Raw genomic sequence first — 57,671 nt, 5'->3', positions numbered from 1 at the left:
AAATCATTGGTGGCATACTGCTGATATTACCAATGGTGCCTGCACGCTTCAAGGAATGGGCGTATGTAGGTTTTGGGATATCACTGATATCCGCATTCATCGCGAACTTTGTCATGAAAGGGCCGATGTTTGCACTGCCTCCGCTGGTTGGTATGGCGATATTGACTGTGTCTTATGTTTATTTTCACAAGACGGTTAAAGGGTAAATAGGGTGTTAATCAAAACGTGAGACACCGTCTCACGTTTTGATTAATCTAGCTGTCAAACCTTTTGAGTTTCTTCATGTTCGTTATCCAGTTTAAGAATTAAACTGGTGAAGTTCTGGGATATTTCCTGTATTTCTAAAGGTCTATCATGATCCCATAAGACAACTGGATAATTATTATCTTCAGTTTTGCGGTTGGTATCAAAGCAAAGTGCTCCCCAATCACTCCAATCTGCAAAGTGAACATATCCTTTATCAATAAGGTATTTATGCGGCCAGCCGTCTAAAATCATTTTTTTGAGGTAGTTATTCCATTTGTTTACAGGATGCTTACAAAAACTAGCCTCTGATATATATAACTCGTAGAAATGTTTATGCTGCAAAAATGCTTTGTAGTCCGTTGGTAGCTTATGCCCTAATTCTTCCTCGAATTTTTGTAGCTCATCTTCGGTTATTTCGCTTTTAATTGGGAGCCACTTCCGATATTCTTTTGTTGAATCCTGAACGGGACTTGCCATTTCGCTTTCAATTTCACCATATGCTATATTGAGGCCATTATCTATACATGCTTGCAAATGGATATCAATTATTTCCTGTAATTTTTTGTTTTTTATCATTATAATCCTAATGAAAGCTTGATAAATATTAATTGTACAATAAAATTAATATATCATCCTCATTCAATGCTGACAACTTATGCACAAAGGAGGGTAATTACTGATTATTGCAATTAGTGATGCTGAATTTAGTTCAGCATCACACTCATCAAAAAAAGCCTGCATCATTCTCATAAAAACGATATATTTAAACAAAACCACGTTATTATGAGCAATTCCAACAATCGCCGCGACTTCCTCCGCCAGATGGGGCTTTACACGATGGGGCTCGGTATGCTTCCGTCTTTCCTGGCCGCCTGTAATACAGGCCAGTCCACCAATGAAAAAGGTAAAGATAGCAGCGCAACGGACAGCAGTGACATCGCCAAAGATGTACATGAATTATTCTTCAAGATTTCTCTCGCAGAATGGTCTTTTCATAAATCATTGTTTGCCGGAAAGATGAATCACCTGGATTTTGCGGTGCGTGCAAAAAATGAATTCGATATTCATGCAGTGGAATATGTAAACCAGTTTTTTAAAGACAAGGCAAAGGATAAAACCTATCTCGGAGAAATGAAAAAACGCTGTGATGATAACGGCGTAAAAAGCGTGCTGATCATGTGCGATGGGGAAGGGGAAATGGGTGATAAGGATGCTAAAAAGCGTATGCAGGCTGTGGAAAACCACTACAAATGGGTGGAAGCTGCACAGTTCCTCGGCTGCCACGCTATCCGCGTAAACGCCGCAGGGGAGGGGACTCCGGAAGAAGTAGGTAAAGCTGCTGCCGAAGGCCTGGCTAAACTGGCCACTTACGCCAAAGATTTCAACATCAATGTGATCGTTGAAAATCATGGTGGTAATTCTTCCAACGGTAAATGGCTGAGCAACGTTATGAAAACGGTAAATCTGCCTAACTGTGGTACCCTGCCTGATTTCGGTAACTTCTGTATAGAAAAAACCAAACCGGAAGCCAATACTCCGGAAGCATGGGCTAAAACTAAATGCCTCCAGGAATATGACCGCTACGAAGGTATCCAGGAGCTGATGCCTTTTGCAAAAGGTGTGAGTGCTAAATCGTACGACTTTAAAGAGGATGGCAGCGAAATCACCATGGACTTTGCACGCATTATGAAGATCGTAAAAGACGCCGGCTATACCGGACATGTAGGAATCGAATATGAAGGCAGCAACCTCTCCGAAGAAGAGGGTATCCGCAAAACGAAAGAGCTGCTGGTGAAAGTAGGTTCCGCCTTAAGCTGATAAAGATATGCCGAAGCTGTTTTTTTCAGGAGCAAAAAAAGCTTTCTTCTGGAGAAAAAAGGCTTTCATTTTCACGGGGAGAAAGCGGCGACCGCCGCTTTCTCCCCTTTTTGTTTTTCTGCCGAAGGCAGAAAAACAAAAAGGGGTTTTCTTATTTTGCAAAAGCGGACAACTATGTACCAAAAACGGACACGTGTTTATTTTTAATAATGCATTTTGGTTTGACAGCCAGTTTGTGCCAATTAAGGCATTCGTTTAGAAGTCATCCCTGCAACTATTAAAGTTATGCTGAAGAACTACTTTAAAATCGCATGGCGAAACCTGCTGAAAAACAAAACATATGGCTTGCTGAATGTACTGGGCCTGTCGTTAAGCATTGGTGCCGCCATTTTGATCATTACCATGGTGAAATTTCACCTGGCCTTTGATACCTTCCACCATAACGCCGACCGCATATACCGAATTGTAACGGAGCAACACCGTGATAAAATATCCTACACGTCCAGTACGCCACCGCCTTTGAGCAGCGCGCTCCGCAGGGATTACAGCTATACTGAAAACATTGCCCGCGTAGTAGATGCGGATGCAGCCCTTATCACCATTCCCCAGGGCAAAGAAGTGAAAAAATTTAAGGAAGACCACCTGTACTTTGCAGAACCTGACTACCTGCAAATCTTTAATTTTCCGCTGGTAGCCGGCAGCGCCATGCTGGGAGAACCCAACACAGCTGTTATAACGAAAAGGACTGCACGTAAATATTTTGGTAACACCGACCCTGTTAATAAAACATTTAGCTATAATAACCTCGCAAACATCCGGATTACGGGCGTATTAAAGGATATCCCCGCTGAATCGGACCAGCAGCCGGAATTGATATTGTCGTGGCCTACGGTGAAGTTGTACGACAGCTTTTTCTCCAGCGAAGATACCTGGGGAGGTATCACTTCCGACCTGTCTACCTTTATACGTTTGCGGCCGGGGGTAAGCACTGCCGAAGTGGAAAGGCAGCTGGCAGACTATGTTCCCCGCTACCGGCCTAAAAGTAAAAATGTGCATCACTACCTGTTACAGCCGCTCAGCGACGTGCACTATAACGCCCGTTACGGTGGGTCCATGGAACGTAAAAACCTGCTCATTCTCTCGCTGATAGCTGTATTTTTATTGTTCACCGCCTGTGTAAACTTTATCAACCTCGCCACAGCCCAGGCAGTGAGCAGAAGTAAAGAGGTGGGTATACGAAAAGCGCTGGGTGGTCAACGTCGCAGCCTGTTCTGGCAGTTTATTGCCGAAACCGCCGTTATAACGCTCACGGCTACACTCATAGCTATCCTGATTTCCTGGTTGCTGCTGCCCACCGTGAATAACTATTTTCATACCAACATCAGTTATATCCTATTTTCAGATCCAAAAATGGCTGGCATACTGGCGTTAGTAGTGGTGCTGGTGACTTTCCTGGCGGGGGCATATCCCGGACTTATTCTCTCTGGATTTAAGCCGGTAGCGGCACTGAAGGGCAAAGTGAGCCCGGCACAGCTCGGAGGTTTTAATACACGCCGCAGTTTAATCACGGCGCAGTTTACTATCTCCCTGATATTAATAATTGTAATGCTGGTAATTAACCGCCAAATGCAGTATACCCAGCAGTTTAACCTCGGTTTTAATAAAGATGCTGTGGTAATGGTGCCCATGGGTAGCGATCAGCCGGACATCAGCCGGAAAACGCTGGCTCATCAGCTGGAAAATATTACCGGGGTGGAACATGTAACCATGTGCTTTACCCCTCCAAGCACCAGCACCGCCTGGAATACCAACATTTACTTTGACAACCGGGAGGAAAGCGAACTGTTTCGGGTGAACATTAAGGCCGTGGATGAAAACTACCTGCCAACATTCGGCCTCAGGCTTACAGCCGGCCGTAATCTGCTACGGGCGGATAGCGCGCGGGAAATGTTGATAAATGAAACGGCTGTACGAAAACTGGGACTGGCATCACCGGAAGAAGCACTGAATAAAGTAATCTCCTTTGATGGAGGACAATATAAACTAACTGTGGTGGGCATTGTGTCCGACTTCCATAACGGATCGCTGCACAGAGAAATTGAGCCGGTAGGCATGGCGATTATGCCGGACCATTATCAGCAGTATGCGATCAAAACGAATATGACCGGACTGCCCACCACCCTTGCTGCTATTGAAAAAGCCTGGACGGCCATGTACCCGGAGAAAATTTATGAGTATCATTTTCTGGACGACAGCATTGCTGAGTTCTATGAAACAGAACAGGCCATGCTGCGTATTGTGAAAATATTTTCGCTTATCTCCATTTTCATCGCCTGCCTGGGGTTGTATGGCCTGGTATCGTTTATGGTGGTACAAAAACGCAAGGAAATAGGCATCCGCAAAGTACTGGGAGGAAGTATCGGAGGGATCTTGTGGTTGTTCGGAAAAGAATTTGCCCGCCTGATATTGCTGGCATTTATGGTGGCCGGTCCGTTAGGCTGGTGGCTGATGAACAGCTGGCTGAAAGATTTCAGGTACCATATTACGCTGGGGCCGGGAGTGTTCCTGGTGGCTATTGCAGGTACGATGATCATAGCGGCACTGACAGTCGGCGTACAGAGCGCCCGCGCCGCCATGATGAATCCGATCAGGAGTCTGAAAAGCGAATAGCTATTTCACTCCAAATTGTTTTTTCAGGAATGCGATGGCGTGGGCATATGCTTCGCGGGTCGCATTGCTGTCGTATATAGGATTGCTGGGATTGGCAAAGCCATGGTCCGCATCGTAAGTATATACCGTCAGAGATTTACCTGCAGCAGCCATATTCTTTTTGAATTCGGCGACCACCTGCGGGTTAATTCCTTTGTCTTTATTGGCAAAAAATCCGAGCACGGGTGCATGCAATGTTTTGAGTTTTTCCACATCTTTTTCCGGCATGCCGTAATACATCACATCACCAACATTCTGCCTGCCATTAATCAGGCCCGACTGCAGTGATAATCCGCCGCCAAAGCACCAGCCAAGAGTAGCAATTTTAGCAGCAGGTCCCACATGTTTCAGCGCACCTTCCATAATGGCCTGGAGCCGCGCTCTGGGAGTAGCCTGCATGATCTTTGCCGCCTCGCCGGATTCCGTGGCAGTTTTACCGTCATACATATCCAGCGCCAGTACGTTTACTTTGCCGCCCAGGTCGTTATACAGCTTTTCCGATTCCTTTTTGATGTAGTCATTTAAGCCCCACCATTCCTGGTATACAAACAGATAAAGGTTGGATGGGGATTTGGCTTTAAAGAGAAACCCGGAGGCTTCCTTTCCGTCCGTAGCAGGGAAGGTAACCGTTTGGCCTTCAGCGCCTGCATAAGTGTAGGGGAGTGGGTTGGCATGCTGCATCACGAAGCTACCGGAATTGGCCAATCCGGCAAATTCCGTGATAGCATCTGAATGGCAGCAGCTGGCGGTTTGGGCATGCAGGCTGCCGGTAACAGCAAATAAGGTAATAGCGAGCAGTAACTTTTTCATGACAGTATTTATTTGACCAGAAATTACAACATTCTGCCGGATCAGAATTTGATTTCTACTTTGCTGCCTTCGGTTTTGTAGCTAAAGCCCTGTTCTTTACCCAGGGCATCCAGTACCTGTTGCAGGGTAGCTTTTACGAATAATTTGGTAACAGGGGTGGTTTTGGACGCATCGCCTTTTACGCTTATTTCAACGCCGTACCAGTCTTCCAGCGTTCGCCACATCAGCAGGCCCTGGGCATTGGTGAGCTGCAGGCTGTCGGCCAGCCAGCTTTCGGCATCCTGCGGGTTATAGGTTTCCTTTTCCATCAGGTCTATTTCCTTGTTGGCAAGGATCATATTGCCGCGTTCCAGGATTTCAGGCTGGTTATCTGTTTCGGAGTGATAGCTTTTGGAGACTTTAAGCTTTCCGGTGAGCAGGTGTACAGTAGCACCCTGCTGGTTCGTAAAGCAGCGCATGCGAAACTGCGTGCCCAGCACCTCCGCGGTGAGCTTGTCGGCAATAACGGTAAACACGGCTGGCGCCGGGTTGACAGTAAACCAGGCATCCCCGTCGAGCAATACCTGGCGCTTTTCCTGTCCATAGTTATCCGGCACCAGCAGGAGGGAGCTGGAATTGAGGATCACTACCGAGCTGTCTGGCAGGGTGATGCGCCTGCGTGCTCCAATATCTCCCTGATAAGAAGTATAATGAACACCCGGCGCCTGCATGGTAAGAATAGAACTCGGTTTCTTTTCGGCAGCCGGTGGAGTGGTATGGCAGGCCACGGCCGTGCATAAGGCTACAGGTAACAGGAATTTAAAATAGTTGGTATCACTTTTAAATAGCATATTCCGGGAATTTTGTATGCAAACGAAAAATCCTAAAAGTAATCAAAATTAGCAGCAGTGGGAAACCGGACTTTTCCAATTTCTATCAAGCAAAAGACAATATCTGTTAATGCGGATAAAAAGATATTTCCCTTAGTCAATGTTTTTTGGCTGAATTAACCGACCACCCTAACTTTGCGGGCCATGGAAAAGCAGCTACCTTTATCTTTTGATAATACGGCTATTGCATTTGAAGCAAAAACCGACAAGGCTTTAAGTAAGGCCAACTTTCTCTTCAGTAATATCGGCAAGCCCTGGTTAGTGAAACTGGGAGCCACATTCACTCCCATCGCTTTCAAACTGGGATTACCAATCAAAGGAATCATTAAAAGCACCATTTTCTCACAATTCTGCGGTGGCGAAACCCTGGAAGAAGCTGCACACACGGCTTTGCAACTGGGCAACTACCACGTAGGTGTAGCACTTGACTACGGCGTAGAAGCTATGGAAGGCGAAGAAAACTACGACAAAGCCGTTCCTGAGTTCATCCGCGCTATTCAATACGCTGCTTCCCGCCCTGATATTCCATTTATCGCTATTAAAATTACTGGATTTGCTCGTTTTGGCCTCCTGGAAAAAATGCATAGCAAAGCTGTTCTTTCCGCAGAAGAACAACAGGAATTTGACCGCGTACGCCAACGTGTACACGCCATTGCTGAAGCTGCAGCCAAAAACAACGTAGGTATCCTCGTAGACGCGGAAGAGTCATGGATTCAACAGCCGGTAGACGACCTTACGGATGAGATGATGGCACTGTTCAACAAAAAGAAAGTGATCATTTTCAACACCTTCCAGTTATATCGTCACGACAGGCTCGAGTTCCTGAAAATATCGCTGGATAAGGCTGTAAAAGCGGGTTACCTGCTCGGTGCCAAACTGGTTCGTGGTGCCTACATGGAAAAAGAAAACAAACGCGCTGCTGAAATGGGCTATCCTACACCGATCCAGCCCAGCAAAGCCGCTACTGATAAAGATTACAACGAAGCAGTTACTTACTGCCTCGACAACCTGGATAAACTGGGACTGTTTATCGGTACCCATAACGAGGACAGCTGCATGCTGGCAGCCCGCCTGCTGCATGAAAAAGGTTTACCGCACAACCATGAACATATCAGCTTTAGCCAGCTGCTGGGAATGAGTGATAATATTACTTTTAACCTGGCCCACGCCGGCTATAACGTCTCCAAATACCTCCCTTACGGACCGGTGAAAGACGTAATGCCATACCTGATCCGCCGCGCACAGGAAAATACTTCCATCGCCGGCCAGATGGGGCGCGAGCTTGCACTCATCAGAAAAGAAATGAAGCGCAGGGGTATGTAATACCTGCTGTTTACATTATAAACGAAAAAGAGGGACCAACCGTCCCTCTTTTTTCGTTTATGAAAAGGCTAAATGTTTACTTCGTTTTGCGGCAGCGGAAATTGCGGCCATACATCATCATCCGGCCTGTCTTTTGGTAAGGTTCCCAGCCGGTCGTACCTTCTCAGGTCCACCCAACGGTGTCCCTCACCCAACAGGGAATACCGCCTTTGATACAGGATTTCACCGATCAAGCCTGCGGTGGTTACCGCCCCTGCATACGCGGGCAGGTTATAGGCCGTTCTGATCCTGTTAACAGCCACTATGGCATCTGGCAGCGAACTTAATTGTGCTTTGGCTTCTGCATAAATCAGGATCAGCTCCTCGTTGCGGATAATGTTCACCGGATCATTAAGCGATTTCCATATCCACACTTCACGGTTACTGCTCAGTCCCGACTGACTACCGGGTACAGGCCTCACCGGCGCCTTGTTAATGCGGGTATCGCCGGGAATAATGTCGGTAGCGTAACCGGGATGCAGTAACCGCATATCCCCCGTTGATCCTGGCGCCATAAACAGTGGGTTTGCCATATCACCACCGCCGGTAGAAAAGTAATGATATACTCCTGCTGTCAGTGAGCCGTTTAAATCGAAAAACGATTCGTTTAGTGCAGTCAGTGCATTCGCCCATTTCTGGTTATACAGGAATACCCTGGCAGCAATGGCACGGTTAAATTTGCGCAATCCGGCCGCATTGGAAAAACCTGCAAAGCCTTCTGATAAAGGGAATATTACGCTTGCCCCGGAGAGGTCATCTGCACCTTCCTGCAAGAATTTCAGGATAGTATCCCTGGCCTGTACGGGGTCTTTAATCACCGCTCCGATGTAGGTAGGATCACTGTTTGGAATCCGGATACCGTTGGTATTCGTCATGTTTAAATTCAGCAGTAACTGGTAACCGATAATGGTTTTCGCAAAACCGGTGTAGCCCTTGCGCTCCGCATCTGTAATGAATTTAGATGCCGCCGCAGCTTGCAGCAATATAAAGCACTGGCGTACCACCAGGTACCTCGATGCCCATGGATTGGTGAGATAGAAGCTGTTGTTATCCAGCTCTTTAGTGCCTCCTCCCAGGAGGTCAGTCGTATAACGCGGCTCTGACCCTGAAAAGCGATAGATCTCTCTCCCGATAATACCAACAGCATCCAGGTAAGCCGTTACATCCCTGCGCATGCCTGATTCCGCGCCGGTAGCAAGGTTGTTCAAGGAACTCTTGCTGGTGTTGATCACAATACCGGAAGTAGTGGGATTGTTGAGATTGGGAATTTCGCCTTTGCGACAACTCAGTAGCACCAGCATGACCAGCAGGCTTATATAAAAATGATAATTTTTCATGTGCATGTTTTTAAATGAGTTAGATCAGAAGTTGACACCCAGGTGGAAACTGGCTCTTTTCGAAGCAGGAAAAGGCATCACATCCACACCTGATGAAATACCGTTGCTACCGCGACTCTGGGTAGTGGTCATGGTATTGCTGCCGAAGTTGGAAACTTCCGGATCATAACCTACGTATTTAGTCCAGGTGAAGAAGTTATTGGCCGATACTCCCACTCGGATACCCTTAATGTAGTTTGTATTTCTCAACGGTACATTATAGTACAATGCCACCTCACGTAAACGTACATACGCAGCATCCTGTACGTAAATGGCTGCATCTCCCGCACTTACCCTGTAGGCGCCCAGTTTGGTGCCTTTGTACTCCTCGTCATAATCGAAAGAGGTGGCACCCGCATCTGTGAGCAACTGTGTCAGGTTGATGTTTTGTCCGCCATTTTTCCAATGCAACAGGAACTGCAAAGAGAAGTTCCTGCAGATAGTGAATTCATTGAAAAAGCTCATCTGGAATTTGGGTTCCGAATTACCAAGCAGCTGAAGCGCTCCGCCTGAGATACCCTTGATCTGCGTGGCTGGCTGTCCCTCCTCGAGGTAGTAGGTGCCGAGGGAGTTACCGAAGGCGCCAATGGCAAACGGAGGAATGGTGAGTTTAGTAACAATAGCCTTGTTTTTCCACCAGTTGAGGGTGGCAGTCCAACGCAGATTTTTCATGGTTAATGGAACGGTGGTGAGTCCCAGCTCAATTCCAGTATTTCGGAGGTCACCACTGTTTTTCCATTCGCTGGAATAGCCGCTGGAGGCGTTGAGGGCGCGGCGAAGCAGCAGGTCGTTGATCTTTTTGTTGTAATAGGTGGCTTCAAGTCTGATCCGGTTATTAAACAAGCCGAAGTCAAGGCCGGTTTCCAGCTCAGCCTGTCGTTCCGGCAGGATATCCGGATTTCCGCGGAGGTTATCATTCAGCAATCCCGGCAGGGTGTTGATATTGCTGGGAATCAGGCTGGTGAACTTACTGCCGTAGGGAGGGATGTTGCCTGATTGTCCATAGGCCGCGCGGATTTTGATGAAGTCGATCGCGCTTACATTGGCCAGAAACCGTTGCGCGAGGTTCCAGGAGAAGGAAGCTTTTGGATATACGTAGTATTTTTTATAATCGCCGTTGTTGGTGGAGCGGTCGAACCGTACGCCACCGCTGATGGTGATATCTTCCAGCAGGGTCAGGTCTTCCTGGAGGAAGATACCGTTGTCCCGGAATTGCTGCCGGAATTGGCGCACGGTGGTGCTTCCGCTTTGATCGAGGTTGCTCTGGCCACTGGTGATGTTAGTGGCGGTGGTGCTGATGTTATCGAAGTTACCTGTTTCGTAGGTAGCTCCCAGTGTACTCGTAAGCGTTAGATTTTTGCCGGGATTGAAGATATTGATGAGGAAGCCAGCCAGGTTGGTATTGAGGTTATTGCTGTTGCTCTGTATGGAGTGGCCCTCCATGCCTTTTTCTTCAAACTGGATTTCCCTTGGAAAGAGGGCTGTGGTTCTGAAATTGAAGTAGTCCACTCCACCGCGCAGCACAATTTTGGTGGTGCTGGTTTTGCTTTGCGCCAGTATGGCGTTGATATTACCACCACCAACAAAGCGGTTGGTGGTTTCGTTGTTGGTCATTTTATCCCTTGTTTCCAGCGGATTGGAAGCCGCAAATGAATCGCGGGGATATACGCCAACAGCGTTGGGGTACAGGTCGATCCAGCCGGGTGTGGAGGACAATGCCACGCCGTAGGATACGCCGTTGTTATCGTTGTTGGTCAGCCCTCTGTCGGCAGATGAATTTATATAATTGGTGGTAACGGAAACGCTTATACGATCATTTACTTTATGATCTACATTTAATCGCACGGAGTTATTGAGGTAGCCGGTATTTTTTATGATACCGTCTTCTTTTCTTCTGTTTCCGGAGAGATAAAAGGTGGTCTTTTCGGCGCCGCCACTTAAGGCGATGCTGGTATTACTGATAATGCCGGTTTCACCGTACATTTCTTTTTCGTAATCGAATATTTTCCCGGTTGCGCGGGCTTGTTCAAATTTGTATTTATACCAGGCCCGGGCTTTGATCACATCAGGATCTGCGGAACTGGAGGGGCCTGCGAGATCGGCGGCTGTTTCCGGCGTGAAGCTGCGGACTCCCAGCAGGTGTCGCGCTTTTACGATGCCTGTTTCCTGGTTTACGGAGATGCTTGTTTTGCCGTTTTTACCTTTTTTGGTAGTGATAATGATAACGCCGGCGGCGGCTTTGGCGCCATATAGCGCTGCTGCGGAGGCGCCTTTGAGGATTTCGATGTTTTCTATATCGGCAGGGTTGAGGTCAGCAATACGGCTGGACGGGTTATCCTGGTTATTAGGGTTACCGGCGGTGGCTGCGGCGGTAACGTCGTTGAGACCTGCCGGAATACTATTGTTATTAAAGAATATACCATCTACCACATAAAGTGGTTGTGAGTTACCGAAAACTGAAGTGATACCCCTGAGTTTTACGGAAATACCGCCACCGGGTGCACCGGAGTTCGCAGTGATGAGCGCGCCGGGAATTTTTCCGCTAAGGGCTGCATCAAAAGTTTGTGCGGGCGCTACACCGGATAGTTGTTTCGAAGAAATGGTAGCCACGGCATTGGCGAGATTTCTTCTTTTTACGGAAGTAGCCATACCGGTTACCACCACTTCATCCATTACAGAAAGATTTTCTTCCAGGGAAACGGTGAGTGGCCCTGCATTTGCGTTTGCTGTAACTGTTTTGGTTTTGTACCCTGTGGAACTGAATATCAGGGTAGTGGAGGCAGCGGTGTTGGGCAAAATAATGCTGAATTTTCCATCAGCGCCTGTGACGGTTCCCCGGTTGCTGTTGGGGATTCTAACGGTTACACCGGGAATAGGTCGTCCGGTGTTGCTGTCCTGTGTTTTACCGGTGATGGTTTGCTGGGCATACAGCATGGTACCACATAGCAGTAACAACACCAGGAAGGTGAGTCTGGGTAGAAGCATAATAATGGGAGTTGAATAATGGAAATTAGAGTGATAGACTAAAAGTAGCGGCTGGGCAGGGCCTGCGGTCCTGTCCAGCCGCATTTCTGTACCTGCTTCCTACAGGCACAGAAATGCGATAAATATTAGCCTTACACCAATGTCTAAAGTGGTCTTGTTGTGTGTTTAAATAATACAGGTTTTGGTTAGATGAATTGCTTTTGGTTGCTGTTGAGGTCTTTCAGGCTAAGCTGTTGTTTCTATTCTCATTTATTGGCAAGGCATAACAACTACGCAGGGTGCACAATCAGGTTATTTCTTCGTATAGTCGTTATATGGGGATTTCCTTCTATGAATTTATAGCCAGATTTCGAAAAAAGCTAAAATCTTGATTTTTTTTATTTTAAGAATTTATGCTATATTATCTGGAGAGTCAGCTAATTTCAAATCTTCGTATCTTGCCGCCTTATGGACCAGTATCTTGCATTATTAAATCATATCATTAAAGAGGGAGCAGTTAAAACCGATCGTACCGGCACCGGTACTACCAGTGTTTTTGGCTATCAGATGCGTTTCAACCTGAAAGATGGTTTTCCGGTGGTAACTACTAAAAAGCTGCACCTGAAATCAATTATATACGAATTGTTATGGTTCCTGAAAGGGGACACCAATATAAAATGGCTGAAGGAGCACAATGTGAGCATCTGGGATGAGTGGGCGGATGCCAACGGTGACCTCGGGCCTGTGTACGGCAAGCAATGGCGTAGTTGGGAAACCCGCGACGGCCGTGTGGTAGACCAGATTACCGAGGCGGTAAACACCATCAAAAAAAATCCGGACTCCCGCAGGATTATTGTAAACGCCTGGAACGTGGGCGATTTGCCTGATATGGCATTGAGTCCCTGCCATTGCCTGTTTCAGTTTTATGTAACGCCGGCAGATGCTGCTAAGGGTGAAACCCGTGGAAAACTGAGCTGTCAGCTGTATCAGCGCAGTGCCGATGTATTCCTCGGTGTGCCGTTTAATATTGCTTCCTATGCGCTGCTTACGATGATGATCGCGCAGGTATGCGACCTGGAACCGGGAGATTTTGTACATACCTTCGGAGATGTGCATCTGTACAGCAACCACGTGGAGCAGGCTAACCTGCAGCTGAGCCGTCAGCCTTTTCCGCTGCCGCAAATGAAAATCAACCCGGAAGTAAAAGACATCTTTGATTTCAAATACGAAGATTTCGAATTAGTGAACTACCAGCACCACGCCGCTATTAAAGCACCGGTGGCGGTTTAAGGCACAGTATCTTATGAAAACAGTTTCTATTATAGTGGCGGCATCTGATAATGATGTGATTGGCATCAATAATATGCTGCCATGGCGCTTGCCGGATGACCTGAAGTATTTTAAGAATACCACTACCGGTAAGCCTATTATTATGGGCCGGAAAACGTTTGAGTCGCTGGGAAAAACGCTGCCAAACCGTCCTAACATTGTAATTACCCGTCAAACCGACTATCAGCCGGAAGGTACAATTGTGGTGGATTCACTGCAGGCGGCCATTGACAAAGCTAATGCGTATGATGTGGAGGAGATTTTTATCACTGGTGGGGCGCAGATATTTGTACATGCGTTACCGTTAGTAGATAAAATTTACATGACCCGTGTATCCGCCACCGTGCCGGGGGATGCATTTTTCCCTATGATTGATCCTGCTATCTGGAACCTGGTGAGTGATGATCGCCATGAGGCGGATGAGCGTAACCAGTATGCGTTTACGTTCCAGGTGTGGGAAAGGATTCCGCATTAATTTATTTAAAGATAACGGTACCCAGCCCCTGGGTCAGTTCTTTTTCGAGCTGTTTCAGGTGCTGGTGTAACTCCATACAGCGCTTCATTTCTTCGAAGTCTGTCAGGTTCATCGCTTCCTGCTGGTTTTCCTCTATCATTTTCTTGATCTTACGCAGGATCAGATAATTGCTGGTAGAGATGGTGTCTTTCAGATAAGCCACATCTCCGAATACCGTATCGATTTCAAAACGTTCTTTCCAGTTAACGCTGAGGTCAGCTTCTTTATCTTCAATGATCAGTGCGATATTTTTCGCGAGGTCCTGGTCTTCATGGTAGAGGAACCATTTTTTATCCGGGATATTTCCTTCGTCGTAAATTCTTTTATACTCTCTCAGTATACGTTTTACCAGTTCGCTGCTTACCAGTGATTCAAAATCATATGGGAGGTGGAAGATGTAGTCTGCCACGGTATTGCGTTCTTCTTCGCTGAAGGGCTTATCGCCGAAGCGGAGGAGGATTTTCACGAGTTCTTTTTCCTGCTTTTCGTCTTTATTGAAGAGGTTTTCGCCTCCGCCGTACTGTGCTTCGGCGGCTTCCATAGCGGCGATGGCCTCGTCGCTGAGGTCGTCGTCGGAAGGTGCTGCAGGTGTGTTACGGTTGTTTTGCTGCTCTCTTTTGGTGAGGCGTTCGCGGATAAATTTGTTGACCAGGGTGATGAGGCCTTGCTCGTCGATTTTGAGGAGCTGGCTGCACTGGCGGATATAGTCTTGCTGACGGGTAAAGTCTTCCGCTTTATCAATTTTCGAAATTGTTTCTGCGATTTCGTTTACCAGCTGTGATTTTTTTGCGCTGTCGTTGCCGGCGTCCTTGAGACTTATCTGGAGTTTAAAGAGGACGAAGTCCTGTTTATGTTCTTCGATGAACTCGCGGAAAGCGGCGGCGCCTATACGTTGTACGTAGCTGTCAGGGTCTTCTTTTTCCGGGAGGAGTACAAGTTTAACGTTGAGGCCTTCTTCCACTGCCATGTCGAGGCCTCGTAGGGCGGCTTTGATACCGGCAGCGTCGCCATCGTAGATGATGGTGAGGTTGTTGGTATATTTTTTTATGAGGCGAAGCTGGTCCTGCGTAAGCGATGTTCCGCTGGAGGCGACTACGTTTTCCACGCCTGCCTGGTGCAGGGAGATAACGTCTGTATAGCCTTCTACGAGCAGGCACTCATTGAGTTTATCGATGGACTGGCGGGCGAAGTAGGTACCGTAGAGAACGCGGCTTTTGATATAGATTTCGTTCTCGGGGGAGTTGATATACTTCGGTGCCTTATCGGTTTTTTGGAGGATGCGTGCGCCAAAGCCCAGTACCTTTCCGGATTGGTTATGGATGGGGAAGATAACGCGGCCGCGGTAGTTGTCCACCGGTTGTTCGTTGCGGATGGTAACCAGCCCTGTTTTTTGCAGGTATTCCAGGTTGTAACCCTTTGCTACGGCGGTTTTAACGAAGGAGTCGCGGGTATTGAGGCAGTAGCCGAGTTGGAATTTACGGATGGTTTCTTCTGTAAATCCGCGTTCTTCAAAGTAGGAGAGGCCTACGTTCTGGCCTTCTTCATTGTTGAAGAGGGTATCGGCGAAGTAATCTTTAGCGAAGCCGTTGATGATGTAGAGGCTGTCAGCCAGCTGCTGAAACTGTTTCAGCTGCGGGCTTACTTCAGTTTCTTCTACTTCGATCTGGTATTTCTGGGCCAGCCAGCGCAAAGCTTCCACATAGGAGTACTTTTCGTGCTCCATGATAAAGCTGACTGCATTCCCGCTTACGCCGCAGCCAAAACACTTATAGATCTCCTTGCTGGGGGATACGGTAAAGCTGGGGGTTTTTTCGTTGTGAAAGGGGCAGTTGCCAAGGTAGTTGGCGCCTCTTTTTTTGAGCTTCACAAACGAACCCACAATTTCCACTATATCTATGCGGCTGAGTATCTGTTGTATGGTGTTCTGAGAAATCACTTCTTATCTGAATATCAACTACAAACATAGCAAAAGTTTGGCTGAAAGTTGTACAACATCACAACTTCACAACTTCAGGTATTACTTAAGGTAATAGGCAGCTTTTTTCTCATATTTTTCAATGAAAGGCAATTTTTTGTGAGATTTTATTATCATGAAAGCAAAATTGATAATCTTTTTCAAAGCCTTTTGGAATGACGGTCTGCTAGCCTGCTTTTCGTTATATTTGGAGATTACCAAAAGCCAAACAATCTTTTTATCAGATGAAAGAAGTTTATATAGTTGCTACTGCCCGTACACCGATAGGATCTTTTAACGGTGGATTGTCTTCCATTGCTGCTACGAAGCTGGGTTCCATAGTGATGAAGGAAGTATTACAGCGTGCAGGCGTGGGAGCTGAGCAGGTGAATGAGGTGTATATGGGGAATGTGATCAGCGGGAATCTGGGCCAGGCGCCGGCAACGCAGGCGAGTCTGGGTGCGGGTTTACCGAATACAGTTCCTTGTACTACCGTTAATAAAGTATGTGCTTCCGGCATGAAAGCGATTATGCTGGGTGCACAAAGTATTATGCTGGGCGACAATGACGTAGTGGTTGCCGGCGGTATGGAGAATATGAGTCAGGTGCCGTACTACCTGGATAAGGCCCGTACGGGTTATAAGCTGGGGCATGGCAGTGTGATCGATGGCATTATCCGCGATGGTCTGTGGGATCCGTATAAGGATTTTCACATGGGCAATGCGGCGGAGTTGTGTGCTACTGAATATCATATTTCTCGTGAGGACCAGGATGCCTACGCGATTGAAAGTTACAAGCGTGCCGCGGCAGCCTGGGAAAAGGGTTATTATAAGCATGAAGTGGTGCCGGTAGAAATCCCTGGTAAAGTGGTGACAACCATATCTGAGGATGAGGATTACAAGAAAGTAATTTTTGAAAAAATTGCTACGCTGAAGCCTACCTTTCAGAAAGATGGTACCATCACTGCGGCGAATGCCTCCAACATCAACGATGGTGCAGCGGCAGTATTGCTGGTAAGTGGTGAGAAGGTGAAGGAGCTGGGATTGAAGCCGCTGGCTAAGATCATCAGTTTCGCGGATGCTTCGCAGGCGCCGGAATGGTTTACTACAACGCCTGTAAAGGCGGTGAATAATGCGTTGCAAAAGGCGGGCATGAAGATAGCCGATATGGATTTTGCAGAGGTGAATGAAGCGTTTAGCTGCGTGCCTATTGCGAATGCAAAGGATTTAGGTTTGCCGATGGAAAAGGTGAATGTATGGGGTGGTGCGGTGTCCATGGGGCATCCTATCGGCTGCAGTGGTGCGCGTATTGTGGTGACGCTGAATTCCATACTGCACCAGGAAAATGCCCGTTACGGTGTAGCTGGTATTTGCAATGGTGGTGGTGGCGCAAGTGCGATCATTATCGAAAGAGTATAGTTACTGATAATATAATTATCACTTTTAAACCTGTCTTTTCAGACAGGTTTTTTTATGCTCGTTTTGATATTAATATTATTATTTGTTAATGCGTAAATATTTACAAATGAATAACAAATGATGTGATTTTTGAATTAGGAAGGTTTTGTAAGTTTGTATTGTAAGATTGAAAAAGATGAAGTTGACCCTGTGACCATTGTTAGTGAAACCAGTAATGTTAGATTATTTCATTTCGAAAATCCACTCAGTATTTATGAATGAATTAATCATATACCAGCCTACACTGACGATGTGAATGGCCTCTTAGCTTTATTGCTTTCAAATTTTTAATAATCATAATAATCTTAAACAATTAATTATGCAAAAGATCAAAAAAATGCCTGCATTCAATGGCACTTATCCCCCGGGCTACTCGGCTTATATCGCCAAAGCCCGCCAGATTGAAGCAAAAGTTAGATCGATCAAAGCTTTTGGTGAAGAGTTAATTAATGATCCTCAAAAAGCGAAGGAAGTATTAATCAAAATAGGGGTACTTCAACCCAATGGAAAAACAACATATCCTTATCGGCATCTGCGATTTCCAAGACTGGAAGATTCACCATTCAAAATTTTGTAAATGGAAATATTGGATAATCTGAAATAGTTATTAAAATCAAAATTATGGAAAAACTTGATGAACTTCCCGAATATACGGACAACTTCCCTCCAGGTTACTTAGCTTATAGAGCGGAACAATTGGAAATGAAAGAGAAACTTAGATTAATTGAAATATTCTGTCAGGAGCTACTGAATGACAAGCAAAAGGCGAAGGAGGCCTTTATTAAAATTGGAGTACTTCAATCCAATGGGAAGACTACCTGGCCATATCGACATTGGCGATTTCCGACATTGGAAGATTGAGTCTACAAGTTGCATTCAGCCCTGCTTACAAGACTAAAACATTTTTGCTAACCTTTATTTTAATAGTATGTACAACAAAAGATCAGGGCTGATCTTAGGGTTTCACGGCTGCAATGCAAGCCTGGCAAGACAAACGGTGCTTTTAAACCAAACTTTAAAGAAAAGCCACAATGGTTATGATTGGTTAGGCCACGGGATATATTTTTGGGAGCATAATTTAAAGCGTGCCTGGACGTTTGCGGCCAAAAAATGTAAGAAAAATACAAGTATGGCGAGACCTGGAGTAATTGGTGCTGTAATAGACCTTGGAAATTGCCTGGATCTGCTTGACAAGAATTGTTGCCAATTACTGCAGAGCTTTCACAAGCTTTTATTAACGATCAAACAGGATTTACCACAAAATTCCCTAATTGACAAAAACAATATTTTTTTAAAAAGGGAATTAGACTGTACGGTATTAGAATTATTCCATTTGTGGAATGAATCATGCGGTTTCCCTGCATTTGATTCCGTACGTCAGGCATTTGAGGAGGGGCCGGTCTTATATAAAGATTCAGCCTTTCGAGAAGAAACACATATTCAAATCTGTATCAGAAATCCCAAATGCATAAAAGCCTACTTTCTACCAATAAAAGATTATGCACTAACGGATACAGAAAATGAATATGCTAAAGAACATTTTTAATTAATATACCCCTGCCTCAGCGGCACAATTGTATCCACCCTGATTGTACCACCCTTTGTACCACCGGCTGTTAACTGTATATGTACACTGTCATTGCCCAGTTTACTGAGTTTAACAGTCCCGGGAGCCGCCCCGGGATTTATTATATCCGGCGTTATCTTCTCAAAAAACCAGTATTTATCTTCTACCATACTATAAGTAGGATAACGGGTAAGGATACCCGTACTTTTCGTTTGCATGGCAAAGTCGTCATCAATCTTAAACCGCTCAAAATCACTATCGGCAAATAGGGTGAGGGAGGCCAGGATAGTAATTGTCCGCAAAAACGGGAGCAGCAAGCCTACCACCAGCACCACCGGAAAGGCAAACAACGAGGCCAGGTAGTAATACCGCGCATTGATCTCCGGCTTTGATAACCCATATAATATAAATCCGCTGCCGGCATACAAAGTCAGGAACATCCGCTCCGTTTGCGTGCCCTTGAAGCCATACCCGTTTATGCTCAGTATGATACTGATTACGGAAAGTACCAGGAAAATAAGGTGAAAGTTCCAGGTCAACAGGCGGGCTACAGGCGCTTTAATGTCCTTGATGCGGAAGGAAATAGCAGCGATATAGGAAAGACTGAGCAAAGTTACAGTGATCATCTCATCAGTATGTGAAATGTATTTAAATATCAATTTATAAATATATAAAATATTTACTTTATGATCCCGGCTTTTTTTTCCTTTGCTTTTTCGACAACAAACGATAAATTTGCCCTGCCTAAATGAAGACTTAGGCAATTAAACTTTCAAACTTTATTAAGATTAGCATGCGTCAGATAGCTTTCAGACAAGCCTTAAGAGAAGCCCTGCAGGAGGAATTTCGCCGTGATGAACGGGTTTTCATAATGGGGGAGGAAGTAGCCGAATATAATGGTGCTTATAAAGTGACCCAGGGAATGCTGGATGAGTTTGGACCAAAACGCGTTATCGACACACCTATCGCTGAGCTCGGCTTCGCTGCCATCGGTGTTGGTGCTGCACAAAATGGTCTCCGTCCGGTAGTGGAATTCATGACCTGGAACTTCGCTGTTCTGGCACTGGACCAGATCCTCAATACCGCTTCAAAAATGCTGGCAATGAGTGGCGGCCAGGTAGGTTGCCCTATCGTTTTCCGCGGACCTAACGGTTCTGCAGGTCAGCTGGGTGCTCAACACTCCACTGCATTCGAAAGCTACTATGCCAACATCCCGGGCCTGAAAGTAATCTCCGTATCTAACCCATACGACGCAAAAGGCTTACTGAAAGCAGCTATCCGCGATGACGATCCGGTTGTTTTCATGGAGTCTGAGCAGATGTACGGCGATCTGGGTGAAGTACCTGAAGAAGAATACATCATCCCTATCGGTAAAGCCGACATCAAACGCGCCGGTAAAGACGTTACCATCGTGTCTTTCAACAAAATGATGAAAGTAGCACTGGGCGCCGCTGAAGAACTGGCTAAAGAAGGTATCGAAGCTGAAGTAATCGATCTGCGCACCATCCGTCCGCTGGATTGGTTCACCATCCTGGAATCAGTGAAGAAAACCAACCGCCTGGTAATCGTGGAAGAACAATGGCCTTTCGCTTCCGTTTCTTCCGAAATTACCTACCGTATCCAGAAAGAAGGTTTCGACTACCTGGATGCTCCTATCCGCCGCATCACCGCTGTGGATGCTCCAATGCACTACGCACCAAACCTCGTGAAACTGTACCTGCCTGATATCGAGCGTACCGTTAAACTGGTGAAAGAAGTAATGTACATGAAAAAATAAGTTTACAACTGCTTATTATACTATTAAGGCTGGGCTAAAGGATTTCCTTTAGCCCAGCCTTTTTTATGTTGATTCGTTTGTCTTTTTTTTAGACGCAAAACCTTCGGTTTTGCTGCTGTTGTTCCACGCTACGCGCGGGAGAACTACTGCTCTGATGAGGGTTGGAGTGTATTCCGCCCTGCGCATGGAATGGCCATCTTTCCCGGGTAAGCTGCAAAACCTTCTTATAAACAACAAAACACAAGTCTTTGCTGCTTAATTTGCTTTGCTGCTCTGCGAGCAAAAAAGACCGGTTAAGCAAATAAATCACTACTCAGATAACGATCCCCCCGATCACAAATAATACATACAATCACCCCTTTCTTCAACTCCGCCGATAACCGCGCCGCCGCTGCTACCGCACCACCACTGCTCATGCCACAAAACACAGCTTCCTCCCGTGCCAGCCGCTTCGTCATCGTTCTGGCCTCGGCCTCACTGATGTCCATTATCCGGTCGATCCGCGAACGGTCAAAGATCTTTGGCAAATAAGCCTCCGGCCATTTCCGAATCCCCGGAATCTTCGATCCTTCGGTAGGCTGACAACCCACAATCTGAATTTCCGGATTCTGCTCTTTCAAAAACTTTGAAACGCCCATTACTGTACCGGTAGTGCCCATGGCACTCACAAAGTGCGTTACCCTGCTCTGTGTATCCTTCCAGATCTCCGGACCGGTAGTTTTATAGTGCATCATATAGTTATCCGGGTTACCAAACTGATTCAGATTAAAATACCCGCCTTTTTCCAGCTGCGCCGTGGCGTAGTCGATAGACCCTTCCATCGACAACTCTTTCGGTGTCAGGATAACTTTAGCACCATACGCCTGCATCGTTTGCACGCGCTCGGCAGTAGCATCTGCCGGCATTACAATTTCTATCTCTATACCAAACAAATTGGCAATCATGGCTAACGCAATACCGGTGTTACCACTGGTGGCCTCGATCAACTTCATCCCCGGCTTCAATTCTCCTCTGTCCAGCGCCCCCTTGATCATCCCATATGCCGCCCTGTCCTTCACACTGCCACCAGGATTATTGCCTTCCAGCTTTCCGTAAATCGTTACAGCCGGCTTGGCCGAAATCTTCTTTAGTTCTACCAGTGGGGTATTGCCCACCAAATCCAGTATTGTTGCCATGGTTATCAGTTACAATTCAGTTAATCGATGTTCTGCTTTATAATAAATCCGCGAAAATGGCTCTACACTTTTGATCAGCCACACATTACCGCCAATAATACTGTGATGCCCCACGATGGTATCACCACCCAATATGGTAGCCCCCGCGTAAATAATCGTATGCTCTTCAATGGTAGGATGACGCTTGTTATGCGCCATCTCCTTGTCCACACTCAACGCTCCCAGCGTTACGCCCTGGTAAATCTTTACATGCGGCCCAATCACCGTCGTTTCTCCAATTACCACACCGGTACCATGATCTATGCAAAACCAGGGCGCAATCACCGCACCGGGATGAATATCGATGCCAGTCCTGCTATGTGCCTGCTCCGTGATCATCCTTGGTAATAAAGGTACTTTCAGCTTATGCAGAATATGTGCAATCCTGTAAAAGGCTACTGCATAAAATCCGGGATAAGCCCTGATCACCTCGTACAAACAGGTGGCTGCGGGATCTCCGTGCAAAATAGCATCTGCATCTTTTCTTAAATCCTCATACATTCCCGGTATCTGCTTCATAAACTGCGCGCTGAGCTGCCTTGCAGGCGCAGGCAACTGATGCTCCATCGACAACAGCAGGGTTTCCAGCTGCTGCTCCAGGTGATGCCCATACTGCTCCAGCAATACAGGATCGGCCATCACATGGCCGGTATGTTCAGGAAATAACCAGTTCAGTAGATTATTGGCAAGGTCGTTGACGGCCCCGGTCGACGGAAAGGCATTAGCCGCCGCCATTTCGTGCCGTCGCTTTAATTCTTCCAGAAAGTCGTTCATATACTATGAGGTTCGGAATTACAGGAAAGGCCTGTTATTTACAGATAAAATTACATATAAATCTACAAAGGTAGTAGACTATTTATGATATTTGGCTGCGTTTTACTACGACAGGTAGTTTAGCCACAATTTTAGCATCTTCTTATACCGGATTCTTAGGTAAGAATCTTATTTTTGGCGTCTGTTGATTAACACTAAACTTTACTATGGCTAACATTTTAATTATTGACGATGAAAAGAGCATCCGTAAAACCCTGACGGAAATATTAAGCTACGAAGGGTATAAGGTAGATGAAGCCGCAGATGGTCAGGAAGGTTTTAAAATGTTTCAGGGAAAGCAATACGATGCGGTATTGTGCGATATAAAAATGCCAAAAATGGATGGACTGGAATTCCTGGAAAAAGCCAGGGAAGTAAATCCGGACATCCCCATCATCATGGTTTCCGGCCACGGAAACATTGATACAGCCGTAGATGCAGTGAAGAAAGGAGCGTATGACTATATCTCCAAACCACCGGATCTGAACCGGTTGCTGATCACCCTGCGCAACGCCATGGACAGAACCACACTGGTAACTGAAACCAAAACGCTGCGCCGTAAAGTAAATAAAGTGCCTGAAATGATAGGGGCATCGGCACCTATCCTCAAAATAAAAGAAACGCTGGAAAAAGTGGCGCCTACAGATGCCCGCGTACTCATTACCGGTGAAAACGGAGTGGGTAAGGAGCTGGTAGCCCGCTGGCTGCATGAGCTTAGTAGTCGCGCTGCCGGCCCTATGGTAGAAGTAAACTGCGCCGCCATCCCCAGTGAACTGATTGAAAGTGAACTGTTCGGTCACGAAAAAGGTTCCTTCACCTCCGCCGTGAAACAACGCATCGGTAAGTTTGAACAAGCTTCCGGTGGTACCCTGTTTCTCGATGAAATCGGCGACATGAGCCTCAGCGCACAGGCCAAAGTGCTGCGTGCTTTACAGGAAGGAAAAATTACCCGCGTAGGTGGCGATAAGGAAATCAGTGTAGACGTTCGCGTGGTGGCAGCAACCAATAAAGATTTGCTGAAAGAAGTGGAAGATAAAAACTTCCGTCTCGACTTATACCACCGCCTCAGCGTAATTCTCATTCATGTGCCTTCCCTCAACGATCGCCGCGACGACGTGCCTTTGCTCGTAGAAAGCTTCCTGGATACTGTTTGCAGCGACTATGGTATTGCCCGCAAAGGCATCGATAAGGACGCCATGAAAGCTTTGCAAAATCACAACTGGTCCGGTAATATCCGCGAACTCAGAAACGTGGTGGAAAGGCTTGTAATCCTTTCCGGTAAAACCATCTCTGCGGAGGATGTAGACGATTTTGTAGTGCCAAACCGGGAGAAGAAAAAAGTAAATTCCTAATAAAATATTCCAGCAATGTCCAGCAAGCATTTGTACCTGATAAGCGGACTGGGAGCGGATGAAAGAGTATTTCAACAGCTGCGGTTCCCGGACGGTTACGAGGTGCATTTTCTGCCCTGGATAACGCCACAACCTCATGAGCCCATCAGCAGTTATGCCGCCCGTATGGCTGCCGGTATCACTGCTGATGGCCAGGTAAGCCTTGCGGGGCTTTCATTCGGCGGTATCATGAGTATCGAAATTGCCAAACTGCGCCCCATACATCAAACCATTCTTTTATCCAGCATCAAGCAAACCAGCGAAAAACCTGCGTACTTCAACTGGATCAGGCGATTACAGCTCACTAAGCTACCCGACTTTATCATCTTCCAAAACCGCACCCGCATTGTGGAATATTATATGGATGTGAGTAGTCCGGAAGAAAAACAATTGCTGAGAGATTACCTGGCGCGTAAAGACTATGCCTATTCCCGCTGGGCTTTTGACGTGATCCTCAACTGGGAAAACGAGTTTCGCCCGCAAAACCTGGTGCATATTCATGGGGATAAAGACCATCCCTTTCCGATTAAGTACCTGCAACCTACCCATATCATCCGCAATGCCGGTCACTTTATGGTGTACAACCGCGCGGTGGAGGTGAGTCAGATTCTCGCTGAAGTCCTAAGCTAATAATTGTGATAACTCATTCATTTCAGTGAGTATTGTTACGCGTAAGTCGCTGAAGTTATGCTCCAGTAAGGATTTTGGTCCGGAGAGATATATGCGCACCGACGGATATTGCTGATTAAGATCCTGGATGTACCGGTGCAGTAATTGGGGATTAGAACTGGTTACCATATGAGAATACAGTGCTGTAACCCCGCTTTTGTTCAGGAATGGATCCAGGTCCCGAAGGGGTACATTGGGGCCAAAATACGTTACCTTCTTCCCATATTTTTTAAGCATGAAATACACATACAGCAAGGGAATTTCATGCAATTCCCCCTCAGGCTGAAACAGGAGGAAATGGTCGGCTGCCGCATAGTTCATGGGCAGGCTATCAATCGCTACCATCAGTTTGGTGCGGATAATGGCACTGCAAAAGTGTTCCTGTGCCGGCAGCATCTGATCTGTTAGCCAAAGGATACCTACTCTTTCCAGGAAAGGATAGATCACTTTATCGATAGCGGCTTCTATGCCATGGGAGCGGATTACACTGGATATAACCGTTTCAAATTCCTCGGCATTATAGTGCAGGGTAGCGCTCAGCAGATCGTTGATCTGCAGACACAGGTCGGATGATTGATCCGATATTGCAAGGCTGAGCGTATTCCTTTCCTGCTCTGACAGGGCGGCAATACGGGAGATTTTAACTCCGTGGTGGTATAAGTAGGCAATTTTCAGGAAGGCTTTGAGGTCTTCCCCATCATAAATCCGATGGTTTGTGTCTTTTCTACGCGGCTGACAAAGCTGGTATCGTTGTTCCCAGATCCTTAATGTGTGCGCCTTTATACCAGTGAAGTTTTCAATATCCCTGATAGAAAAACTGTTCAATTGGCGTCAGGTATAGTATCCGGGCAAATGTATAAAGATTAAGGTATTTTTAAGAAAACTTTTCCTATATAAAAGCTGGAAGGAGAGGACAGAATATTATATTTGCCTTTTTAAGCATTTAACTTAAGCCTAACTGAATGAACCTGGCATTTTGGAAAAACAATAAGGATAAGCAGCCTAAGAAGAAGAAGTCTGCAGTACGTGAATGGCTGGATGCAGCAATTTTTGCTATTATCGCCGCAACCCTGATACGCACTTTCATCTTCGAAGCTTATACCATTCCTACTCCCTCTATGGAGAAGACGTTGCTGGTAAATGACTTTCTTTTTGTAAGTAAGATCAGTTATGGTCCCCGTATTCCGATGACGCCGCTGGCAGTGCCTTTTGTGCATCATACCATGCCACTCACCAAAAATACACCTGCATATTCTGAAGCTGTTAAATGGAAATATCGCCGTTTGCCAGGCATTGGCGAGGTGAAAAGATACGATGTTGTGGTATTTAACTTTCCTGAGGGAGATACTGTAGCGCTTGATGCTGCGGACCCAAGTTACTACCGTATGGTTAGGCAGATGGGATGGACGGAGGTTAACAATAACTACAAGGTGATTCACCGTCCGGTGGATAAACGGGAGAACTACATCAAGCGTTGTATGGCCGAAGCGGGTGATACGCTCACTATCGTGCATGGCGCAGTTTATTTAAATGGTAAGGCAGCACCGGTACCGGTAGCCAGTCAGCACCGTTACACCGTTGTCACAAACGGGGAACCGCTGAACCCTTCCCGCCTCGAAGAAATGGGCATCAGTGGTCCTGACGCTACCCTGGACGCCAGCACTTATGTGTACAACCTCACACCAGCGCAGGTTACCAGTCTGAAAAAATTCGATATTATCAAAAGCATCACAGTTTTCGAAGAGGCCAATATCAGCGCTATTTACGATTACAATGATATTTTCCCGCATGATACGGCTCACTTCCACTGGACAGAAGAGAACTTCGGCCCGCTGTATATTCCTAAGAAAGGAGCTACAGTAACGTTGAACGACAGCAATATCGCGCTCTACGACCGCATTATCCGTGTGTTTGAAAACAATACGCTGGAAAGAAAAGATGGTAAATTTATCATCAATGGTCAGCCAACAGAAAGTTATACATTCAAAATGAACTATTACTGGATGATGGGTGACAACCGCAATAATTCACTGGATTCCCGCTACTGGGGCTTCGTTCCTGAAGATCACGTAGTAGGAAAGGCGTGGATGATCTGGATGAGCTATGGCGAAGGTGGTATCCGCTGGAGCAGGCTGTTCAGAACTATTAAATAACCCTAAATCAACTACCATGGCAAAACAGCTGCAACAATTCGAATACACCGTATACGAAGATATCACTGAACTTAACGATGCAGATGCCTGGTTACTGACAGAAGCACGCGATGTTACGCACCATGCGTACGCACCATATTCACATTTTCAGGTTGGAGCCGTTGCCAGGCTTGCTAACGGCGAGATCATCGCTGGCTCCAACCAGGAAAACGCCTCTTTTCCTGTTGGCCTCTGCGCCGAAAGGGTAGCACTGGCAGCAGCAGCTTCCGTATATCCTGAAGTGGCCATCGATACGATTGCTATCAGTTACCACAACCTCAATGGCGACAGCTCTCAGCCCATTTCACCCTGCGGCATCTGCCGCCAGTCGCTGGCAGAAGTAGAAATGCGCCAGAAAGAGCCTATCCGCCTGATCATGGGTGGCCTTAGTGGTCGCGTGATTGTAGTGGAAAGAGCAAATGACCTCCTGCCCTTTGCTTTCTCCGGAGAAATGCTCGGTTAAAAAGATTGTAGGATAATATATAAATTAAAATTAGTTTATATATATTTGCTGGTATAAATGCCATACCATGAAATCCTATACCAGACGATTGCTGGTGCAGGCAATCGGCCTATGTTTAACCGTGTCATCTGTAGTTGCAGGCGTTAGTAACCCTGGCCGCGACAAAGCCGCACAATTATTTAAGGAAGGACTGACTCTGCGTAGAGCCGGCGCCGTAGTGGAAGCTACCGCAAGGTTTAATGCGGCGATAATGGCCGACAGCACCTATGGTGCTGCCTGGAGTGAGCTGGCAGATATTTACTTTGCAGAAGGAGATTTTACTTTGTCACTGTACCACAGCCTGGTAGCCAGGAATCATGGCAGTACCGCTGCCACGGGACAGGCAGGACTCAGCTATTACCGGTTGAAGCAGTATGATAATGCGTTGGAGCTATTGTCGCTGGCAGCTGCTGACAGCCTGGCCACCACTAATGTTATATTTAGCCTTGCAGGGGTGTATGCGCGACAGGAGCACTACCGGGAAAGCATATACTATTATGAGCGTGGCATTACGGAAAGTGTCGTTGTGGCAGATGACAGTCAGAAAAAAAATGTCAGTGACAGTGTGTTACTGTCACAAATTGCCAGGGATACAGCGGAACCAAAAATATTATATTGTCTGGCCCAGGCAGCCCAGCGAAAAGGCTATCACAAAGCCGCCGCCGGCATCTGGCAGTTATTATTACGTGTCCAGCCCGCCAATGGCTTCGCCATGTTTATGATGGGAAAAGCGTATATGGATATGGGTGAGATGGTGTTGGGAGAAAAAATTTGTGATCAGGCACAGGAATTAGGAGAGATACAGAACTAACGTGTTGGTATATACGTTATTAGACTAAAGATATTCCGCCACAGGAGGAAGTAGTAGAAGCGGTGTTCCGGGAAAGGCAAGCTCCCTGCATTGCGCTGAGGACTGTGGTATTTTCTTCGACAGTTTGGCCACGGTGGCTGCAAGCTGTTAACGCTGCGAACCAGTTGGTTCGCAGCGTTTTAATTTTATTACATACGCTCAGGTACGCGGATACCGAGCAGTTGCATGCTTTTGGCAATGGTATTGGCGGTGAGCTGAATGATTTGCAGACGGAGTTTTTTCTTATCTGCGTCCGCTTCATCGCGGATGGGATAAACTGATACGTTATCCACTTTTTCAGCATAAAAGGCATTAAATGTTTGTGCCAGCAGGAATGCATAGTTTGCAATTACTGAGGGACTCATCTCTTTATGTGCGTCAGCCAGAATGGTAGGGAATTGCTCATTTATAAAGAGTAATTCTTTTTCCAGTGGGAGTAAAGTGCCCTGATAAGTATAATCTTGCAGGTTAGCTACCTCACCAACGGCTCTAATAATAGATTTAATACGTGCATGCGCGTATTGGATATACGGTCCGGTAAATCCGTGCAGATCAATGGATTCTTCCGGGTTAAAGATCATTCGTTTCTTAGGATCCACGCGCAGCAGGAAGAATTTCATCGCGCCGAGGCCGATGGTTTCGTAGAGTTCATCCAGCTCATTTTCGGAGAAGTCAGCCAGTTTTTTGCCGGCTTCCTGCGTTTTAACTGCAGCGGTTTTCACCATTTCGTCGATCATGTCATCTGCGTCTACTACGGTACCTTCCCTGCTTTTCATGCGGCCATGTGGTAATTCCACCATGCCATAGCTGAGGTGAAAGATGCCGGGTGCTGCTGGTTCTCCGAGTTTTTCGAGGATGAGTTGCAGTACCTTGAAGTGGTAGTTTTGCTCGTCGGCTACTACGTAGATGCTTTGATCCATGTGGTAGTCGTCGTATTTCAGACGGGCGGTACCCAGGTCCTGGGTCATATATACGGAGGTACCATCGCCGCGGAGGAGCAGTTTTTCATCCAGTCCGTCAGCGGTGAGGTCGATCCATACGGAGTTGTCTTCTTTTTTGAACAGTACACCTTTACGGAGGCCGTCTTCCACGAGGTCTTTACCAAGCAGGTAGGTCTGGCTTTCGTAGTACATTTTATCGAAGTCGATGCCCAGTTTTTTATAGGTGACATCAAATCCTTCGTATACCCATCCGTTCATGGTGTTCCAGAGTTCGCGTACTTCCGGGTTACCGGCTTCCCACTGCTGCAGCATTATTTTTGCCTGCAGCATGATCTCTGTTTTATTACGGGCAGCCTCTTTAATATCGCCCATAATTTTGGCTACTTTCTCTTCGTTCTCCTTTACTTCAGGTTTGTGAAGGGCAGTTACCAGTTTCTCCAGTTTCTCAGTTTCAGCGGCATTGAAATCGCGGAAATCGTGTTCCAGTACGCGATCTATGATAGGCTCGGCCTGTTCTTTTACTACGCTTTCGAATTTCACGTAGTAGTCGCCCACGAGGTGGTCACCTTTAATGCCGGTGGATGCCGGGGTATCACCGTGTGCAAACTCCTGCCATGCCAGCATGGATTTACAAATATGGATACCGCGATCGTTTACCAGGTTGGCTTTAATGACTTCGTAACCGTTGGCTTTCAGGATTTCTGCGATGGAGAAACCGAGGAAGTTATTACGGAGGTGACCCAGGTGAAGGGGCTTATTGGTATTGGGAGAGGAGTACTCTACCATGATTTTCTTACCATTGGCAGGTTGGACGCCAAAGTTTCTATTGGTGAATTCCTTTTTCAGGAAGTTTGACCAGTACTGCGCGTTAATGGTAAGGTTCAGGAATCCTTTTACTACGTTAAATGCAGAAAAGAGTTCCGGATTATTGGCTACCAGGTATTCACCGATGTTTTGACCGGCTTCTTCTGGTTTTTGTCGGCTGAATTTGGTGAAAGGGAACGTAACAATGGTGTATTCACCTTCGAACTCAGGTTTGGTAATATTAACAGAGATGTCAGTTGCTGCTACCTGTTGGTCGTAAAGTGATTTAATGGCGGCCACTGCGGCCATTCTGATGGATTGTACAACACTCATGCTGAAAATGGTTAATGCGAGCAGCAAAGATAATCGTTTCTGGCTAAGTCCAATAAGCGTGTTTAGTACCGGTTTTTTAGTATCGCCTTGGGCGTCAATAAAAAACCGGGGGAGATAAGGGCCTTTGGCCCTTATCTCCCCCGGGGTAGTCCAGCGCGCAGCGCTGAACAGTCACTACAGCGACTTAAAAAGAATAAAACAACCCGATTTGTGCTACAGAGTTTTTAGAATCAATGTTCACATCATCATTGTAGATATTGGTCAAACCGAAGTTATATCTGCCTGAGAATCCGAGGCCGTTATCCAGTTTATATCCAAATCCGAGCCCTAAGCCGAAGTCGGCGGTAGTCATTATGTCTTTATAATCCTTGTTGGTATTATCACCTACTTTAGTTTTGGCAGCCAGCAGGAAACCTACCTGCGGACCTGCTTCCACGAAGAAGCTTGGTGCAATGGAGTACTGTACCATCAATGGGATGTTCAGGTAGTCAGTAGCGATGGTAACGTCTTTTAATGGAATACCGAGTATAGTGCCGGATTCCAGTTTAGTACCCTGACCAGAGTACAGGAGTTCAGGCTGGAATGCCCATTCTTTGGTAATGGCAAAGTTAGCGTACACACCAGCGTTGAACGAAGCGCGTACTTTATTATTATCATACTGCGTCATTTTCGCCAGGTTGAGACCACCTTTTACACCGAAGTTAACATTTTGTGCCTGTGCTGTCAGGAACGAGCCAAGGGCAATGATGCCGGACAGAATAAGTTTTTTCATGATATGTTTATTTGAGGCAGGGAAAATGCAATAACTGTGCCGGGTGTACGAAATATTTAATTTTTTTATACTGTAATAGTTGGGGTAATAAAAAAGGCTCCATTATGAAGTGGAGCCTTTTTTATATTAAAGCAATGGCTTTTTAGTAAATATAGAACTCAACGCGTCTGTTGCGCTGACGGCCTTCAGCTGTTTTATTGGACGCAATAGGCTGGGACGGACCATAGCCCAGGGCTTCAATTTTATTAGGCAGCACGCCTTTGGATACGAGGTAGTTTTTAACCGCCTCAGCTCTTTCTCTGGAAAGTTCCATATTGCGTTTGAGGCTACCTACGTTATCCGTGTGACCGGAAAGTTTGAGGTTGAGGTTTTTCCGTTTCAGGAGTTCAGCCACGCGATCCAGTGCAGGATAAGATTTTTCCTTGATGGTTGCTTTGGCAAAATCAAACTCAAGGTTACGGATCGCCTCTTTAACGATGGTTTGATCTTCTTCCGTAATAATTACTTTTTCCTCAATTTTCGGAGGTTCAGGCAGCGGGCAGCCGGAACCGTCTACCTTGGTTTTAGCAGGGGTGTTAGGGCATTTATCGAAGTAGTCAGAAACGCCATCACCATCGGCATCTGCTGTCAGTTTATTCACGTCATCAGCCAGCTTGGCATTAGCAGTGGTGGCAGCAGCAAGGGTTTTTGCCAGGTTCTTTTTCTCCAGCAGCAGTTCATCATAGCCTTGTTTGGCAGGGTTATGAAACTGCAGGTCAGGCTTGCCGGATTTACCCAGTGCAAACTCCAGCCCTACGCGTGCATAAGAGAACTTATCCTTATTAGGACCATACACGTATCCGTCGAGGTTATCCCCATCTGTATAATACATCGTATAGGCGAGGTCGACATTAATTCCTTCCGCCACTTTGAACTTAATACCAGCCCCTACAGGGATAACAAGTTCTTTGATATCGCCATCGGGTTTATACCTGTACTCAGATCCCCGTTTGTCGGTGAGCTTAGGGCTGTAGCCTGCTAAACCTCCACCCACAGTGGCATAGAGCACTGCAATATTCTGTTTGGTAATCCAGTTAACCGTCGTGATATTAAACACTGCACTGAGGGTTCCGGAGTATTTCAGCGTGGTTTTATACTCCAGGTAGGGTCTGCCGGCGTCCATTGGATTCACGCCATTCCCCAGGTTCTTTTCATTATTAGCTTTCAGGAAACCACCCAGGTAATCAGCCCGGAGGCCAAAGAAATGCAGTATCTGGTATTGAACATAGGCGCCGTAGCCAATATTGGGTTTCCATTTGGTGAAGTCGTTGCTACCGCCGGTAGCAGCTACAGGGGCCAGTGCGCCTACATTAAATCCCGCAAACCACCTGTTGTAGTGCTTACCTCCTTTAAACATAGGGGCGGTCATTTGTTCCGGGTCACCTTCAACGGTAACATAGGCCTCTTGTGGCGGCTTCAATTCCTGGGCCTTGCTTACGGCTGGCATGAGTGCCAATGTGCCAATGGCCACATGTAATAGCATGGTTTTTTTCATGGACATCACGTTAAATGCTGATGAATTGGTTGAAATAATAAAAATGGATTCTGGTTGGGGATAATAGAATCTTTACCAGGCGGGCAGAGGTTATGAACAATAAGGCCGGTGTAATTGTCTTTTAAAGACATTTGTTGAAGGCCACCAGGCCGATTGAGTAAAAATAATGATTTCTAATATAAAATATCATTTATCTCATAAATATCTTATAAAAAAAACCGACTGACATATTTACAGATTGATTCCGCTTGGCATAATCATTGACAAAATTCCGACAACACGCATTTAACTTACAACTAAAGGAGAATCTTAATACTATGGGAAAAATAATAGGCATTGACTTAGGAACTACCAACTCATGCGTTGCCGTTATGGAAGGTAACGAACCGGTAGTTATTGCCAATGATGAGGGAAGAAGAACGACCCCATCTGTTGTGGCATTTTTGAAAAATGGAGAAAGGAAAGTGGGTGACCCTGCAAAACGCCAGGCTATTACCAACCCCGTGAACACTATTATGTCAGTTAAACGTTTCATGGGCCGTCATTTTGACGAGGTATCCAACGAACTGACACATGTTAGCTATAAAGTAGTAAGGGGAGATAATAATACCACCCGTATAGATATTGATGGCAGATTATATACACCGCAGGAAATTTCTGCGATGATTCTGCAAAAAATGAAGAAAACCGCAGAAGATTACCTGGGTCAGGAAGTAACTGAAGCCGTAATCACTGTGCCTGCATACTTTAACGATGCACAACGTCAGGCAACCAAAGAAGCAGGTGAAATCGCCGGTCTGACCGTTCGTCGTATCATCAACGAACCTACCGCAGCTGCACTGGCTTACGGTATGGATAAAAAACACGCCGACAGCAAAATCGCTGTGTTTGACCTTGGTGGTGGTACCTTCGATATTTCCGTACTCGAACTGGGCGACGGCGTATTCGAAGTGAAATCTACCAACGGTGATACCCACCTGGGTGGTGATGACTTCGATAAAGTAATCATGGACTGGCTGGCCGACGAATTCAAGAAAGATGAAGCGGTGGACCTGCACAAAGATCCAATGAGCTGGCAGCGCCTGAAAGAAGCAGCCGAAAAAGCTAAAATCGAACTGTCTTCTTCTGCTGAAACAGAAATTAACCTGCCTTATATCACCGCTGTGGACGGCGTGCCTAAGCACCTGGTGAAAAAACTGACCCGCGCGAAATTTGAACAACTGAGCGACAGCCTGGTGGAAAGAACCCTGGAGCCTTGCCGCAAAGCATTACAGGACGCCGGTATGTCAGCTTCTGAAATCGATGAAGTAATCCTCGTAGGTGGTTCTACCCGTATTCCTAAAATCCAGGAAGTGGTAGAGAAATTCTTCGGTAAAAAACCTAACCGTGGTGTAAACCCAGACGAAGTAGTAGCCGTAGGTGCTGCTATCCAGGGTGGTGTACTCACCGGTGAAGTGAAAGACGTACTCCTGCTGGACGTTACGCCGCTTTCTCTCGGTATCGAAACAATGGGCGGTGTAATGACCAAACTGATCGAGTCTAACACTACCATCCCTACTAAAAAATCTGAAACATTCTCTACTGCTGCTGACAGTCAGCCAAGCGTAGAAATTCATGTACTGCAGGGTGAAAGACCAATGGCTAACCAGAACAGAACACTGGGCCGCTTCATCCTCGGTGATATTCCTCCTGCTCCACGCGGCGTTCCTCAAATCGAAGTTACCTTCGATATCGACGCCAACGGTATCCTGCACGTAACCGCTAAAGATAAAGGAACTGGTAAAACCCAGAACATCAAAATCGAAGCTGGTAGCGGTCTGAATAAAGAGGAAATCGAAAAAATGAAAGCAGAAGCGAAAGCTAATGAAGCCAGCGATAAGGAAGCTCGTGAAAAAATCGAGAAACTTAACAAAGCGGACAGCCTCATCTTCCAGACAGAAAAACAACTGAAAGAATATGGTGATAAGCTGTCAGCTGATAAAAAAGCTGCCATCGAAACTGCTCTCAACAAACTGAAAGAAGCACACAAATCTCAGGACAGCGCATCTCTGGATGCAGCTGAAGCTGAACTCACTGCTGCATGGACTGCTGCTTCCGAAGAAATGTATAAAGCGACCGAAGGTCAGCCTGGTGCCGCTCCTCAGGATAACGGCGGTCAGCAACAGTCCCAGGGCAACGCTGGTGACGGTGTAACCGACGCTGAGTTTGAAGAAGTAAAGTAAGTACAAAGCAAACATAATGAACCAAAGGGTGTCTCAGTTTTGAGACACCCTTTATTTTTTCCGGCAAATCGTAAAACATTTTCCTAATTTGTACCGGTTTAGCAGGGTCACAATGTATTACAGACTAAGGTTCTATCTTCACTATCAAACCCGTTTCGGGCAGAATTTATTCCTGCTCGGCAATATTCCCGTTCTGGGAAATAACCTACTTTCCAGCGCTGTACCCATGCAATGGCATAAAGATGGCTGGTGGTATGCCGAAGTGATGATACCACAGGATGAACTCCCGGAATTTCAATACTCCTACATCGTACGTGAACTGGAAGAAACCATCACAGAAGGCTCCCTTCGAAAAGTGACCCTCCGCGCCGGCGCCCCCCTGGAACAACTGTTTGTGGATACCTGGAATAACGCCGGCGACTACGAAAACAACTGGTCCACCGCACCGTTTACACGCGTGTTTTTTCCGCACCGCGCAGTAAACATTCCCGGCATTTTAACCGCTACGCACCTGTTTAAAGTAAAGGCGCCGCTGCTGCCCCCGCACCATACCATCTGCCTGCTCGGCAGCTGCCCACAACTGGGCAACTGGAATATCGAACAACCGTTACTCCTGCAATACACTACAGATGGTTGTTTTACTGCAGGCGTAAACCTCCCCGACACCAATTTGCCAGTATATTACAAGTACGGCGTTTTTGATCTGGAACACCAACAGCTGCTTCACTTTGAAACCGGTGGAAACCGCATACTTCATTTCGAAGCACCTCCCGGTACGCAGGTAACATTGCACGACGGCTACGTTAGAAAAGAATATGATTTTTGGAAAGGTACAGGTGTTGCTGTTCCGGTGTTTAGCTTGCGATCCGCCACAGGAATGGGAACAGGGGAGTTTGCTGATATCCCGCTGCTGGCTGCATGGGCCGCACAAAACAATATGCAGCTCATTCAGTTGCTGCCCGTGAATGATACCACCATTACCGGTACTTGGACGGATTCTTATCCGTATGCGGCCATTTCCTCCTTTGCACTACATCCGCTTTATATCCGGCTGGAAGCGGTGGGTAGCCTGCCTGCCACACATGCGCTTGCTCAGCAATTACCGGAATTACGGCAGCGACTAAACGAACAGGATACACTCGATTACGAAGCAGTAATGCAGTTCAAACTGGCCTATCTCCGTGCCTTATATGAACAGCAGGACGGAAAGCTGGAAAGTCGCCAGTACTGGCAGTGGTTTGCCGCCAATGAACATTGGCTGCTACCGTATGCTGCCTTCAGCTATCTGCGGGATCGGTTTAAAACAGCAGATTTTTCGCGATGGTCAGGCTACGAGCGTTTCCGGCAGCGCGATATCAACCAGTTAATCGTTCAGGAGGCGAATGCCGCTGAAGCAGTCAGGTTTTACTTCTTTATACAATATCACCTGCACCTGCAACTAAAAGCAGCAGTAACGGCATGCAGGCATGCAGGCCTCGCACTGAAAGGTGACATACCGATTGGCGTGGCCCGCCACAGCGTGGAAACCTGGATGCATCCGGAACTGTTTCATATGGATATGCAGGCAGGTGCACCGCCAGACAGCTTCACTACCGCCGGTCAAAACTGGGGCTTTCCTACCTACAACTGGAACCGCATGGCCGCCGATGGCTATGAATGGTGGCGGCAGCGACTGCAACATATGTCCGCCTACTTCGACGCTTTCCGTATAGATCATATCCTTGGATTCTTCCGCATCTGGCAGATTCCTTATGAGTCGGTGCAAGGCATACTGGGATATTTTCATCCAGCCGTTCCCGTTAGCAGGGAAGAACTCTTATTTTTAAATATCAATTTCACTGAATCGCGCTTTTGCGAGCCGTATATCACTGATCAGTTGCTGGATGAACGTTTTGGCGTATATGCGGATATGATAAAAGATACCTACCTGGTTAAATTATCATCTGGCAGATATGCTATGCAGCCGGGTTTTGACACCCAGCGGAAAATTCAGCAGCAGCTGCTGCCGGCAGGTATGAAAGCCGCATTGGATCAACTGCTCACAGATGTGCTGTTTATCCGCGAATCCAGAAATGGGACCACCGTTTTTCATCCCCGGTTCGACCTGATGTCCACCGCGTCTTTTGCTGCCCTGGAGCCGGAAGTACAAACGAAACTGCGTCAACTATATCACCATTATTTCTACGTGCGACAGGAAAATATCTGGCGCAAAGAAGCATTACGTAAGTTGCCGTATATCAGTAAAGCTACGGATATGCTGATATGTGGAGAAGACCTAGGGATGGTGCCTGCCTGCGTGCCCGGAGTTATGCGGCAGCTGGGTATCCTGAGCCTGGAAATTCAACGCATGCCTAAGCATGCTGACAGCCTGTTTCAAAGTCTGCATGCTTTGCCTTACCTGGCGGTGCTTACACCCTCCACCCACGACATGCCTGCCTTACGCGAATGGTGGGAGGAGGATCATACCGTTACGCAGCTTTACTGGCAACAGGTACTGCACCGCAAAGGCACGGCACCGGCTACCTGCAGCCCTGACATCTTACTACAAATAATACAACAACACTTGCAATCTCCGGCAATGTGGCGTATATTTCAATTACAGGAATTGCTGGCAATGGATAGCCTGCAGCCCGCCGTGGCACCGGAAAAGGAGCGCATTAATAATCCTGCGGTGGCCACGCACTACTGGCGATATCGTATCGGCATCAACCTGGAAGATTTACCTGTAAAAACCAAAGAAGCCAATGGAACTGCATCTATATCCATATGAGCTGAAATTCAGACATACATTCACTATTTCCAGAAAATCCAAAGACGTACAACCCATCCTGGTGGCTGAGCTGATTCATAATGGTGTCAGCGGTATTGGTGAAACGGTGGACAACTCCTACTATAACATGACGGTGCCCGCGTTAATTACTGCGATCAACGAACACCGCTCTTTCATAGAACAATATCAGTTTACTACACCGGAGCAGTTTTGGACCGACTGCTACCCGCTTTTTGCCGGCAATATGTTTGCCCTGTGTGCGCTGGATATTGCCGCGTGGGACTTATACGGCAAACAGCGGGGACTGCCGCTGTATCAGCTGTGGGGTCTGGATCCTTCGAATAATCCGATGACGGATTATACCATCGGCATTGATACAATTGAGAACATGGTACGTAAGCTGAGGGACTTCCCATGGCCTATCTACAAAATTAAATTGGGTACAAAAGAAGATATTGCCATCATTACTGAATTGCGCAGGCATACCAATGCTATTTTTAGGGTAGATGCCAATTGCGCGTGGGGGGTAGAGGAAACGATCCGGAATGCCGCTGCCCTCAAAGGTTTGGGCGTAGAATTCATTGAGCAACCTATGGCTGCTGCTGATACGGAAGGGATGAAAAAGGTGTATGAGCAAAGTGTGTTGCCTTTAATAGCAGATGAAAGCTGTATAGAAGCTACAGATGTAATCCGCTGTCATGGCCTGTTTCACGGTATTAATATCAAGCTGGTAAAATGCGGAGGCATTACACCGGCATTGAATATGATTAAAGAAGCCCGTAGTTTAGGCATGAAAGTGATGACCGGCAGTATGAATGAAGATACAGTGGGCGCCTCTGCAGTAGCCCATCTGCTGCCACTGCTGGATTATGTGGACATGGATGGCCCGCTGTTGCTGGCGGAAGATACGGCAACGGGTATACGAATGGAGAATGGGCGCATTATTTATGCGGACAGGCCTGGTACCGGTGCGTTGTTGAAGCGTTAAACTTTCTGCAAATCCCCTGCGGGAATCAATTTTTATGGTTTAGTAAATCCTGGCCAGAGTATTTCCTGGTAGTTGTCGAGCGCTTTCACTACGGCCTGGAGAACCTTTGGATGCCGGAGCCGGCCATGATCCCTGGTAACAATGATACGGTCTGCATAAGCAGCCAGCAGCGAAGGGTGTTGCAAAAGGGAATCAGGTACCTGGGCGGCAAGTATTTTCATGCCGGTAGATGAGAACGGCCACTGCGCAGCAGTTTCCTGTAACTGCTCCAACAGCTTACTATTCGTTGCATGACTTTTATTCAGTCCTGCCAGGTCCGGCAGATAACGCAGGGACAGATCAGCGCTGTAAATGGTTGCAGCATTTATAGCACCGCTAAAGGGTACCAGCAGCCGGGTAATATCTTCATCTTCGGGGGAGCTGATTGTGAAGAGTTGCGCGGTGCGGTAAATGTAGGTAGCTCCCCAGATAGCGGCATCCGCGTGAAATGCGGGGGCTGTACCAGGCATATCCGGCACATCGTTGTGATAAAACGATTGGAGTATAGTGACAGTTTCCTGTAAAACGTCGGCAGAAAACGGGGATATATCAGTGTCCACAGATACTTTACCGTCCTGTATCAGGGTGGTAATAAATATAGCTAGATTCATAGGTAACAAAGCACATTGCTTTCACACAAATTAGTAAAATAAGTGTTAGCTAAACAGCATCGTTTACTTCTTTCCAGGAAGTGACGAGGAAAACGTAATCCACGATAGTGCCGGTGGCGGTAATCATTTTACCGGCCATGGGCATGAGTGGGTTTTCCATGAAAGGGTTACCGGCAGCCGGCCTGATGAGGTAGTCCCCATCATCGGTTGCGAGGTATACTGCCAGGTGCTCGCTTTTGCTGTGCATGCCAAATATGCGCAGGGCAAGGCGTCCACGCATGGTAACGGTACCTGGCTGTTTGTCTTTATTGTTATCTGCTGACATATTCACGATAACCTAGAATTTGATTGTTTTTCTCTTTTACCACCAATACTTTGACCATTGGCGCTTCGGTAGCAGTTTCGGAAGTAGATTCCGAAAATACATGAAATTTCACAGATGCACTATTACTTTCATTATTCTTTTCATGTCGCTTATTATGGCGGTTGATGAAGAGTTTTTTTCCGTGCTGGGTACTGAATTTGCGCTGTTGCAGCAGGTTGTCCAGGGTTTCTTTCAGGTTGTTGTCCGGCTCGTCGTCTTCGACAGTCGGTTCCGGGCTGGCGATGAAGTAGTCGAGCATTTTTCCTCTGGCTTCCAGGTTTTCCCGTCTGTTTTGCACGGAGTTAATGAAGGACTGGGAATCGTCTACTGACGAGTCTTTTTCATTGATCACCGGTTGGATAGACGGGTCGCCGAGCAGATTGAACTGGGCGGCTGTTTTAAGTTCGAAGGGGTCCAGGGTGGGGCCCATTTCGTTGAGGAACTTCTGGCGTGCTTCGAGGAGGGCTCTGCCGGTGCTGGCGCCATTTAGTACGTTGATGACAAAGAATTGTGTGAGCAGGTCGGCCAGGCCTTGTCCGGTCGAGGGGCCGTAGGCGATATTGGTGCTGCCGAGAAATGCGATGGCATTGTTTTTCAGGTAGCTGCTGGCCATGCTGATTTGCCGGAATACATTTTTAGCGGGATCAAACAGTTGGGCGCCGTAGCAGCATTCTGCGGCTACGACTGTTCCTTTGTTGATCAGGCCATTGATTTTATCCGATTTCATAGCCAGCGGAAATTCTGATTTCTTCTGGCCGTAGTAGCGGGGATTGTTAATAGCACCGTGGCAGTTGATGAAATGTGTTTTAGGCAGCAATTGCTCAGCTGTCCACAATCCGTCGGTGTTAATGGCTTCACTGGGGATGATGCGCAGGGCGGCGTTGTTACCGAAAATATTAATGAGTGATCGTTGGGTGGAGTCCTGCCAGTCGAAGGTGCTCAGCGAAAAATAGTTTTCGTATGTCTGTCGCGCATCCGGCGTATAGTCCAGCACATGTTGGATCAGCTGCAGGATATACTGTGGATCTTTCCCTCCCGGCAGATCAGGTAAGCGGCCCACCACGCGGGTAGGTGCGATGAAGCGGCCGGGGTCTTTGTCGTATGGTGCGTCACAGGCGTAGGGCAGGTCGCTCGGGATCATGGAATCCGGGTCGTTGCCACCTGAAACGAGGTTGGTAAGGCGTTGAAAGGGGATTACGTCCTGGGCGCCCAGGAGCATGATATAACCGGGTGTAAAGTGCCTGTACAGGGCATCAATCGCGTCTTTGTTCTGCTGATCATCTGTGGGGGTGAGCACAGCGGTGGCGCCAAAGCTGCTCATTTGTTCCGCATCGTCTACGAATAGGATAATGGAGTCGAGTCGCTTTGTTTTATCGGACAGGACTATTTTATCGAGGGCTTGCAGTACAGTCAGGTGAGCGTCGCCGTACTTGGAAATCAGGGCGCTCTTGTTAGTAATAATGAGTTTTGTTGATTGCATATTAATAATCGGGGTTCCCATTAGCATGCGAGTTAATTCATCAAAAATATGTAATTAAAAATAACCTGCATGCATTCCCGTTGCTGTAAAATTAAATTGCCGTTGCGCAGTGTACTTGCGCGGGGCGAAACAATCTATTATCTTGGGCTGACAATCAACGTTATGAGGAACATTCTATTTACTGTACTGCTGGCATCAGCTATGGGCGGGTATGCGCAGGATATGCGTTTAACCGTAAAGGCGGGGGCGTATGCACGGACGAACACATTAGTGAGTTATAAAACGGACAAGGCATTGCCGACTGGCAAGGCCTGGAAGCTGGAAGAGGTAACGGCTGGGAAAAAGGAGTCGGTACCGGTACAGATGGACGATGCGGGTGTAATAACCTGGGTAATGAGGGGAACCACTGCTTCAGGGGCGCAGCGTGAATACCGCCTGTATGCCGGGAAACCGGCGGCCCGGGGACTGATGCGTGCGGAAGTTAGCAGCGCTGGCATCTCCCTGAAACAAAATCAAAAACCGATTTTACAATACAATACGGCCATTGTGGACCCACCGGTGGGTACTGACACGGTATATCGCCGTAGTGGCTTTATTCACCCTTTGTGGGCACCTAATGGGGTGGTGCTGACTGCTATTTTTCCAAAGTCGGGCCATGCGCATCATATGGGCATTTGGAGTCCCTGGACTCACACGCGTTTTGAGGGAAAGGTGACAGATTTTTGGAATGTGCATAAAAAGGAGGGTAAAGTTTTTTATGCCGGTACGGAAGCTGTTGCCGGTGGCGATGTTTGGTGTGGTTTCCGTGTGAAACAGGAGCAGGTGGCTTATCCGGCACCCGGGCAGGCAAAAGTAGCTATAGCCGAAACGTATAGTGTAAAGGCATATGAGGCCACCAGTAACGGTACGCGCCGGTTATGGGATATGCGGACGGATTTCAGTTCACCTTCCGATAGTGGGATAACGCTGTTGCAATATCGATATGGTGGTGGCTTTGGATTGCGTACTACGCCTTATTTTACCAGCAAAACCAGTCAGGTATTGACTTCTGAGGGCCATACCCGTAAGAATGCGGATAGTACAAGGGCCCGATGGGTGATGATTACCGGAAAGGCGCCGGAAGGAGAGGCCGGGCTGCTGATCATGAATGCACCCGATAATTTTGATAGTCCGGAGCCTTTGCGGGTATGGCCGGAAGACATGGATGGGGGTGAATTAATGTTAAATTATTCGCCAACAAAAATGAAAACCTGGCAGCTGGTTCACGGGAATGTATATACGTTGAAGTATCGGGTGATGGTATACAGCGGGCGTTTGACGGCAGAAGAAGCGGAGGCTGTGTGGAGAGATTACGCATATCCGCCCGAAGTAGTTCTTTCGCGTCATTGAACAAAAAAAGCATAAATTTTATTATTTTAGTATTCTGATCAAACGGATTATTCTGTTAGCCTCCTGTCGTCCCTGTATCATATTGTGATAGTTATCCTTAACCACAAATGTGCAATATGAACAGTCGAGTTAATTCCGATCCGGAGAAGCCGGAGAACAGCACTGAAGATGATCCGTCATGGGGAGGAGTGATAGTCGGATTGATGCTTGCAACGGCAGGGGGCGGGCTGATATACAACCGGTATCAGCAGTTTCATGATATGGATAGCGACCCCATCAGTCTTACCAGGATAGAAACGCTTATATACAAAGTTTCGGGAGGCAGTGAATGGGTATTGCTGGCGGTATATGGCATTGTAGCGATAGTAGGTTTATATCTGACGATCAGTAATATTATCCGGTTAAGAATTAAACAGTAACATGTTATTAATCAGCGATACATGCGCAATCTCCAGGAATTGAAGGTGATGCTGCTGGCAATGCACCAGAAAGATGTAAAGCAGACTACTTTAGCCTTTTTTTTGGCCGAATTCATTACTATACTGACTGTATTCCTGGTAACATTTCTGGTGTATGATGAGGGCACATTGCCTACGGTATGGGGATGGTTGTTAATGGCAGGATTGATTTTGTTACCTTCTATACCGTATTTGATATTGTTATATGAAACGATTGCCCGGCCGGCGCAGATCATTCATTTAACGGATTTGCTGGCGAGGGGAGCGGTGGTTGACGGGTATACGATATTTACGAAGTACAAATTCAGGTTGCCGGGATTGAAATTTTTTCCGGCATACTTTACGAACATAACGATTGGCAACGGAAGCCAGGTTTTTACATTTCCGCTATCAGCGGCGTACATTTCATCTTTTAAAATTTTAATCAGCGAAGAGGTTAGCGCGGTCAATGGGTTTTCAGGCATAAGCTGGTCATCCAACTGAGTTAGTGTATGAAGTCGGCGAACAGTTTCAATGAATTTGCAGAAGTTTATCTTCAGCAGGATTTGCGGCGCATGGAAAAGATGCGTATCAATTTGCGCAAAACCTGGTGGTGGTGGCTGTTATTGATTGGTTTTATCCTGCTGTTTTACTTTTTTGTGGTGCAGCCTGTGCAGTTGGATCAGGAGGAAGGGCAGGAGTGGTATACCAAGATGGCCTATATAGGTATTGGGCTTTTATTGGCGCTAGGTGGAGGTATGCTGATTCGTAACCTGTTGATCCGACAGTTTATTGACCGGCCGAGAGTGGAGTTGGAGGCGGATTATAAGGAGAAGGTGGTTAGGACGCTGCTGCATTTCTGGGAGCCTGGGTTACGATATGATCCCGATCATTGTTTTTCTTATGAAGATTTGGTGCGCAGTGGATTTTTTAGTGCGGAGGGGACTTATTACCGGGGCAATGATCTGATTTCGGGGCGTAGGAACAACCTGAGTTTCCGGATCTGTGACCTGGTCGTTACGAGTATTCCGGACGGGAGGAACATCCGGAGGCAGCAGGAGCTGCTGTTTTGCGGCAGTTGTGGTGTGTTGGAGTCGCCGCGTTTTTTTGATGTGCCTGTATATGTATTTACGAAAGGAGTGATTCCACGTGGGGAGCTGCGTTTGGGGCATCATATACAATTGCCGGATGTGGCATTTAACCAGCAGTTTACAGTTTTTTCGCCCGATATTGCGGAGGCTACTTATTTGTTGAAGCCTAATTTACTAAAGCATATTGCTGCGTTGAAGTATGCGGCTACGGTGCAGGTGTTTTTAACATTTTACCAGCAGTATATTTATATTGGTATCCATTCAGGCATAGATTATTTTGAATTGAATTTTAATTGTTCATTAACCGATACAGGCCGGATGTATAATGAGTTGGTGGCATTTGGTCATCAGTTGGATCTGATGGGGAATGTGCAGAAAAATGTGAGCATCTGGACCGTTGCGGCCTTCTCCAGGTCGTAGTTTCCCCACAATTTTCATTCGGGGACTAAAAAGTTTAAAAAGCTGTATTGCGGATGGTGAGGATGCATAACTTTGTTATGTAATCAGATTGTTTGTTTAACCAGATTAACCATGTTGAAGAACCCAGGGATTGGCGGCACTGAGATCAGGCCGGATACCCAAGAGTCCATCGCGGAGATTTCTCCTAACAGAACATTATTTGCAGAGAAGTTGACACAGTTTCCGCCGTTACGGCCGGAGATAGTGAAGGGATTGTCTGGCATAGCGGCGGTGTTTGCGCATTACCGTCCGGCGGTGAAGGTAACGTTTAAGGATGCACGTGGGGCGCCTGTTCGGGAGGAGCTGCGATTTAAGGGGGTGGCGGATTTTGGTCCGTCGGGGATTACGGCGCAGAGTGCGTTTTTACAGGACATGGCGACCACGCGGGCCTTGTATTTGCAGGTGCTGAAGCATTTGCATACGAATAAATTATTGCGGGCGGCATTGGAGGATGAGGAGGCGAAGCGATCGTTGCTGGAGGTGGTGGAGCGGTTGGAGGAGGAGTTGTGAGGTTTTTTTAGGGAGATGTTAGTGACGTGGGGCATATCATACCTTATTGCTTTTTCAGGGGAGTATCAATGGTGTTGCTAAAAGTAACGCATCAATTGGTATGCTTGAAGGGAAATCAGGAGAAAGTAGGTGCCAGCGGAAAGCGTACTGCAATTTAATTTGTAGGAAGATGTTAGTGACATGTCGTGTTATTAGAGCTTACAAATATGAATCCACATTAATGGAGTATGGCACAGTAAATAGTATTGACATCTAAGATATTATGTGGGATTTGGATTGATAACGAAGGCTCAGCCTCCCCAAGGGTAATGGTTTGGCGGTGAACAGTCAGCACTGCCATACCAACCAACATTTCAAAAAAAGTAATTTTCATATACGTTTAAAACCATTGTTATGTTAACCACAGCAATTCAATTGGCCCTGCCATTGCAGGCCCTGGGAAACTTTGGCGGATTTGAACTGTTGGAATCCGCCATAGAAGGCACCCAGAATTTAAACCCCGAGCGCAAAGCGAGGCGGCATTTATTTCTGACAGAAGCCTCCAAAGAAGGCGACCGGATACGACTGAAGAAACTATTGCAAATCTGGGCAGCGTTGTTGAAAAGTGATGGAGGAATAACTGAGATGCAGGCAGTTTGCAATGAATCAGTACTTGAAGCAGAAACCCTGCTGAAAGAGAATTTGCTGTTAGCATTAGATGAATCCAGGGAGCTGGAACAGTCCTACCGCAATGTATCCCTGTTCTTTAGTAATACAACTACCGATAAAGTGAAGAATGTCAGTTTCCTGAATGTAGCGCCGGAACAGCTGCGTGATGCCGATAATACCCGCTTTTTGGATGCGGTGAAAGGAGAACTGCAGCAACATTACGACCGCCTTGATTTACGTGAGAACTATAGCTTACTGGTTATTCCCGGCTATGCCGGCTCTAATCTGATCCTGGAACGCTGGGCAAGAATTGCTTATGATAATAAATGTATGCTGTTAACCGACTTCTGTCAGCTCGATGCGCCGGATGATGTCATGGAAGTATTTGAAATGGCGCAGCTAACGGGTGCTGATCCCTATCGTTCCAATGTTATTATGACATGCAACTGGTTGATTGGTCGCGCCAGGGCGGAAATGGTAGGCGAGGCAAATCACCTGTATGTACCCGCATCAGGCGCCTTAGCCGGCAGGATCTATCAAACCATCATGTCGCAGGTAACCGCCGGTAAAAAATATGGTAGCCTGGTAGATGTCGAAGGGGTCAACTTTCCTTTGAAGAAGAGTGAAATTGCTTCCCTTGAAAAGCTTGGACTGGTGCCTATTGTCCAGGAATATGGAAAAGTAATGGCATTCAGTGCAAGAACGCTCTTTACAGGTGATAACCTGGGATTGCAAACTTATTCTGTCGTCCGCGTTTTCGATTATGTAACGAAAGTATTGATAGACTTCCTGAACCGTCGGGCATTTGAGAATTTCAGTGCCAATACCCGTAAGGATTTACAACGGCAGATCATTCAGTTCCTCGACGGCATTACCGGACCAGAACGCCTGATCGAAGATTTTGAAATCCGAAGGTTTGAGCAGGATACAAGGGATAAGGATACTATTCATCTCGACATCTTTCTCAAGCCTTATTTCCCGGCCAGGAACTTCCTGATCCGCATGGATGGACATAAAGGAGAACATAACAATGAATGGGATACGAACTATGAACAAACCCGCTAATTGGCTGATACTACTGGCTATGCTAGGTTCCCGCCAGGTTCTGGCACAGGCAGATACTATTTTTGTTACCGGGAACGCAGCAACCCTGATAACCTGCAAACATCCGGTGAAGGCAGTACAAATAGAAAGTGAACATCCCTGGTTTGTTACACAAATCGTTGGAAAGGTAATCATGATCCGGGCAGCCGGTATACCGCCAATTCTATTGAACGCACTGGTAGTTACCACAAAGCAGGTGTATCCGATAGTGATCATGTATAATGCTGCCACAAGCACTGGGACTTTGCAGTATCGTATCCCGGGCAGACGAAAACCGCCTAACCATGCATGTACGGAAAGCAGCTGGCAGGAACTACTGGCAGTGGCTGATAAAATAACCAATGGATTTAATCGTTCGGACACTGCCGGCGTTGCACGTATCGCTGCCAATTTTCTGAACGAATCCGGCAAACTACATTGTAAGGTGAAACAACATAAAATTTCTGCCGGATTTGTTCGTGGAATGAAATTAAACGGGTTGTTTTACCTCCACCTTCAGATGGCAGGCAAATCTGTCATCCCCGCTGAAATTGAAGCCGTGAGGGTTTTACAGCTGGATGTAAGCACAAAAACAAAGGACGGAGTGCCGCTGATGCTCCGGACAGGAAATCCATTGGTGATAAAAGGCAGGAAGACTGCACTTGGACTGGTGATCCCCGCTTTACCCCTTGGTGAAGTGATAATCCTGGTCGCAATAAAGCTGCGGAATATTACTCCTCCATTGATAGTGAAAATCAGACGGAAGAATTTACCACCGTATATGCTGCAGCCTGACTTTTCATGACAGCTTATGGAGGTTGAATTAACTGAAAGAAACACTTTTGACTGACATAGATTGAAATGGCTAATTACACAGATGGGATGTTTTTACATTCTTCTTATTTGGGTTAATGATAAGTAGGAAAAGCCCTGTGCGTGTGCTATTACCACAGGGCTACCTGCTTTTTTGATTTATATGTACTGTTTTGGGATATGGAATTCCTGATTTGTACTAACAATAAAGGCGGATAGACTTTAATTTAGCAGCAGAATTATGAGCAATAGATGAAGGTAGTTTTGCGAACTTTAGTTTGGATGATGATAGCTGTGTTTTTCCAGAGCATGGAGGGGAAAGCAGCGCATCTTCCTGAACCTTCATTTTACAGCCGGGTGGATGCACACACGGCTATACCATCCGAAATACTTACATGGGCGCATACCCAAATACCATTAACGGCCCATACTACTGTTGAGCCATTTCAGGATGTTGAATTCGTTGCCGAAGAAAGCGATGAAAAACAAGTAGCGCAAGGTGAGCTGCCGCTGCTGTGCCTGAAACTATGGTATAGCATAAAAGAACTGCTGTTGCTACAAATTGATATACGGCTAACTTATTGCCTTCAACGTGAAACAGCACCTGTTTCAATTACCTCCCCACCCCGCTATATTCTGCACAATCAATTACTGATTCCTTTCGGTAATAGCTGATTTCCAATAATATTATTATTTACAGTGAACAATAATGCCTTAGTGTGACTGCTAAAAAGTGGTCACACTGGAGTGCATCATTTTTACCAGGTCAACAGCTATTATGAAAGTAAAATACAGCACCATTCATATTTCTTCAGTCGCCATATTGCTACTCCTTTATGCAACCCACGCTTCAGCACAGATCAGCCCACCAGGCTTAGGAAAAGCAAATACGGCTTTCTGGTTGGCGCTTGGTTTACGCCAACCTTTGGATACAGCCGGCAAAATAACCTCGCTGACCTATGTAGGAATTGGGAGGACCAGCAACCCTACCCGCGATGCGGATCCTTTCCATAATCAGGCAATCCTGGTGCTCAACCAGGAATTTTATCATCAATACAGGAAAAACAGGGAGTTTTCTTACGCCCTCAGTTACCGCAGGCAAAACAGCTACGAGGAGGCCTACCCCTATCATAGTGCTGATCCGGCATTTGAACAAGAGTTTCGCCTCTATGGTCGCTATGCCATGAGCACCGCCATAGGGCGACTGAAATGGAAGAACACACTGCGCCAGGAGTTCAGGAAGTTCTTTATGCCTGATTTCAAAACCGGGGAAGAGAACTATCAGTTCCGGACCCGTATCAAATCCCAACTGAGTATGCCGCTCTCCGGCGCCAATCACCCAAAGTTGAGTGGAAGTGCAGAACTGCTGTTTTCAATCAGCAAAGAACATGAACCACAGCAATGGACCCGGTTCGGATACCGTGAAACCAGGTTCACTGTCTATTATACAACCCATCCAATGCATTTGCCATTCACGCTTGATATCGGATATATGAATGATTTACTGGGCACGGGGCATAATTTGACGGATGTGCATTACCTGGCGATAGATATCATCTGGGAACGCAAAAAACATTAATAGACATGAATGTCCTCGCAAGTGTTAGTGAGAATCAGAACCAGTTTTAGCACCCGGCAGTAAAAACACACGATAAGGTACCAGGCCTACCCCTCTTTGGTGAAGCTGCCGGAGCACTGTTTTCTTGTAATATTCGAGAAGGGGAGGTGTACAATCAGTAGCTGATGAACTCAGTGTGATATACACATCAATGGTTCTCTCATACCCATGTCCGGCAGCTACGGATAATATTACGCCTTTGTCTATTCGTACATGCGTACAATAATGTCCTAAAATAGCACGGCAACATAATTCAATATCCGCTCCATTTACGATTCTGTTTTGCGAATACAGTTGTGCGCGGAACAGTTGCACCTGCTTTTCCGGAGAGGGGGCAGGTGTACCTGGGCATACTGTTGCGAGATTGAAAATACTTCCTGGTCGGAATATGCTGGTAGCTTGCTCTTTCCATTCGCTTCGCGGTGGCAGCGGTGGCAGTTGGCTACCCTGTGTAGTAAAGTATTCGAATGTCAGGTGGGTGGAACCTTCCAGGGGCTGAAATGCGATCATGGGAGAAACGGATCGTTGCGTATGTTCATGGACAATCTCCTGGATATAATTTACTTTCTGTGTTAATTCTTCCAGGGTTTGGAGCAGGTTGTTATGGCCAAGCTGACCAATTAACTGCAGTTCTTCCTTTAGGCGTGATGTACCGTGTTCTAGCACACTAATGAGCTCTCTTTGATCCATCCTCCTTTTCTCAGCATGCAGCAGGTTTACTTCACCAGGCTGTAATTCAGCAGTGGTCCGCTCGGTAACATGTTTATAATAGCGACCTGACTGATCTGTAACTCTCCCGAGACATAGGAATTCGTCTTCGCAAGCTAACTGGAATAGGTTATACAACGGATGTATTGTATGAATGAGTTCTGCCACGCCTATGTTGACAGCGGGAAAACAATTGATATAACACCTGATATAGTGGAGGTATTCATGCGACATTCCAGGGAATTCTAAAGTAATCCACCAATTGCAATCGGGTAAATCAATCAGATGCTTATCCAGGAAGTTGTTTAATATGGGAGGTGGTGCTACGTTGCGGTTTGGTGTCAGGTCACACGATGTAATCATCATGGTTTGTTGACGATAGTTTTCCAATGCAGGCTGTGTATATATGTCAGGTAATATGCGGTCTGTTGGTATTTCTTCATGAAAATATTGCTGGCTTACTGCTGCTGCCTGCCCATTAATGGTGCATTTCAACAGGGGTAATAACGGGTAAATTTCATCTTGCAGTGGTGAGGTGGTTTCAAAGAAAAGGGACAAGCCTGCAATATTTGTTAACAATGGGTGAGAAGTTGTCACCATAAGGATAATTTGCGCTGTGCAGTTGGTGAGTATTGGTTCGGTGATAATGACCTCCGGTTGTAAATGATCATCCATACGCACGATATAGTCAGGATATATGATGTGTGTTAGTTCTGCCGGAAACAATTTATGGGTTCCGGCTGGAATAAAAGTATGGTTTGCCGGAGCAGGATTAAATATATGCCGCTGGCCGATCAAGGTTATATCAGTAGGTGTTGCATGGAGCAGGGTATAACCAGGCAGGCTTGTTGTTACGGTATTCTTGAGCAGAACGGATGCCAGGTGTTGTGTAATACCGGCCAGCATTTGTTCATGTAGCTGGTGCAGCTGAGCAAGTTCACCGGCCAGTCCTTCCATCAGGAGCGTAATAATGGGGTCTGGCGGAATGACATTGTTGGTGCTGCCATTTAAATGTGAGGCAGCCAGCTGTAGTAACCGTGATCTGATAGCTGATTTCATTTTTCATTTATATAGTAATGGATGAATCAAAAGCTGGTAGTCGATAACGAATTCCTGATTACAAAAAATAGTGCACCCAATAAGGCCAATGGCAATGCTGTTTTCATGATCAAAGGAAACTGAAATTTTAGTCTGCTTTATGCGCGATTCAAACAGTGAAAGATATTCCTGGAAGGATTGCTCAATATGTGATTTTAACATTTGTTCAGTTGGATTGATACGGATGCTTTGCTCCCATAACGGGAAGCCATAGTCGGGTGCATATTGATGCTCGCCCTGGTAGGTATTTACAAGTAGCCATATATGCTGCCTGATTGACTCTTTTATATGAATTCTTGGCTGCCTGTGTCCTTGCAGTAGTTCATTTAATTGCAATGGTATCTGTAAGTATTTATTATGCATGATTATTTGTTTAAAAAAGACCTATAAATTTCTTTTTGTCGTACCTGATTCTTAGTGCTTCTATGCACCCTTGTTTGCTTCTGGCGAGCGAAAGTGATATAAGCCTGATATTCTTTTTATGCTGAAGTTGGGCGCAGCATTGCAAAAAGGAAGTCGTTTCCTTGTCATTTATGATGACGACTGTTTCCTGTTGATTACACAAATACTTCATTAATTCTTCCGCAGGCTTTTTACCTTCCAGTAACTGCAGTAATAATTGATGGAATGCCTGATCGCTGATGATGGGCGGTGCAGGTGTCGCAGCCACCGGTATTACTGGCACGGGTTCCGGTATGACCAGCGTGGGTGACGGCTTTCTGTCGGCGGGTGCCAGTACTTGTATGGTCTTGATAGTGGTTGTGCGGGGGTCGTTGTTCAAGGTAAGTGTGAGGTGTTGTTCTCCCGGGTATCGGAATGTAATCCGACAGCTATTACCGGTTTGAAAACTGGTGCTATCGCCTAACAGGCGCCATTGGCAAGTAAACGAAGTGTCATTCCTGGTGTAGTATACATAAGGAGTGCCGGCGAAGGCCTGTGCTGGTCCTGTGATAACGGCACGTGGCAGGACGACAGGCAGGGTATCCGGATTGGGGGCGCAAATATAAATGCTTTTAACAGCTTTGCTGTTGTTTAATATTGCGATGATATGAAGGTTTCCGCTTGTCGCTGTTTTGTAATGAAGGGTGTTTCCAATCCGGTATCTGTGCGGACTGATGATCCATACAGGACCTGATGATCCTGACTGGCAGTGGGTATTTATTTCGAATGCCTGATTTACCGTATATACGTTACCGTTGTTTATAATTATCTCTGAATCATTTTGCGTTGATTCTTGTTGGCAAAGTATAATTATAATACTTGCAAATGCAAGGGTTGCAGACACTGAGAATATGATGATGTCATATGTGTTCGATGGGCTGAAATGCTTCATCGGTAAGAGTTTTGGTTATCAAACAATGTATAGTATGGTATAGTTAATACTTGGTCTGTTATGCTGCAAATATGATTTAATTTTTCTTTAGAAAAATGCTGAAATGAAAAATATTTTTTTGTTCTTATTTTTAAATTCATATACTTTTGTGACGTGCATCTGTCACATTTTCTTTACTCCATTTCCTTCAGGCTTTTTTTATTAATAGTTAACCGATTTTATGCCTGATAGTATTTCATTTCACGCTGCTGCCACAGAAACGATATCGTCACTTCTAAAAGATGACAAGTTTGTTGTGCATAAGACAGGTACTGCTTTACGTGGCCTGTTACCGGAACTGGAGTTTGATTCTTCCGGGGAATTATTGTTAAGACGGAATAGTATCTATGATGTATTGCCGGAGTTTTTATTTCATGAAAATATATCTCCGGAGGCATTGTCAAATGTGGAAAAAATGGCTGTACATAGCAGGCGACTGAAGAAAGAAGAGGCCGTAGCGAGACGTTTCTTTTTCCCATATGATAACCTGTTGTTTGAGTACAATTGCTGGCTGTCAGATTATACGTTAGCCGTAGCTATCAATCAGGTAGAACTACCTGAGCTGGTGAGCTTACAGGAGGAGGATTTAATAACATTTGCGGATGAACTCTCTGTAATGTTTGGGGAAAAAGTAAGTATAAGGTGTGTACGCGGGCAGCGGAAAATAGAAGCTGGCTTACATGGTAGCGTTAAAGAAATCAAACTGGGGTATTCGTTTATATTGGGAGATAGTTGCTTTATGCTAATGCCGCTTGTAAATATTACTATTGGCCCAATTTCGCTATTGAGTACGGTTGATTATATGCCGTACGCCGAAAAGGGAATTGCATTACGGCAGGTATGTGTCGGGAGGCTTCCGGCAGCAGTGGATATATATTGGAACGTATTACCTCCTCTGTCGGAGTGCTGCGGTTGCTTTCAACTTGGAATAAATAGTTATTGTTAAACTTAGCTGTAAATGAAAAACCTGTTACTGTTAACCTTGCTCGCAGGAGCTACTGTGGTCCTGACAATTATTTGCTGGTACTGGTGGCCCAAATCGGCAAAAAACAAACCTCTCATTTTACTCCTGATTCTTGCAGGAGCTTGTATCGGATGTATTACTACATTACTACTGCCCCAATTGCTGACGAGTGCCTGGTGGATATTTAGTGCAGCAGAAGTGGTAGGACTATTAGTGGGAACTTATATTTCAATGCTGATAAGCTTACTGCGTTTAAATAGGTATAAAGGTACGCGACTCATACTTGTTGTAGCCATCTGTTACGTAATGCTTGTAAGTACGTTGATATATTCCTGCTGCTATTGGGCCTTCGTTACATCTCTAACCACCGTATTGCTCTGGCGGGCACAAGTACTAGTGTTGCCGGCTACCATAATCATAGAAATGGGAAAGGCTTTTTATTACCTGCCTCCTCCTGCATATGCTCCGTGGGTTTACCCGTTAGAAAATGTCATACAGGAAATTGTAGAAAGTGATATGGATGAGCTTTTGGTTGTTGGCCTTCGGATCACTAAGTCTTCTGCCGATGATTCCCTGACCTATTTCAGGGCCAGGGCTCCATTACATATTAGCTGGGGAGATTTCTTTTACCATTTTCTGAATGATTACAATGAAAAGCATCCGGAACAGCAGATTGAGGTGACGGATGCTGGAGGAAATGCCTGTTACTGGCAGTTTTTTAGAGTACGGAACTGCTGGCCGGCTGCGATAATTGATTACAACAGACCTGTGCAATTTACCGGGATTAGGGAAAATAGCGTGATTGTCTGTGTACGTGTATAACCGATGAATTATTGACCATGGATACACCTGTTTATTATCCATTTCTGAACTGGCAGGATGGAATGAAAGTAAATAGCCAGCACTTTACAGATCTGGAGAATGCGCTGATTTCAATTAATCAGCAACTGTTCCGGTCGACAGTTGGCCACTGTCGTTATGGACTTTTATACGAACCAGGAAAAGCACCAGGCTTGAAGATGACCATTACACCCGTCGCTGGAAACGCGTATTGTATATTGCTTAATGACTGCTATGCTGTTACCCCGGGAGGAGCCTATATACGTATTCCAATCCAGGTAAGGGAAGAGAGCCTGCGGCCTTTATTGGAGTATACCATTGAGCTGCCTGCGAAAGGAAATCAGCAATACCTGTTCCTGCAGGTGCATTCCTATCAACGTTTGCCGGCAGGGCATACCAATACCGATGTATTGCCGTTTAAAACATATTATACGGTAGAGGAAATGCAGTTGACTTTAACTCCCCAGTTACACGATGAGGCAGGTATTTCCACATGGTGGCAACTGCCCCTGGCCAGGCTCATTCATCAGCAGGGATATTGGATACCTGACCCGACTTACATTCCGCCCTGCATGAACCTGGGAGCACATACACAACTATTGGAAATGGCCATCAGTACACATGCACAATTGGGTTATATCCATACTTATTGCAAACTGATCATTCAGAAAGTATATGCTCGTCAGCAATCCCAGGAACTGGCTACCGCTCTGCTCTATATTGCCGAGCATTTATCTGCCATGTTGTTACATCAAACGTGCTGGCACGGTGGCGTACTACCGTACATTCATCCGTACGATTGGTATTGCTACCTATACAAAATTGCAGCTTGCTGGTGTACTGCATTGGAACAACGTGCTGGGCATATGAAGGAAGAATTAATGCTATACCTTTCAGAATGGGGAGATTTCTCTCCAGGGGAAATGGATCAAATATTTGCTGCGGCGCTCATCGCGGTATACAAACATCAGGATATGATGGCAGCACTGCAACCATTATACGTGTTTGTTGACCTTCTGCATAGGGTTACACATGCCATCAGCCAATTGGACTTTATTGGCAAAAGGCCTGACACCAATATTTTTGTGAAAGAAGAGAAAGCCGTTAACCCCGTATATCAAAAGCAAACAAAGAAGTCCAGATGGTCCTTTTCAGAATAAGATTGGCCATATGGCTTTCACCCAATTAACTGATGGCATCCAATGAAACCATTAAATCAAATAGCAAGAAAGAAATCACTGCTACTGTTTATACTGTTATATCTGTTATCAGTAGGACTATTATTCACAAGTGTATTTTACCATTACCAGGTTCCGAAATTGGAAAACCGCGTACTAAGAGATGAATTGCTTTACCAGGAATCACAGCAAGTGTTGCGGGATTCATTTATGACGCGACTGGCAACTGTTAAACAGGAGCTAATTGCGGTAAATGAACCTGGAAATAATGCCATATATACCGATCAGATTATTGCTGCTACACTCGCCGGTATGCGTAACATGATTCCTGCATCAAATCCGAACTTCTCATTTTATGATGATGTTGTTCAATGTTGCCTTCAATTGCAGCAATGTAAGCAGCAGCTAAGAGAAAGCACTCAATCACAGCAGATTATCATGACACTAAAAACAGAAAATGCGACGCTGCTACAGCAACTCGAGTCAAGAACCAGAGACCTGGATAATTGCAGAATGCTGTTGGTAAATAGTCGTGCGCAATAACCAATCAGTTTGTTTGTTAACCTTTTAAATGTACTCATTATGTCGTTTAAGTCGATTCTCACCATCAATGGAGAAAATTATAACGTCCAGCGTGTGGCCTACACCTTAAGTCAGGAAACGGATGCCACCGGAAGGCCCTCTTCCATTACAAGAGGAGGGAGGATTACACTAACTGTCGAGTCAACAGGTAAAACTGACCTTTTTGAATGGATGGTGAATAATTTTGAACGTAGAGACGGTACCGTTACTTTCTATAAGAGAGACACCGATGCAAAACTAAAATGCCTGGAATTTAAGGAAGGATACCTGGTTAAATTTGAAGAAGTTTTTCATTACGCAGATGAACATCCTATGACGATCTCCTTTACCATTTCAGCCAGGGAAATGAGTATGGGAAATGCCAGCCATATTAATGAGTGGGTGTAAATAGTTACTAATCCTGCTGATATTGTATTTCCGTATTGCGTAAATGAATTTCCCGTTTGAGTAACGCTGTTAATTCTTCGGAGTCTACTTTCGCGGTACAATTCTAAATCAGAAATGCTGAAATATATTATCCTGATAGGCTGCCTGTGGTGGCCCTGGAGCCTATTTGCCCAAACAGATACTGTTGCAGATAATAAAGTATTGCAGGAAGTAGTAGTAACCGCTACACGGAACGAACAACTACAAAAGCAGATACCTATAGCCGTTACTGTTATTAAAAAAGAACAACTCCAAAGTATGGGAGCCATGCACCTGGATCAGGTGCTGGCGGAGCAAACCGGGCTGTTTATTACCAGTAATCACGGCACAGGAGTGCAGATGCAGGGTCTCGAAGCCGAGTATACATTAATATTGCTCGACGGTGAGCCGCTGATCGGAAGAACAGCTGGAACCCTTGACCTGTCAAGGATAGTGGTGAGTAATATTGAAAGAATAGAGATTGTTAAAGGTCCTGTTTCTTCCTTATATGGCAGCGATGCCATGGCGGGTGTAATCAATATAATTACCAGTAATAAAAGCAAAAAAGGTCAAACAAATGCCACTGCGAGATATGGTAGCAATAATACGTGGCAGCTGGATGCTGGTACGCTTATTCCATATGAAAAAGGTAGCTTTTCACTAAATGGAAACTATTTCGATACAAAAGGATATACCATTGGTGATGCGGTGAATCCCAGTGTGTTTCCATATCATGCTGCTACAGGACAAACCCGCTGGCAACACGATTGGAATCATAAATGGCAGACAATAATCGCAGGAAGGTATTTCGATCAGCGGGTCTCCGGTTATTTCGATGACGGTGGGAAACGGGTACTGGATAATACAAAGGAATCAGATGCAAACGCATCTCTGGTATTGAGGTTCAAGCCTGCGAATCAGTGGACGCATCAACTTCGTCTCTATTATTCCCGGTATGCCACAAATGAAAAAATGGAATACAAGGATGATAAGAGGTTATATGATGCATCCTTTTTTACGCAGCAATATATAAAGCCGGAATACCAGTTCGACTGGGTAATGAACAAAACCAATATCCTCACCGCTGGCGCAGGATATATTCATGAGTCGCTGGAGGCTACCAGGTATGATGAACGCATGTCGTTCAACAGCGGATACCTGTTTGTGCAGGAAAACTGGCGTCCAACCAATGCATGGAACGTGTTGCTAGGTGCCCGGTTTGATACACATAACCA

General features: G+C 46.1%; 54 protein-coding genes (2 of these 54 cut by a window edge). 35 read left to right on the top strand and 19 right to left on the bottom strand.

Annotation, left to right across the window (positions count from 1 at the left end):
* Positions 1-206: the 3' portion of a DoxX family protein gene (locus BUB18_RS12860; RefSeq protein ID WP_073081274.1), read on the top strand. The gene continues 181 nt to the left of window position 1, outside the view; 206 of the gene's 387 nt are visible here — the last part of the coding sequence; the start codon falls outside the window, past its left edge; its stop codon occupies positions 204-206.
* A 55-nt stretch (positions 207-261) separates the two neighbouring features.
* On the opposite strand, the gene BUB18_RS12855 is transcribed toward BUB18_RS12860, so the two are convergent.
* Positions 262-822 (bottom strand): SMI1/KNR4 family protein, encoded by a 561-nt coding sequence (locus tag BUB18_RS12855; RefSeq protein ID WP_073081273.1) that lies wholly within the window; start codon positions 820-822, stop codon positions 262-264.
* A gap of 207 nt (positions 823-1,029) precedes the next feature.
* On the opposite strand from BUB18_RS12855, the gene BUB18_RS12850 reads away from it, so the two are divergent.
* Genes BUB18_RS12850 through BUB18_RS12840 form a run of 3 tightly spaced genes read left to right on the top strand, consistent with a single transcriptional unit; the run spans position 1,030 to position 4,734 of the window.
* On the top strand, positions 1,030-2,064 hold the full coding sequence (locus BUB18_RS12850; RefSeq protein WP_073081272.1) for a sugar phosphate isomerase/epimerase family protein: 1,035 nt from the start codon (positions 1,030-1,032) through the stop codon (positions 2,062-2,064).
* 7 nt (positions 2,065-2,071) lie between these two features.
* Positions 2,072-2,323, top strand: a complete 252-nt coding sequence (locus BUB18_RS12845) for a hypothetical protein (protein ID WP_073081271.1) — start codon at positions 2,072-2,074, stop codon at positions 2,321-2,323.
* A gap of 26 nt (positions 2,324-2,349) precedes the next feature.
* Positions 2,350-4,734, top strand: coding sequence for an ABC transporter permease (locus BUB18_RS12840; protein WP_073081270.1), 2,385 nt, complete (start codon positions 2,350-2,352; stop codon positions 4,732-4,734).
* Here BUB18_RS12840 and BUB18_RS12835 read toward each other — a convergent pair whose 3' ends face one another.
* Both BUB18_RS12835 and BUB18_RS12830 read right to left on the bottom strand, forming a co-directional pair.
* Positions 4,735-5,583, bottom strand: coding sequence for a dienelactone hydrolase family protein (locus tag BUB18_RS12835; RefSeq protein WP_073081269.1), 849 nt, complete (start codon positions 5,581-5,583; stop codon positions 4,735-4,737).
* Between the two features lie 41 nt (positions 5,584-5,624).
* Complete coding sequence (locus BUB18_RS12830; RefSeq protein WP_073081268.1) at positions 5,625-6,413, bottom strand: FecR family protein; 789 nt, start codon at positions 6,411-6,413, stop codon at positions 5,625-5,627.
* A 183-nt stretch (positions 6,414-6,596) separates the two neighbouring features.
* Between BUB18_RS12830 and BUB18_RS12825 the strand changes: the two genes are divergently transcribed.
* Positions 6,597-7,775, top strand: a complete 1,179-nt coding sequence (locus tag BUB18_RS12825; protein WP_073081267.1) for a proline dehydrogenase family protein — start codon at positions 6,597-6,599, stop codon at positions 7,773-7,775.
* 68 nt (positions 7,776-7,843) lie between these two features.
* Here BUB18_RS12825 and BUB18_RS12820 read toward each other — a convergent pair whose 3' ends face one another.
* Both BUB18_RS12820 and BUB18_RS12815 read right to left on the bottom strand, forming a co-directional pair.
* Positions 7,844-9,151: a RagB/SusD family nutrient uptake outer membrane protein gene (locus BUB18_RS12820; protein WP_073081266.1), complete on the bottom strand. Its 1,308-nt coding sequence runs from the start codon at positions 9,149-9,151 to the stop codon at positions 7,844-7,846.
* Between the two features lie 24 nt (positions 9,152-9,175).
* A complete protein-coding gene (locus BUB18_RS12815) occupies positions 9,176-12,175 on the bottom strand; it encodes a SusC/RagA family TonB-linked outer membrane protein (RefSeq protein ID WP_073081265.1) in 3,000 nt (999 codons plus the stop codon).
* Between the two features lie 447 nt (positions 12,176-12,622).
* Here BUB18_RS12815 and BUB18_RS12810 point away from each other — a divergent pair, with 447 nt between their 5' ends.
* Positions 12,623-13,444: a thymidylate synthase gene (locus BUB18_RS12810; protein WP_073081264.1), complete on the top strand. Its 822-nt coding sequence runs from the start codon at positions 12,623-12,625 to the stop codon at positions 13,442-13,444.
* Between the two features lie 13 nt (positions 13,445-13,457).
* Entirely contained in the window at positions 13,458-13,958 is a 501-nt protein-coding gene (locus tag BUB18_RS12805) for a dihydrofolate reductase (RefSeq protein ID WP_073081262.1), read from the top strand.
* A 1-nt stretch (position 13,959) separates the two neighbouring features.
* Here BUB18_RS12805 and dnaG read toward each other — a convergent pair whose 3' ends face one another.
* Positions 13,960-15,933: a DNA primase gene (gene dnaG, locus BUB18_RS12800; RefSeq protein WP_073081261.1), complete on the bottom strand. Its 1,974-nt coding sequence runs from the start codon at positions 15,931-15,933 to the stop codon at positions 13,960-13,962.
* Between the two features lie 263 nt (positions 15,934-16,196).
* On the opposite strand from dnaG, the gene BUB18_RS12795 reads away from it, so the two are divergent.
* From BUB18_RS12795 to BUB18_RS12780, 4 genes are all read left to right on the top strand, one after another.
* Positions 16,197-17,369, top strand: coding sequence for an acetyl-CoA C-acyltransferase (locus BUB18_RS12795; protein WP_073081259.1), 1,173 nt, complete (start codon positions 16,197-16,199; stop codon positions 17,367-17,369).
* Between the two features lie 358 nt (positions 17,370-17,727).
* Positions 17,728-17,985: a hypothetical protein gene (locus BUB18_RS12790; RefSeq protein WP_073081257.1), complete on the top strand. Its 258-nt coding sequence runs from the start codon at positions 17,728-17,730 to the stop codon at positions 17,983-17,985.
* A 44-nt stretch (positions 17,986-18,029) separates the two neighbouring features.
* Positions 18,030-18,269, top strand: coding sequence for a hypothetical protein (locus BUB18_RS12785; protein ID WP_073081256.1), 240 nt, complete (start codon positions 18,030-18,032; stop codon positions 18,267-18,269).
* 67 nt (positions 18,270-18,336) lie between these two features.
* Positions 18,337-18,954, top strand: coding sequence for a hypothetical protein (locus BUB18_RS12780; protein ID WP_073081255.1), 618 nt, complete (start codon positions 18,337-18,339; stop codon positions 18,952-18,954).
* Here BUB18_RS12780 and BUB18_RS12775 read toward each other — a convergent pair.
* Positions 18,951-19,601 (bottom strand): hypothetical protein, encoded by a 651-nt coding sequence (locus tag BUB18_RS12775; RefSeq protein WP_073081254.1) that lies wholly within the window; start codon positions 19,599-19,601, stop codon positions 18,951-18,953. The two genes, BUB18_RS12780 and BUB18_RS12775, sit on opposite strands and share 4 nt — an antisense overlap.
* Positions 19,602-19,768: 167 nt before the next feature.
* On the opposite strand from BUB18_RS12775, the gene BUB18_RS12770 reads away from it, so the two are divergent.
* Positions 19,769-20,752, top strand: coding sequence for a pyruvate dehydrogenase complex E1 component subunit beta (locus BUB18_RS12770; RefSeq protein WP_073081253.1), 984 nt, complete (start codon positions 19,769-19,771; stop codon positions 20,750-20,752).
* A 293-nt stretch (positions 20,753-21,045) separates the two neighbouring features.
* On the opposite strand, the gene cysM is transcribed toward BUB18_RS12770, so the two are convergent.
* Positions 21,046-21,927, bottom strand: coding sequence for a cysteine synthase CysM (gene cysM / locus BUB18_RS12765; RefSeq protein ID WP_073081252.1), 882 nt, complete (start codon positions 21,925-21,927; stop codon positions 21,046-21,048).
* A gap of 9 nt (positions 21,928-21,936) precedes the next feature.
* Positions 21,937-22,740: a serine O-acetyltransferase gene (locus tag BUB18_RS12760; protein ID WP_073081251.1), complete on the bottom strand. Its 804-nt coding sequence runs from the start codon at positions 22,738-22,740 to the stop codon at positions 21,937-21,939.
* Positions 22,741-22,946: 206 nt separating this feature from the next.
* On the opposite strand from BUB18_RS12760, the gene BUB18_RS12755 reads away from it, so the two are divergent.
* Both BUB18_RS12755 and BUB18_RS12750 read left to right on the top strand, forming a co-directional pair.
* Positions 22,947-24,131 carry a sigma-54-dependent transcriptional regulator gene (locus BUB18_RS12755; RefSeq protein WP_073081250.1) on the top strand — a complete coding sequence of 395 codons (1,185 nt, stop codon included), beginning with the start codon at positions 22,947-22,949 and terminating at the stop codon, positions 24,129-24,131.
* Positions 24,132-24,146: 15 nt separating this feature from the next.
* Positions 24,147-24,800 (top strand): alpha/beta fold hydrolase, encoded by a 654-nt coding sequence (locus BUB18_RS12750; RefSeq protein WP_073081249.1) that lies wholly within the window; start codon positions 24,147-24,149, stop codon positions 24,798-24,800.
* Here the strand turns inward: BUB18_RS12750 and BUB18_RS12745 are convergent.
* Positions 24,792-25,664, bottom strand: coding sequence for a MerR family transcriptional regulator (locus BUB18_RS12745; RefSeq protein ID WP_073081248.1), 873 nt, complete (start codon positions 25,662-25,664; stop codon positions 24,792-24,794). The genes BUB18_RS12750 and BUB18_RS12745 overlap by 9 nt on opposite strands.
* Positions 25,665-25,801: 137 nt before the next feature.
* On the opposite strand from BUB18_RS12745, the gene lepB reads away from it, so the two are divergent.
* The 3 genes from lepB (at position 25,802) to BUB18_RS12730 (ending at position 28,344) form a co-directional block, all read left to right on the top strand.
* The gene (gene lepB / locus BUB18_RS12740) at positions 25,802-26,992 is read left to right on the top strand and encodes a signal peptidase I (RefSeq protein ID WP_073081247.1); all 1,191 of its coding nucleotides are present in this window, start codon (positions 25,802-25,804) and stop codon (positions 26,990-26,992) included.
* A gap of 16 nt (positions 26,993-27,008) precedes the next feature.
* Positions 27,009-27,494: a cytidine deaminase gene (locus BUB18_RS12735; RefSeq protein ID WP_073081246.1), complete on the top strand. Its 486-nt coding sequence runs from the start codon at positions 27,009-27,011 to the stop codon at positions 27,492-27,494.
* Between the two features lie 67 nt (positions 27,495-27,561).
* Positions 27,562-28,344, top strand: coding sequence for a tetratricopeptide repeat protein (locus tag BUB18_RS12730; protein ID WP_073081245.1), 783 nt, complete (start codon positions 27,562-27,564; stop codon positions 28,342-28,344).
* Positions 28,345-28,532: 188 nt separating this feature from the next.
* Here the strand turns inward: BUB18_RS12730 and argS are convergent, their stop codons facing one another.
* The 3 genes from argS to BUB18_RS12715 all read right to left on the bottom strand — a co-directional run bounded on the left by argS (position 28,533) and on the right by BUB18_RS12715 (position 32,767).
* Entirely contained in the window at positions 28,533-30,461 is a 1,929-nt protein-coding gene (gene argS, locus BUB18_RS12725; protein WP_073081408.1) for an arginine--tRNA ligase, read from the bottom strand.
* A gap of 184 nt (positions 30,462-30,645) precedes the next feature.
* Positions 30,646-31,233: a porin family protein gene (locus BUB18_RS12720; RefSeq protein WP_073081243.1), complete on the bottom strand. Its 588-nt coding sequence runs from the start codon at positions 31,231-31,233 to the stop codon at positions 30,646-30,648.
* A gap of 142 nt (positions 31,234-31,375) precedes the next feature.
* The gene (locus BUB18_RS12715) at positions 31,376-32,767 is read right to left on the bottom strand and encodes an OmpA family protein (RefSeq protein WP_178372134.1); all 1,392 of its coding nucleotides are present in this window, start codon (positions 32,765-32,767) and stop codon (positions 31,376-31,378) included.
* 317 nt (positions 32,768-33,084) lie between these two features.
* Here BUB18_RS12715 and dnaK point away from each other — a divergent pair, with 317 nt between their 5' ends.
* The 3 genes from dnaK (at position 33,085) to BUB18_RS12700 (ending at position 38,747) form a co-directional block, all read left to right on the top strand.
* Positions 33,085-34,989: a molecular chaperone DnaK gene (gene dnaK, locus BUB18_RS12710; RefSeq protein WP_073081239.1), complete on the top strand. Its 1,905-nt coding sequence runs from the start codon at positions 33,085-33,087 to the stop codon at positions 34,987-34,989.
* 112 nt (positions 34,990-35,101) lie between these two features.
* Entirely contained in the window at positions 35,102-37,759 is a 2,658-nt protein-coding gene (locus BUB18_RS12705) for a 4-alpha-glucanotransferase (protein WP_073081237.1), read from the top strand.
* Complete coding sequence (locus tag BUB18_RS12700) at positions 37,734-38,747, top strand: dipeptide epimerase (RefSeq protein ID WP_073081236.1); 1,014 nt, start codon at positions 37,734-37,736, stop codon at positions 38,745-38,747. The genes BUB18_RS12705 and BUB18_RS12700 overlap by 26 nt, the downstream gene beginning before the upstream one ends.
* Positions 38,748-38,779: 32 nt before the next feature.
* On the opposite strand, the gene BUB18_RS12695 is transcribed toward BUB18_RS12700, so the two are convergent.
* Genes BUB18_RS12695 through BUB18_RS12685 form a run of 3 tightly spaced genes read right to left on the bottom strand, consistent with a single transcriptional unit; the run spans position 38,780 to position 41,241 of the window.
* Positions 38,780-39,397: a hypothetical protein gene (locus BUB18_RS12695; protein ID WP_073081234.1), complete on the bottom strand. Its 618-nt coding sequence runs from the start codon at positions 39,395-39,397 to the stop codon at positions 38,780-38,782.
* A 49-nt stretch (positions 39,398-39,446) separates the two neighbouring features.
* Positions 39,447-39,728 carry a hypothetical protein gene (locus BUB18_RS12690; RefSeq protein ID WP_143159930.1) on the bottom strand — a complete coding sequence of 94 codons (282 nt, stop codon included), beginning with the start codon at positions 39,726-39,728 and terminating at the stop codon, positions 39,447-39,449.
* Complete coding sequence (locus BUB18_RS12685) at positions 39,709-41,241, bottom strand: C25 family cysteine peptidase (protein ID WP_178372133.1); 1,533 nt, start codon at positions 41,239-41,241, stop codon at positions 39,709-39,711. Before BUB18_RS12685 ends, BUB18_RS12690 begins: the two co-directional genes overlap by 20 nt.
* Positions 41,242-41,403: 162 nt before the next feature.
* Here BUB18_RS12685 and BUB18_RS12680 point away from each other — a divergent pair, with 162 nt between their 5' ends.
* The 9 genes from BUB18_RS12680 (at position 41,404) to BUB18_RS12635 (ending at position 49,250) form a co-directional block, all read left to right on the top strand.
* Positions 41,404-42,630 (top strand): DUF6807 domain-containing protein, encoded by a 1,227-nt coding sequence (locus tag BUB18_RS12680; protein ID WP_073081231.1) that lies wholly within the window; start codon positions 41,404-41,406, stop codon positions 42,628-42,630.
* Positions 42,631-42,746: 116 nt separating this feature from the next.
* Positions 42,747-43,049, top strand: a complete 303-nt coding sequence (locus tag BUB18_RS12675) for a hypothetical protein (protein ID WP_073081230.1) — start codon at positions 42,747-42,749, stop codon at positions 43,047-43,049.
* Between the two features lie 21 nt (positions 43,050-43,070).
* Positions 43,071-43,571: a hypothetical protein gene (locus BUB18_RS29365; RefSeq protein WP_143159929.1), complete on the top strand. Its 501-nt coding sequence runs from the start codon at positions 43,071-43,073 to the stop codon at positions 43,569-43,571.
* Positions 43,572-43,579: 8 nt separating this feature from the next.
* The gene (locus BUB18_RS12660; RefSeq protein WP_073081227.1) at positions 43,580-44,578 is read left to right on the top strand and encodes a DUF3137 domain-containing protein; all 999 of its coding nucleotides are present in this window, start codon (positions 43,580-43,582) and stop codon (positions 44,576-44,578) included.
* Between the two features lie 111 nt (positions 44,579-44,689).
* Positions 44,690-45,127 carry a hypothetical protein gene (locus tag BUB18_RS12655; protein WP_073081226.1) on the top strand — a complete coding sequence of 146 codons (438 nt, stop codon included), beginning with the start codon at positions 44,690-44,692 and terminating at the stop codon, positions 45,125-45,127.
* A 393-nt stretch (positions 45,128-45,520) separates the two neighbouring features.
* A complete protein-coding gene (locus BUB18_RS12650) occupies positions 45,521-46,840 on the top strand; it encodes a type VI secretion system contractile sheath protein TssC (protein WP_073081225.1) in 1,320 nt (439 codons plus the stop codon).
* A complete protein-coding gene (locus BUB18_RS12645) occupies positions 46,824-47,663 on the top strand; it encodes a hypothetical protein (RefSeq protein ID WP_073081224.1) in 840 nt (279 codons plus the stop codon). The genes BUB18_RS12650 and BUB18_RS12645 overlap by 17 nt, the downstream gene beginning before the upstream one ends.
* A gap of 260 nt (positions 47,664-47,923) precedes the next feature.
* On the top strand, positions 47,924-48,346 hold the full coding sequence (locus tag BUB18_RS12640) for a hypothetical protein (protein ID WP_073081223.1): 423 nt from the start codon (positions 47,924-47,926) through the stop codon (positions 48,344-48,346).
* Positions 48,347-48,449: 103 nt separating this feature from the next.
* Positions 48,450-49,250, top strand: a complete 801-nt coding sequence (locus tag BUB18_RS12635; protein ID WP_073081222.1) for a DUF2490 domain-containing protein — start codon at positions 48,450-48,452, stop codon at positions 49,248-49,250.
* Between the two features lie 24 nt (positions 49,251-49,274).
* On the opposite strand, the gene BUB18_RS12630 is transcribed toward BUB18_RS12635, so the two are convergent.
* From BUB18_RS12630 to BUB18_RS29360, 3 genes are read right to left on the bottom strand one after another with little or no spacing between them, the layout of a single operon-like run.
* Positions 49,275-51,056, bottom strand: coding sequence for a hypothetical protein (locus tag BUB18_RS12630; protein WP_073081221.1), 1,782 nt, complete (start codon positions 51,054-51,056; stop codon positions 49,275-49,277).
* 3 nt (positions 51,057-51,059) lie between these two features.
* Positions 51,060-51,458, bottom strand: a complete 399-nt coding sequence (locus BUB18_RS12625; protein WP_073081220.1) for a GPW/gp25 family protein — start codon at positions 51,456-51,458, stop codon at positions 51,060-51,062.
* Positions 51,459-51,468: 10 nt separating this feature from the next.
* Positions 51,469-51,876: a hypothetical protein gene (locus BUB18_RS29360; protein ID WP_143159928.1), complete on the bottom strand. Its 408-nt coding sequence runs from the start codon at positions 51,874-51,876 to the stop codon at positions 51,469-51,471.
* 772 nt (positions 51,877-52,648) lie between these two features.
* On the opposite strand from BUB18_RS29360, the gene BUB18_RS12615 reads away from it, so the two are divergent.
* The 6 genes from BUB18_RS12615 to BUB18_RS12590 form a co-directional block, all read left to right on the top strand.
* Entirely contained in the window at positions 52,649-53,413 is a 765-nt protein-coding gene (locus BUB18_RS12615) for a hypothetical protein (protein ID WP_073081217.1), read from the top strand.
* Positions 53,414-53,425: 12 nt separating this feature from the next.
* On the top strand, positions 53,426-54,253 hold the full coding sequence (locus tag BUB18_RS12610; protein ID WP_073081215.1) for a TssN family type VI secretion system protein: 828 nt from the start codon (positions 53,426-53,428) through the stop codon (positions 54,251-54,253).
* Positions 54,254-54,270: 17 nt separating this feature from the next.
* Entirely contained in the window at positions 54,271-55,431 is a 1,161-nt protein-coding gene (gene tssK, locus BUB18_RS12605) for a type VI secretion system baseplate subunit TssK (RefSeq protein ID WP_073081213.1), read from the top strand.
* Positions 55,432-55,473: 42 nt separating this feature from the next.
* The gene (gene tssO, locus BUB18_RS12600; RefSeq protein ID WP_073081211.1) at positions 55,474-55,992 is read left to right on the top strand and encodes a type VI secretion system TssO; all 519 of its coding nucleotides are present in this window, start codon (positions 55,474-55,476) and stop codon (positions 55,990-55,992) included.
* A gap of 39 nt (positions 55,993-56,031) precedes the next feature.
* Positions 56,032-56,418, top strand: a complete 387-nt coding sequence (gene tssD / locus BUB18_RS12595) for a type VI secretion system tube protein TssD (protein WP_073081209.1) — start codon at positions 56,032-56,034, stop codon at positions 56,416-56,418.
* A 114-nt stretch (positions 56,419-56,532) separates the two neighbouring features.
* Positions 56,533-57,671 carry the 5' portion of a TonB-dependent receptor plug domain-containing protein gene (locus BUB18_RS12590; RefSeq protein ID WP_073081207.1) on the top strand. The gene runs 943 nt beyond the window's last position, so only the first 1,139 of its 2,082 coding nucleotides appear in the window; its start codon is at positions 56,533-56,535; its stop codon lies beyond the right edge, outside the window.

Origin of the sequence: Chitinophaga jiangningensis, from assembly GCF_900142605.1 — a bacterium.
GTDB classification, from domain to species: domain Bacteria; phylum Bacteroidota; class Bacteroidia; order Chitinophagales; family Chitinophagaceae; genus Chitinophaga; species Chitinophaga jiangningensis.
This window is presented reverse-complemented; position numbering and strand designations above follow the sequence as displayed.

Bases quoted from the DNA above. Each gene is read 5' to 3' on its own strand.
- BUB18_RS12840 (WP_073081270.1), top strand. From the start codon at position 2,350: ATGCTGAAGAACTACTTTAAAATCGCATGGCGAAACCTGCTGAAAAAC.
- BUB18_RS12775 (WP_073081254.1), bottom strand. From the start codon at position 19,601: ATGATCACTGTAACTTTGCTCAGTCTTTCCTATATCGCTGCTATTTCC.
- cysM (WP_073081252.1), bottom strand. From the start codon at position 21,927: ATGGCAACAATACTGGATTTGGTGGGCAATACCCCACTGGTAGAACTA.
- BUB18_RS12695 (WP_073081234.1), bottom strand. From the start codon at position 39,397: ATGAATCTAGCTATATTTATTACCACCCTGATACAGGACGGTAAAGTA.
- BUB18_RS12615 (WP_073081217.1), top strand. From the start codon at position 52,649: ATGCCTGATAGTATTTCATTTCACGCTGCTGCCACAGAAACGATATCG.
- BUB18_RS12640 (WP_073081223.1), top strand. From the start codon at position 47,924: ATGAAGGTAGTTTTGCGAACTTTAGTTTGGATGATGATAGCTGTGTTT.
- BUB18_RS12795 (WP_073081259.1), top strand. From the start codon at position 16,197: ATGAAAGAAGTTTATATAGTTGCTACTGCCCGTACACCGATAGGATCT.
- BUB18_RS12770 (WP_073081253.1), top strand. From the start codon at position 19,769: ATGCGTCAGATAGCTTTCAGACAAGCCTTAAGAGAAGCCCTGCAGGAG.
- BUB18_RS12830 (WP_073081268.1), bottom strand. From the start codon at position 6,413: ATGCTATTTAAAAGTGATACCAACTATTTTAAATTCCTGTTACCTGTA.
- BUB18_RS12705 (WP_073081237.1), top strand. From the start codon at position 35,102: ATGTATTACAGACTAAGGTTCTATCTTCACTATCAAACCCGTTTCGGG.
- BUB18_RS12785 (WP_073081256.1), top strand. From the start codon at position 18,030: ATGGAAAAACTTGATGAACTTCCCGAATATACGGACAACTTCCCTCCA.
- BUB18_RS12625 (WP_073081220.1), bottom strand. From the start codon at position 51,458: ATGCATAATAAATACTTACAGATACCATTGCAATTAAATGAACTACTG.
- BUB18_RS12760 (WP_073081251.1), bottom strand. From the start codon at position 22,740: ATGAACGACTTTCTGGAAGAATTAAAGCGACGGCACGAAATGGCGGCG.
- BUB18_RS12790 (WP_073081257.1), top strand. From the start codon at position 17,728: ATGCAAAAGATCAAAAAAATGCCTGCATTCAATGGCACTTATCCCCCG.
- BUB18_RS12855 (WP_073081273.1), bottom strand. From the start codon at position 822: ATGATAAAAAACAAAAAATTACAGGAAATAATTGATATCCATTTGCAA.
- BUB18_RS12655 (WP_073081226.1), top strand. From the start codon at position 44,690: ATGTTGAAGAACCCAGGGATTGGCGGCACTGAGATCAGGCCGGATACC.
- BUB18_RS12680 (WP_073081231.1), top strand. From the start codon at position 41,404: ATGAGGAACATTCTATTTACTGTACTGCTGGCATCAGCTATGGGCGGG.
- BUB18_RS12685 (WP_178372133.1), bottom strand. From the start codon at position 41,241: ATGCAATCAACAAAACTCATTATTACTAACAAGAGCGCCCTGATTTCC.
- tssD (WP_073081209.1), top strand. From the start codon at position 56,032: ATGTCGTTTAAGTCGATTCTCACCATCAATGGAGAAAATTATAACGTC.
- BUB18_RS12780 (WP_073081255.1), top strand. From the start codon at position 18,337: ATGTACAACAAAAGATCAGGGCTGATCTTAGGGTTTCACGGCTGCAAT.
- tssK (WP_073081213.1), top strand. From the start codon at position 54,271: ATGGATACACCTGTTTATTATCCATTTCTGAACTGGCAGGATGGAATG.
- BUB18_RS12650 (WP_073081225.1), top strand. From the start codon at position 45,521: ATGTTAACCACAGCAATTCAATTGGCCCTGCCATTGCAGGCCCTGGGA.
- BUB18_RS12820 (WP_073081266.1), bottom strand. From the start codon at position 9,151: ATGAAAAATTATCATTTTTATATAAGCCTGCTGGTCATGCTGGTGCTA.
- BUB18_RS12720 (WP_073081243.1), bottom strand. From the start codon at position 31,233: ATGAAAAAACTTATTCTGTCCGGCATCATTGCCCTTGGCTCGTTCCTG.
- BUB18_RS12735 (WP_073081246.1), top strand. From the start codon at position 27,009: ATGGCAAAACAGCTGCAACAATTCGAATACACCGTATACGAAGATATC.
- BUB18_RS12660 (WP_073081227.1), top strand. From the start codon at position 43,580: ATGAAGTCGGCGAACAGTTTCAATGAATTTGCAGAAGTTTATCTTCAG.
- BUB18_RS12755 (WP_073081250.1), top strand. From the start codon at position 22,947: ATGGCTAACATTTTAATTATTGACGATGAAAAGAGCATCCGTAAAACC.
- BUB18_RS12825 (WP_073081267.1), top strand. From the start codon at position 6,597: ATGGAAAAGCAGCTACCTTTATCTTTTGATAATACGGCTATTGCATTT.
- BUB18_RS12805 (WP_073081262.1), top strand. From the start codon at position 13,458: ATGAAAACAGTTTCTATTATAGTGGCGGCATCTGATAATGATGTGATT.
- BUB18_RS12845 (WP_073081271.1), top strand. From the start codon at position 2,072: ATGCCGAAGCTGTTTTTTTCAGGAGCAAAAAAAGCTTTCTTCTGGAGA.
- BUB18_RS12730 (WP_073081245.1), top strand. From the start codon at position 27,562: ATGAAATCCTATACCAGACGATTGCTGGTGCAGGCAATCGGCCTATGT.
- BUB18_RS12835 (WP_073081269.1), bottom strand. From the start codon at position 5,583: ATGAAAAAGTTACTGCTCGCTATTACCTTATTTGCTGTTACCGGCAGC.
- BUB18_RS12815 (WP_073081265.1), bottom strand. From the start codon at position 12,175: ATGCTTCTACCCAGACTCACCTTCCTGGTGTTGTTACTGCTATGTGGT.
- BUB18_RS12715 (WP_178372134.1), bottom strand. From the start codon at position 32,767: ATGAAAAAAACCATGCTATTACATGTGGCCATTGGCACATTGGCACTC.
- BUB18_RS12750 (WP_073081249.1), top strand. From the start codon at position 24,147: ATGTCCAGCAAGCATTTGTACCTGATAAGCGGACTGGGAGCGGATGAA.
- dnaK (WP_073081239.1), top strand. From the start codon at position 33,085: ATGGGAAAAATAATAGGCATTGACTTAGGAACTACCAACTCATGCGTT.
- BUB18_RS12850 (WP_073081272.1), top strand. From the start codon at position 1,030: ATGAGCAATTCCAACAATCGCCGCGACTTCCTCCGCCAGATGGGGCTT.
- lepB (WP_073081247.1), top strand. From the start codon at position 25,802: ATGAACCTGGCATTTTGGAAAAACAATAAGGATAAGCAGCCTAAGAAG.
- BUB18_RS29365 (WP_143159929.1), top strand. From the start codon at position 43,071: ATGCGCAATCTCCAGGAATTGAAGGTGATGCTGCTGGCAATGCACCAG.
- BUB18_RS12610 (WP_073081215.1), top strand. From the start codon at position 53,426: ATGAAAAACCTGTTACTGTTAACCTTGCTCGCAGGAGCTACTGTGGTC.
- BUB18_RS12700 (WP_073081236.1), top strand. From the start codon at position 37,734: ATGGAACTGCATCTATATCCATATGAGCTGAAATTCAGACATACATTC.
- BUB18_RS12810 (WP_073081264.1), top strand. From the start codon at position 12,623: ATGGACCAGTATCTTGCATTATTAAATCATATCATTAAAGAGGGAGCA.
- tssO (WP_073081211.1), top strand. From the start codon at position 55,474: ATGAAACCATTAAATCAAATAGCAAGAAAGAAATCACTGCTACTGTTT.
- BUB18_RS12630 (WP_073081221.1), bottom strand. From the start codon at position 51,056: ATGAAATCAGCTATCAGATCACGGTTACTACAGCTGGCTGCCTCACAT.
- BUB18_RS12675 (WP_073081230.1), top strand. From the start codon at position 42,747: ATGAACAGTCGAGTTAATTCCGATCCGGAGAAGCCGGAGAACAGCACT.
- argS (WP_073081408.1), bottom strand. From the start codon at position 30,461: ATGAGTGTTGTACAATCCATCAGAATGGCCGCAGTGGCCGCCATTAAA.
- BUB18_RS12645 (WP_073081224.1), top strand. From the start codon at position 46,824: ATGAACAAACCCGCTAATTGGCTGATACTACTGGCTATGCTAGGTTCC.
- BUB18_RS12635 (WP_073081222.1), top strand. From the start codon at position 48,450: ATGAAAGTAAAATACAGCACCATTCATATTTCTTCAGTCGCCATATTG.